This window comes from Cohnella mopanensis (genome assembly GCF_022352055.1).
Taxonomy (GTDB): domain Bacteria; phylum Bacillota; class Bacilli; order Paenibacillales; family Paenibacillaceae; genus Cohnella; species Cohnella mopanensis.
The window spans coordinates 115,343-173,013 of sequence record NZ_JAKRWM010000002.1 but is presented as its reverse complement, the minus strand read 5'-3'; the positions used below and the strand labels follow the sequence as shown (position 1 = coordinate 173,013).

Sequence of the window (57,671 nt, the reverse complement as noted above, 5' to 3'; positions counted from 1 at the left end):
TCATGCCGTGCAAAACTTGTCAAAGCTATTCGAGAACGACCACAAAAAGGCGGAGAAGCTGAAATCCGATTACGAACAACAAATCGTTGAAATGCAGGCCGAAATCGACCAACTGCGTTTACAACTCGACTGGCTGAAGCAAGCGACGATCTCCCGATTATCCAAAGAAGACCGCAACGAGTTCGTTAACAGAGACGAAACGAAACTCCCCATCCGTACGCAAACCGCTCTCCTCGGACTTAGTCGCTCAACCCTTTATTATCAGATGAACAATACATCGTCCCGCAAATCCAAATTCGTCGACTCTTTAAGCGAGATGAGACAGCTCCCTCTCTATCTGTTCGCAGGCTTAAGCATGGATCAGCCCAAGTCGACCCGTGAATCCGAAGTATCCAAACTTAAAATCCAGAACGGCTGGATGGACGTGTTCGGAGGGTACCATTGAAACTTATTTTTCGTGATTTCGTGTCCAATCCGAGCTCTCTTCCGAAAATAAAATACAACGTACGAAGCAACATTCGCTTAGAAAAAAATATTTTTAAATGATCGTCCAGAAACGAAAAAAAACCGGAAAGCCATTGGCCTCCGGTTTATCGTTATGAGTAAAATAATTAGGATACCGCGATCAATCGATTCACGTCTTTCACCAAGCTGTTGAATTCCAGCTCCTCGAACAGCGAGGAGATCTTCGTTTGGTCCGGCTGCCAGAAGCACTCCTCCGGCATACAGGAAACGGGCGCGTCGCAAGTAATCGTCGCTAACTCCCGGCAAAGATGCAGCATGTCGAGATCCGCTTCGATTTTGGCTTTTACGCCTTTAGGCAGCAAATGAAGATTATCCAAAATGCCTTCGATCGAACGATATTCGACTAATAGCTTGGTCGCCGTCTTCTCCCCGATCCCTTTGACTCCGGGATAATTATCCGAGGTGTCCCCGATGAGACCCTTCAGATCGATGAACTGCTTGGCGGTCAGTTGCTTTTCTTCCAATAACTTCTCGGAATCGTAGACCGCGTAGTTGGATGCGCCCTTTTTCATGATCACGACTTGCACGCGCTCGTCGACTAGCTGGAGCATATCGTGATCTCCGGTCAGCACGAACACTTCCATGTGCGCGCTTAATTGCTTCGACAATGTACCGATGCAATCGTCCGCTTCGTACCCTACCATGCCGATATTCGGAATATTCAACCCGCTAACGACTTCTTTCACCAAATCGAATTGGGGAATCAAATCCGCGGGAGCTTCGGGGCGATTGCCCTTATAATCCGCGAATTTATCCGTTCTGAACGTTTTGCTTCCCATATCCCAGCAACAAACGATATGCGTTGGATTGAAGGTTTTGCAGGCGTCCAGCAAATACTTCACGAAGCCGTATACCGCGTTAGTCGGCAAACCCGCTTTCGTTTTGCGGATATAGCCGCCATATGAATTGGCGAAGTATCCCCGGAATAACAATGCCATTCCGTCTACTAGCATGACTCTCTCTTCAGCCACATTTTTCCCTCCGTTCATTTGTCCGGTTGCGCCGTTCGAATGAATGCGCCGATCCGTTCCGCCGCTTCCAACAATACTGCTTCCGGCTCGACTAAAGCCAATCTTACGTAACCTTCTCCGCGCTCGCCGAACGCATTGCCCGGTATGGAAGCAACGCCCGTAGACGTAAGCAACGACTGCGAAAACGTCCGTGAAGACCACCCTTCCGGCACGCGAGCCCATAGGAACATCGTGGCGCCTGGCGAGGGGACTTCCCAGCCTTGACCGCGCAGCGCTTGGACGAATACGTCTCTGCGTCCTTCATATAAGCCGGCAATCGGCTTAGGATTGTGTATGTCCATCTCTAAAGCGGCAATCGCAGCTTCCTGCGCCCCTAGAAAAACGCCGAAATCAATGTTGTTCTTCAAAGCTCGTAAAGAGGACAACACGTCTCGGTTACCTACCGCGAATCCCAATCTCGTTCCGGCCAAGTGATACGATTTGGAGACGGAATGGAACTCTATCGCAATATCGATAGCACCCGGTATTTCGAGAACACTAGGCGGACGCAAGCCATCGAATGCCATCTCGCTGTACGCATTATCATGCACGAGCAACACCCCGTGCTTACGCGCGGTATGAACGGCGCGTTCGAAGAACGCCAAATCCGCCGTAGCCGACAATGGATTGCTCGGATAATTCAAAATCATGAATTTCACTTTATCCCATACCGCCTGAGGAACGGCATCGAAATCAGGTAAATATCCGTTCTCCTCGAGCAGTGGCAGAGGAATCGCTTCAACGCCGGCGACAGCCAATCCTGCCCCGTATACCGGATAACCCGGATCAGGCAGCAAAGCGGCATCTCCCGGATTGCTAATCGCTAGCGGCAGATGGGCTAGTCCATCTTGCGTTCCCATTAAGGACAGTACTTCCGTATTCGGATCTAATTGGACCCGAAACCGATGCTCGAACCACTTCGCAACCGTTTCTCTGAACGCCAGAGTCCCTTCGGTACCCGGATAACGGTACGTATCGGACCGAAGGCTTGCTTCCGCAAGAACGGCGCGCAGTTGCTGCTCGGGCGGTTGGTCCGGACTGCCGATATCCAAATTGATGACGGACAAGCCTCTGTCGCGCGCTTCCCGTTTCCACTCCGCCACTTCCGCGAATATCGCGGAACCTAATCGATCAAGGCGATCGGACCGAAATTGAAAGCTCTTCATAAAGTGTACCACATCGGACCGAAATCCTGTTCCCGGAAACCAATGGATACTTTGCTTCCGTTCGAGACGATCGGTCTCTTAATCAGCATGCCGTTAGAGGCAAGAAGATTGATCTTCTCCTCTTCCGACATCCCGGGTAGCTTATCCTTTAATCCCATTTCGCGATAAACCTCGCCCGAGACGTTAAACCATTTGCCGATCGGCAATCCGCTCAACGGGATTAGTTTCTTCAACTCTTCCGCGGTAGGAGGAGTCGTCTTAATATCTTGCAGCTCCAGCTCGTAGCCTTGTTGCTTCAAGGCTTTAATAGCGCTCTTGCAAGTGCTGCAAGTCGGCAAATGATACATCTTTAAGCGTACCGTCACGTTTAACAAACCCCTTTATTCTTGATCCGCGATCGTATTCAACTGTTGTTCCAACCTCTTCATATCCTCCGGCAGCTCCGCTTCCAGCTCCATGGCTTCGCCCGTAACCGGATGCTTGAAGCCAAGTCGGACAGCGTGCAGCGCTTGCCGATTAATGATCGGAGCCAAGTCGGCAGCCAGCTTCGTCTCGTTCCATTTCTCGATCGAATAGTAGCTATCTCCGATAATCGGGCACCCAATCGAGGTCATATGCACTCTGATCTGATGCGTTCTTCCCGTACCCAGACGAATATCTACCGCGCAAGCCTGATCGCCGTACAGTCGCGTAACGGCATAGAACGTCTGAGAAGGAGCCCCGTCGTCCCGTACGACGCGACGATGCGGATCTTCCGTTTGCCTGCCGATAGGCGCGTTAATCTCTCCCTCTATCGCGGGAGGTCGACCGTAGACGAACGTCCGGTACTGCTTCGTTACGGTCCCTTCCATCATTTGAGCGGACAATTGCTGCTGCGCCAGCGGATGCTTGGCGATAACGACTAATCCCGAAGTATGCTCGTCCAAGCGATGGACAGGGCGGAACCGGATACGTTCTCCGCGCTCCTGCCAATAATGCATGACTCCGTTAGCTAACGTATTCAAATAGTGTCCCGTCGTCGGATGCACGATAATGCCCGCCGGTTTGTTCAATACGAGCAGATGATCATCCTCGTACACGATATTCAGCTCCATCGGTTGCGGGAGAATCGTCTCCGATTGTTCCGTTTCCATGCGAAGGCTGATGACATCTCCCTCGGAAATCGTATGGTTCGGCCATACCTTCTGCCCGTTAACGGACAACCCCTCATCCGAAGTTTTCAAACGAACCATGAGCCGTCGCGATATGCCGATCCGCTTGCGCAGAACGTCCCGCAATTTTCGGCCTTCATCGGATGCGGTAGCGACATACTCGATGGGAGCGTAATAATCGCCATTCCCCTCATGTTCGGTATTCGTTTCTATGCCGTTCTCTATCGTCATGAATCAAGACCTCCGGCGAAACACGGGCGCACCGCGCTCGTACTCGACGTCAAGCAGCCCCAACCGGGCATTCGCGACTCTGGCAACGGTGAAGAAAAAATCAGACAACCGGTTTAAGTATTTGCGAACCTCGTCCGGACACTCTTGCTCGGACGACAAGGTCACTACCCTTCTCTCCGCACGGCGGCATACGGTGCGACATACGTGCAGCAATGCGGCAGCTTCGCCGCCGCCGGGCAATATGAACCTCGTAATCGGCGGCGTTTGCGCTTCGTACGTATCGATCCAGCCCTCCAGACGTTCCGTCATCGCCGGCGTGACCTTCATTTTCTCCGGTTCCGGATTCGCGTAACAAAGATCGGAGCCGCAATCGAACAGCTCGTGCTGAATAAGCGTAAGATGCTCCAGCAGATCATCCCAATTGGCCGTTGTTTCCCGGGCCAATACGGATGCTGCTTGACCGACGAAGCTATTCAACTCGTCAATCGTCCCGTAGGCCTCAACTCGCGTATCATCTTTTTTTACGCGCCCGCCGATGACTGATGTTTTCCCTTCATCACCGGTCCGAGTATATATTTTCATCCCGTACATTCCTCCGTTTCAATCGATAACCTTTCACTTCCGTAGCCATTCCCGCCGTCATACGGTACAACGTAGTGCCGGCATCCAATAACACGCGGTTCGCGGCAGCTAAGCGATAGCTAAATTCCCGTTCCCGCGAACTCATGGATAATCCCGACAAAGTGTCTTCCGTAACGATGATGACTTTACCTTCAAACGATAGAATGGCCGCCATCACCTCTTGCCACTCGGCATCGATTCGGTCCCCTGCGTTCGCAGCGTCCGGCTCGACTCGACCATACAATCCGCGCAGCCAGCCGGATAAGCTATCTATTACGATTACGCGACGATCCGCCCGAAAAAAATTGGATTCCAGATTGATGGCATTCAGCTTGTTCGCCAAAGCCTCGTCCGCATCCGAATAAGTCCAAAGAAATTCGGAATACCCAGATTCGCCAAGCTTCTTCGCATTTACCTGATCCTCCGGAAAAGGAGGGCACGACAGCCAAATGCCTTCATGGCCTACGGTATTCGCCAATTCATCCGCGAACGCCGTTTTGCCGGTTCCGATTCCCCCGGTTATTAACCATAGCATTGTCCTGCCCCCTCCCCTCTCCATACGTATGCTAACTATAGCACAAACGCAATCCCCCTCTAAAGCAAAAAAAAGAGGCCGGCGAACGAATCACCGAACCCTCTCCCGACTCAAGAGTGCTTGTTTCATATATTCGTTAATTTTAAGATCCAGCTGTCGACTTAGCTCCATGACTGAATCGGCGATTAAGGAATGCTCCTGCAGGAATGTTTCTGTCATTGCCTTGCGTAACCTATAAATTTCTTCCACTAAATCCGCCTCCCTGTCCGGGAAATGAGAAATGATGGAGGTATCGGCGTTTAAAGACGACAAAGGTATGGAATTATGTTCTGCCGCAGCCATGTACGTTCCCCCTTCTCAAGACGAAAAATCGATATTCAGCGGGTTGAAAACCATGGTAATTATAGCAAAACATAATTAAAAAGAACACCTTTTTCGAAATATTGGAATTTTTATTCCATGCTTCTCAGGAAAGTGTTGATCCGCTCCAAGGCTTCCGTCAGCTGCGAGACTGACGTTGCGTAACAACAACGAAGAAAACCTTCTCCGCCTTTGCCGAATACGTGACCCGGAACCGCCGCGACTTTAGCCTCCAATAGCAATCTCTCCGCGAATTGCTCCGAGGTTAAGCCCGTGGAGCGAACGGAAGGGAACGCATAGAACGCGCCTTGCGGCTCGTGACACTCGAGCCCCATTTCACGGAAGCCTTGCACGACGAGACGCCGTCTTTGGTTATACGATTCCATCATGCGGTCTTTCTCTTCCAGACCGCCTTTGGTCAAAGCTTCCAACGCGGCCACTTGCCCCATTGTCGGTGCGCACATGATCGTGTACTGATGAATTTTGAGCATCGCGCTTATCAGGTCGGGATGGCCACACGCGTAGCCCATTCGCCAACCGGTCATGGCGAACGCTTTAGAGAACCCGCTAACCAGAATCGTCCGATCCTTCATTCCCGGTAACGAAGCAAAGCTGGAATGCTTGCCGTTGAACGTCAATTCCGCGTAGATCTCATCGGAAATGACGATCAGATCGTTCTCTTCCACGATCTTGGCGATCGGCAGCATTTCTTCGTAGGTCATTATCGCGCCGGTAGGGTTGCTCGGGTAACAAAGTACGAGAATTTTGGATTTAGGCGTAATGGCCGCTTGCAGGCTTTCCGCGGTGAGCTTGAATTGGTCGTCCGCGAAAGTCTCGATGCCTACCGCTACTCCGCCGCTTAACGATGTAATCGGAGAATAGGAAATATAGCAAGGTTCGGGAACGAGAATCTCGTCGCCCGGCTCGATTAGCGCGCGAAGCGCAAGATCGATTCCTTCGCTGCCCCCCACCGTTACGATCATTTCCTTAGCGGGATCATAAGTCAATTGGAACTGATTATATAAGTATTGTCCGATCGCTTCGCGCAGCTCTAACATCCCCGCGTTTGGCGAATATTGCGTCTTCCCTTTTTCCAGGGAATATACCGCGGCGTCCCTAACCCGCCATGGGGTTACGAAGTCGGGCTCGCCAACCCCAAGCGTGATGATGTCTTTATCTTTGCTGGCGCTAACCAGATCAAAGAAGCGCCGAATTCCCGAAGGCGGAATCGCGCGCGCGTGCGCGGCTAAATGGTGTTGCATGCCGCTCCGTTGACGCTCGATCTGTTCGGTTTGCGGCTTTTCCTCATCTTTTATCATGGGGCATTCTTCCTTTACGATGGACTACGAATGGATTTATGGAGAAACGAGTAGACGATGGTCGTCTTCGAATTCTTCGAAAATAATGCCATCCTGTTTATATTTCTTAAGAATAAAGAAGCTCTTCGTGGCGATGACCGATTCGATCGTAGATAGTTTGTTGGAAACGAAGGAGGCAACCTCTTTCAGATTTTTCCCTTCGATCTCGACAAGCAGGTCATAGGCGCCGGACATTAAATAAACGGATTTGACTTCCGGATACAAATAAATGCGTTCCGCGATACTCTCGAAGCCGCGGCCTCTCTCAGGCGTACACTCCACCTCGATTAGCGCCGTTACCTTCTCGTCATCCACCTTGCTCCAGTTGATTACTGTCGCGTACTTGACGATGACGTGGTCCTGCTCCATCTCCGCGATCGCTGCGGAAACGCTCGCTTCCTCTGCGCCCAACATTGTTGCGATGGTTGCGGCAGACAAACGGGCATCTTCCTTGAGCAGATCCAAGATGCTTAATTTGAATTCGTTCATCATGATCCCTCCTGAATTACTCTACATCATACATCAAAAACAGGCCATGTGAAAAGTTAATTCGGCTCGCCGGCCAAAAAATCCCCGTATCGGCAATCGCTGCCAATCGGGGAGGGGAGATGACTCGTTTGCTTAACAGCTATTGATAGGCAGGCATAGATGGATTAGTTGCCGAATTCGGAGGGATCGCGCTTTGCGACATTTGGGCTTGCTGCACGAACTGGGACGTTTTCTGCTGCGTTTGCTGGTATTGTTTCAGTTGCTTATCGATCTCCGGCTTCAATGCCGGAGAGGAAGCGTTGTACATATTATTTTGCGACATTGCGGTATAAAGCTCCCCTTGCAACGTCAAGGTACTGTTCAGCAACTGGGTGAACATCTGGCGGAGATCCGGACATACGCATTCCGTGGCTGCTGTCGCATATTCGCGCGTTACCCTCTTGAGATCCGATAAAATCGTCGATGCCATGTCCTCGTCTGTTAATGTCGGTTTGTTGAACATGCTTATCCTCCTTTAGGATTGGGGTTGGGCGGGAGCTATCGATTGATGCTGTTGCAGTGCGTTCAGCAGCGTTCCATATTGTTGCGTGTGCACGTCGACCATGTGGGAACACGCTTGCTGAAGCTGTACGTTCGTCATCGTAGCGGCCGCTACCGCGCATTGCTTGATAAGCAAGTCTTCGTTGGACATCGAGTCGGCGATGTATTCCAATTCCTTAGCTGTCATTGCTTGCATACCCGGAATTCCCTCCTAGACGTTCGTTTGGACATCAGGTGATAGTCTGCCATGACAGGCTTCGGGTTATTCGCCCGGTGAACGACAAAGAAACATCCGCGTCTTCATTCGCGGATGTTTCCGATGGTTCAAATCCAAGCCGTTAAGCCGGCCTTTTAGAAAATATCCATACTGAGATAACGTTCTCCCGTATCGGGAGCGATGCACAACACTCTTTTTCCCTTACCTAAACGTCTAGCGATCTGAATTGCCGCCCAGACGGAAGCTCCCGAGGACGGACCGACCAATATACCTTCCTCGCGGGCAAGACGTCTCGTCGTCTCTAACGCATCGTCGTCCGACACTTGAATGATTTCGTCGTATACGGAAGTATTCAGAATGGCCGGAACGAAACCCGGACTTGTACCGACCAGCTTATGCGAACCCGGCTGGCCGCCGGATAACACCGGAGAGCCTGCCGGCTCGACGACCGCTACGTAAAGATGCGGAAGCTTGGCTTTAAGCACTTCGCCGGTTCCGGTTATCGTCCCGCCGGTTCCCGACGTCGCAACGAAAGCATCCAACTGGCCTCCCGTTTGCTCGATAATCTCCAACGCCGTCGTCGTTCGATGAATATCCGGATTTGCCCTATTCTCGAACTGATTCGGCATATAACTGCCCGGATTGTCGGCGATAATCTGGCGGGCTTTGGCAATCGCGCCCGGCATACGTTCCGCGGCCGGCGTCAGAACAACTTCCGCACCGTAAGCGCGGAGAAGAGATATTCGCTCAGCCGTCATATTGTCGGGCATAACGAGAATGAGCCTGTAGCCTTTGGCTGCCGCGTACATCGCTAGTCCGATGCCCGTGTTGCCGCTAGTCGGTTCAACGATCAAGCTTCCGGGAACGATCAGCCCGCGTGCTTCCGCGTCGATCAGCAATCCGGAAGCGGCGCGATCTTTAACACTGCCGCTTGGATTCATTTTCTCCAACTTAACGAAAACTTGCGCGTCTTCGGGTCCCGTAAGCCGTTGCAACTGAACAGCCGGCGTATCCCCGATCAAATCGATAACAGATTGAACGATTTTTGTCATGCTTTAGTATTCCTCCGGGTATCCTGCCGCCGCGCGCTTAAACGCCGCACAACCTGCTGGCGATGCGAATCGCCTAAGAAGCTCTGCGTCGTAAAGCAGGATGGACAAACGTATAACGTCAAAGAAAAAGGTGCCTCTAAGACAGCGTCACCCAATGCCTCCGTTACATGAGGGCGAAACTGATCGGCAGCCACCCGTTGCTCTCCGGCTTCGATCATATACTCCCTGCATAGTGGACATTCCGGCACGAGTTCTTGTTCGTTCAGCAGCAATTCTACCGTTTCCTCGAATTGTATGAGCTCGTCATCCGATTCGATTAACGCTTCTTCTTCCACCCAGCTAATGTCTTCGTCGGCTTCGTCGGGAGATGTCCACGCGGAATCTTCATCCAACTCTTCCTCGTCGTCATCCTCATCCTCGCTACCGCCGATATTCAGCTTTAACGTGCGATAGCCCTCTAACTCGTTGTCGCATACCGGACAATATTTTTCGGGCTCTTGGCCCTCCTCTTGAATGATCTCGCTTTGACACCAAGGACAAATTACTGCACTCATTGCGGTTTATACCCCTCTCCAATAGATGATGCCGATTACGATGAATAAAATAGCCAACGCTAGCAACGTTCCCCACAAATACTTCACGATTCATTCCTCCGATTAAATAACAGCCGCTCCGATAATATAGGAGAGCGATACGGACAACACTAGAGCCAGAAACCCGACTGCGCGATTATCTTTCTCGATCTCCTCGTCAATCCGGAATACAGGGGTTAAAAATTCAAATAAGAAATAAGCGACCAGAAGCAGAACGAAACCGATCGCAGCCCACATCAGGCTATGGTATATCGTATCGTTGGATTCAATCGAAAACCTAAAGATATTACATATCCCGAATATTTTCCCGCCAGTCGCCATCGCAACCGATAAATTTCCTTTACGAATTTCGCGCCAGCTATCGTATTTCGTTACCCACTCAAAACAGGACAGAAAAACGATAAGCGCCAATATTCCTACGGAAAAATAAGCAAGCACCGCAAAAAATGGGTGGGACATTAAGGAATCGACCATGCCCTTCACAACTTACGACCTCCCGTTAATGAAGCTCGGCCACGGAAACCCCCGCGCCGCCTTCCCCGAATTGGCCTAACCTGTAGCTCTTCACATGTTTATGCCTCCGCAGGAAATCTTGAATTCCCGTCCTCAGAGCCCCGGTTCCTTTGCCGTGTATGATATATACCTGCCCCAAGTTGGATAGAAAGGCTTCATCCAGAAACTGATCCACTTCCATGATCGCTTCGTCCAGCATCATCCCGCGCAAATCAAGCTCCGACCGGATATTCTCGTCCCTGGAGCGTTTGACGATCGTCGTATGCGCGGCAGGAGCTTTGTTTGAAACCGCTTTGCGCATGGGCTCCAAATCCGCGAGCGACACTTTCATCTTCATGATGCCGAGCTGCACGATAGCTTCGGAATTGCCCGTCAATTCGACGACATGGCCCTTCTGGCCGCCTAAGCTGTGAACTTTCACTTCGTCGCCTGCCACAATTTTAGCGGATTTCGCTGCTGAAGCCTTGTTCGGTTTGGCAACCGGCGAAGGTACAGCGTCTTCTAACTTGCGCCGAGCTTCGATCAGCTTGTGCTCCTTAACCGACGCTCCTTCTTCCATAGCTAGGCGACGCAAATCGGATATAATTTCCTCGGCTTCGCGCTTAGCTTTGGCAATTGCTTGCCGAGCGTCCTCTCGGGCGCTCTCTAATAGCTTCGCTTTTTGCTCTTCCAGCTTAAAGCGCTCATCCTCGATCTCTTTCTGAAGCTTTTCGACGTCGCGGCGAAGCCTTTCGGCGGTTTGACGCTCCGCTTGCGCGCGAAGGCGATCCTCTTCCAAAGAAGCGATCATCGAATCCACCTTCAGTTCATCTTCGCTGACTTCGCCCCGTGCGTGATCGATGATGCTTTTCGGCAAGCCGAGCTTCTCCGCAATGGCGAATGCGTTGCTTCGCCCGGGAACGCCGATAAGCAGTCGGTAAGTCGGACGTAACGTCGCCACGTCGAATTCCATGCTCGCATTGATGATTCCGCTGCGATTGTATGCGTAAGCCTTCAGCTCGCTGTAGTGGGTAGTAGCGATGAGACGGCAACCTAATTTCTGAAGGTGCTCTAGAATAGCGATCGCCAGAGCCGAACCTTCCGCCGGATCGGTACCCGCTCCTAGCTCGTCGAGTAGCACTAAGCTACGGTTCGTGACTTGCCCGAGCATCGAGATCAGATTGGTCATATGGCTGGAAAACGTACTTAAGTTTTGCTCGATGCTCTGCTCATCGCCGATATCCGCATAGATCCCGTCGAACACGCATAAACGGCTGCCATCCTCTGCTGGAATAAACAAACCGGACATCGCCATCAGGCTAAGCAAGCCTATCGTTTTTAACGACACGGTTTTACCACCGGTATTGGGTCCCGTTACGATGATGGAAGTGTATTGTTCGCCAAGCTCCATATCGATCGGAACCGCCTGCTTGATATCGATCAGCGGATGGCGTGCTTTCCGAAGTAACAGACGTCCGTCGTCGTTCATTTCCGGGAGCGTCGCGGATAACGCATGGGCCAATGCCGCCTTGGCAAAAATAAAATCGATCAAGCCCAAAATTTCCGCATCGCCGGTCAACAAATCCGCACGTTCCCCGGTCTGCTCGGTCAAATTGCGCAAAATGCGCTCTACTTCGTTCTGCTCCTTGATTTTCAGTTCCCGTAGCTTGTTATTCATCTGTACGACCGCTTCCGGTTCGATGAACAACGTAGCTCCGCTTCCGGACTGATCGTGCACAATACCTCCGAAATGCGCACGGTACTCTTGCTTAACCGGAATAACATAACGATCGTTGCGCATCGTAATGAGGGCATCTTGAAGCATTTTCTGAACCGAATTAGAGCGAACGAGACTTTCCAACTTCTCGCGTGCCCGTCCGGCATTGATTCGAATATCTCTTCTGACGGAGGCGAGTTCGGGGCTTGCCGAATCCAATACTTCGCCTTGTTCATCGATGCAACGGCGTATTTCGTCCTCCAGCGCCTTGAAATCGGTCAACGGCTCGCAGAGATCGCTTAGCAGAGGAAGCTCGGTTTCTTCGCCAGCCGATGCGATAAAACGGGTTAAACGTCGGGAACCCATAATGAATTGGGCAACCTCCATCAATTCGGGAGGTTGCAATATCCCTTGCAGCTTCGCTCGGTACAACGAAGATCGTATATCCGTTATTCCTCCGAATGGCGGCGTTCCTTTGAACATGACGGAACGAACCGCTTCATCCGTTGCGGCCAAACGCCGTTCGACGATAGGCAACTCGCGGGACGGAGAAAGCTTCTCCGCTTCTTCCCTGCCGAGGCTTGTCGAAGTTAGTCCAATGAGCCGTTGGATGATTTTATCATATTCCAATGTATGTAAGGCCTTGTCGTTCACGGCGAAATTCATCTCCTTCGCCTTATATTATAGCCGAATCGATCAATCTTGCGAAACCTTCCACTCATATGGTTTAAAACTAAGGATACACTAACACTCAAGGAGGTCGATAAGATGAGTTTTCTAGGTACAGTCGTTCGCTTTATCGTCTCGGCCATTGTCTTAATGGTCGTGAGCTGGCTGGTGCCCCAATTTACGGTGGGCGGATTCTGGAGCGCTCTCATGCTCGCGGTCGTCATAGCCGTATTGGGTTGGATCATCGAAGGAATTTTCGGCAAGAAGGTAACGCCGTTCGGACGGGGAATCGTTGGATTCCTCAGCAGCGCGCTCGTGATTTGGTTAGCGCAATTTGTAGTAGGCCACGTCCATGCTTCCGTCATCGGCGCTTTGCTTGCGGCGCTCGTGATCGGGATTATCGATCTTTTCATTCCGGTGGCCACGCCGTACGAAGCCGGCCATCGCAGACGTGCCTAAACCAATCTGCAAGTGAATAAGAACCATGCCAATCACCTCCTTGCCTAAATCGCAGGGAGGTGATTTCCGTTTATTTCTTTCATTATGATAATGTCATTTTTCCGACATGGGTTACGAAGTTGATCCAGCTGTACATATGGTACAATATTGCTCGTCAGGGGTCGGATCATTGAATCCCGCTGATTAATATGAAGGTTGGAGGGAATTGAATTGCAAAGAAAAATCGCGTATTTTCTAACCCTAACAGCATTGGTGCTCGCGCTTTCGGCGTGCGGCGGCAACAAGAAAGATACAGAAGGAAACAGCGCTCCATCGCCTGCTGAATCCGCTTCGACGGAAGTTGTCATCAAAGCGAGCAGTTGGGAATTCGATCAGGCGGAATATGCCCTTCCTAAGGATACTCCCGTTAAATTAACGGTAGAAAACTTAAGCGGCGCCCACGGAATCGAAATCATCGGTCAAGACATTACCATTCGCGGCAACAAGTCGGAAATCGTCACATTACCCGCGGGTACCTACGAATTCAAATGTAACATCATGTGCGGCAACGGCCACGGCAAAATGAAAGCGAAACTTGTCGTTAGCTAATCAAAGTACAATGGTAAAGAGGCTATCCCCCTGCAAGAACATGGGGATAGCCTTTTTTGTGAAGCCTTTGGTTGATCTCGCGTTTTAGAGACCAGCCGCAGCGACTTTAGTCGGTTTTTGCGACTATAACGTGGTGGTGCTCGGTTCACTCGCCGTTATAGTCGCTTTTTGCGACTTTAACGCGGCCATGCTCCGTTCACTCGCCGTTATAGTCGGTTTTTGCGACTTTAGCGCGGCCGTGCTCCGTTCACTCGCTGTTATAGTCGGTTTTTGCGACTATAACGTGGTCATGCTCGGTTTATTCGCGGTTATAGTCGGTTTTTGCGACTATAACCCGCGTTTGATTCGAATGTTCTTATTCTTGCTCCAACAGATCGATCCACTCGTTGTATTCGCTCTGCAGCTTCGCGTATTCGGTGCTTAGCGTGGAATGCTCCTGCTTAAGCTCCTCAAGCTCCGCCTGCAAGCGATCTCCGCGCGCGGCTTGCTCGCGCAGATTTTCCAGCGAGGCGGAAGCTTCCGCCTCGCGAACAGGCGCGGCCGCGGCTTCCGCCAGCGCCGCTTCAAGCTCGCTCTCCGCGCGCTGCGCAGCTTCGCGCAACCCCGCCTCCGCCTCGCCAAGCTCGGCGATGCGAGCTTCCAGCGCCGCCGTCCGCTCAACGGCGGCGCGTTGCTCTTGCTGCGCTAACGCTACGCTCGCTTGCAATTCCTTCATCGAATCGCTCCACGCTTTCTCCCAATCATCTCGCTCGCTTAGCTGACGGGCTAGCTCTTCACGCTCCTGTTCAAGCTTAGCGAGAGCTGATGCATGCGCGTCTAACTTCTCCGATGTTTGGGCTTCGACCAATTGCAGCATTTCCTGTTGTTCGACAACGGTCCGACGCTGGTCGTCCGCTTCCCTTGCCCAGTGCTCGACGTCGCTCTCTAGTTGTCCGCGCTGTTGCTGCCATTCCCGTTCTTTTGCTTGCAAAGCTTCTCTTTCGTTTTTTAGAGCTTCAAGCTTGGATTCGACTTGTTCAAGCTCTTCGGAATACATCGTTTCGATTTCTTTGATTTCCGCTGTCGATTTATCCCGTAGCAGTTGAATTTCAGCTTCCAATTTGCTCTTATTCGCTTCTTTCTCAGCTAGGCGTTGGCTTTCGATAGCTTCGACTTCCACCTTCTGATGGTTCGCCAGCTCTTCCATCTCGGCTAATCTTGCGAGATTTAGCCGCTCGATCTCCGTAGCGTGAGCTTTGTCCCGTTCCGCGGATTCTTCGGAATAACGAGCAATCAATTGCGTGATTTCATCGGATTGCTTCAAGCTTAAATTTTCTAGCTCCGACACTAAGTTTGCCTCGAGCTCCTGTTGCTTCGACAGCCAATGCGCCTTCTCTTCGACAAGCTGATCAACCAGCTTTACGACTTCCACTTTGACATCCTGCAATTCCGATGCCGCCTGCGCCTTTGTACTTTCAAGCTCTTCGGCGAATTGCGCCCTTGCGCTTTCCAGTTCCTGCGCAGCCGCGGCCCTAACTTGTTCGGCTTCCGCTTGCGCCTGCGCTTTCGCGCTTTCGAGCTCGCTGGCCGCTTGCGCCATTACCGATTCAAGCAGCTCGGACGATTCGGATTTCAATAGTTCGAGCTCGCCGAACACTTGGTTGAAATGCAGTTTAGCCGCTTCTCTTTCGCTTTCGAACTCCGAAGTCAACCGTAGTTTAACGGATTCTAGCTCACTCCGGGCCCGCTCTCTCTCATTTTCCAATTGTTCGGCGGAATCTCGGTTCAAGTTCTCCAATTCTTCGGTTGCTATCGCTTTGGCAAACTCGAGTTCGTCGGCAAATTGGGCTTTCGCTTCTTCTATTTCGGTCGTTGCCTTAAGTTTTAGACGTTCTAGTTCCTCTGCCTTCTGGGCTTTAACGAATTCCAGTTCTTCCGCCAACTGCGCTTTTCTGCTTTCGAACTCCGCTGTCAGTTGGGCTCGCAGTGACTCCAACTCTTTCCCCGTCCGAATTTTCGCGTTTTCAAGATCAGTGGCCGACTTCGCCTTCAAGCTTTCCAGCTCGGTCGCCTTCTGAGCCTTGACGGAGTCCAGCTCGGTCGTCTTCTTCTCGAGCAGCGCTATGGCGAAATCGGACTCTTCCATTAGCTTCGCTTTCTCGGTTTCCAGCTCCTCGAACCGAGCTTTCGCCTCATCAAGTTCCGCAGCCCCGCGAGCCTTTTCATTCTCTAGCTCCTCCAGAGACTTGAGCTCCAGCCTTTCCAGCTCTTCAAGCGACTTCGCCTTTAGAACCTCCAACTCTTCATGAGACTTCGCTCTCAACACTTCCAGCTCTGCGTCTGCTTGTGCTCTTAAGCTTTCCAATTCTTCCGCAGACTTCGCTTTGAAACTTTCCAGCTCTTCCGTAGACTTCGCCTTCAAGCTCTCGATTTCTTCCGCTTTCTGAGCTTTGACAATCTCTAGTTCTTCCGTAACCTGCTCTTTCACGAAAGCAAGCTCTTGCGCCGTTTCTATCTTCAAGCTTTCAAGCTCTTCGATTTTGCCTTTATATTCGAATTCCGCCTTCGTCAACTGCTCATTTTCCCTACGCAGGCGCATCAGCTCATCGCCGACGTTCACGGCTGCGAGAACAGCCAATTTCGGTAAATCCAAGCGGGGGGACCCGCTATTAATCTTGCTCATCTGCTCGTTAACCAGAGCGGCGACCCGTCTCATGTGATCGGTACTGGTGTGACCCGTTAGCGTATATTGCGTTCCATATATGTCAACGGTCACACGCGTCTTGTCGTTAGCCTGCACAGCGTGATCCTCCCATTGCGTCCATAGTTATGTATTACCCTTTCAAACCAAACAAAAGCAGCGATCCATCCACGCCAGTCGGCGTCTAGATGTATTCGCTGCCTCCCTTACTGTTTCCTGCCTATTTACGAAGTTCCGCGCCGAAAGATTGTTCCAATTGAGTTAATACCCGGGCATGCGTTTCCGTGACTTCCTCATCTGTCAAAGTACGTTCCCCGTGACGATAGACTAACGCCAATGCAACGCTTTTCTTATCGTTGCCGATTCGTTCTCCCGTATAAACGTCGAACACTTTGACCGATTCCAACAATTCGCCTGCCGAAGCGACGATGGCAGCCGTCAACGCTCCGCCGGCTACGCCGCGATCGACCACGACTGCGATATCCCGCTCCATTGCCGGATAACGAGGCAATGTGCGATATTCGATACGGCGATCTGCGTATTCATAGATCGAAGCGAGCTCCAGCTCGGCTACGTACGTATCCGGCAGATCAAAATCGCGTTGCAATTCAGGATGCAATTGTCCAACGTATCCGATCGTTTCTTCTCCGCGTTCCGTATGGATCGTAATCGTTGCCGTTCTTCCCGGATGGAAGCCGGCAGGCTGAGCAGCCGCGTACGCGATGATTCCGGAAAGCCCTAACCGTTCGAATAGTTTTTCCAAGACGCCTTTAGCATCGTAGAAATCGACCGGCTCGGCGGAGCGGTTCCAGCTTGCGGAACGACGATTTCCGCTTAACAACAAAGAAAGTCGAGGCTTTTCCTGTGGCAGGCGCGTCAGCACTTCCTCATCGGAAAGATACACGTTACCGATTTCGAATAACGCCAGTTCGTTATTTTTGCGGGACAAATTGTAGGCAGCCGCATCGAGCAAGCTTGGGATCAAGTTCGTCCGCAAGACGCTGCGCTCCTCGCTCATCGGCATCGCGAGCGGGATCGGCTTCGTTTCGCCCGAGAGTTCTTTGTACAAAGTCGTTCTTTGCACGGACGTAACCGAATAACAGATCGTTTCGTGTAATCCGGCTCCTGTCAGAACCGACCGCAATTCCCTGCGAATAGCCTGCGGTTTCGTTAAGGCCCCAGCAGTGGTCGCGCCTTCGATCAATGTCGTCGGAATTTCGTCGTAACCATGCAATCGAGCCACTTCCTCGATCAAGTCGACGTCTCGGGTAATATCACCGCGACGCGAAGGAATCGATACGTTCCATACTCCATCGCCATTCACTTCCGCCGGGAAGTTCAGCCGGGAGAAGATCGTCTTGATCTCCAGCTTCGAGAGCTCCGTTCCAAGCATCCCGTTAATTCGGTCAAGCGAGATTTCAACGTTCACCGGTTGTTGAACGGATACGTCCGCTTCTACGACTCCTTCCGTGACAAGACCTTCGGCATAACGCGCGATCAAGCCCGCCGCACGATCAAGGGCATCCCTAACCCGCGCAGGATCGACTTCTTTCTCGAACCGCGCGGATGCTTCAGAACGCAGTCCCAATTGCCGCGACGTACGGCGAACCGTTCCGCCATCGAACTTAGCGGATTCGAGGATAATGTCCGTCGTCTCCGACGAGACTTCAGAATTCGCTCCGCCCATTACTCCGGCTAGAGCAATTGCCTTTTCCGCGTCGGCGATGACGAGCATCTGCGGCTCTAATTTGCGCTCTTGATCGTCAAGCGTAACGAGCACTTCGCCAGGCTGCGCCAGACGAACGTCGATACGCCCTTCCGCTACTTTGGCCGCATCGAAGGCATGAAGCGGTTGGCCGTATTCCAGCATGACATAGTTCGTAATATCGACGATATTGTTAATCGGGCGTACTCCTGCCGCGATCAAACGATTTTGTATCCATTGCGGCGCAGGAGCAATCTTAACTCCTTTAATGTAACGCGCGGCGTACAGGGAGCAATGCTCTTTCGCGCTGATCGTAACGCGGACATGATCGGAAGTCCTATCGGAAGTCGGATAAATATCCTTCTTCGGTTCAGGCAGATTCAAAGGACGTCCCGTCAGTGCCGCAACCTCGTAAGCGACTCCAAGCATGCTAAGGCAATCCGAACGGTTAGGCGTAAGATCCAATTCGAGGATCGAATCGTTCAACGCGAGCACATCCAGAATATCCCGTCCGATTTCCGTATCGGCAGGAAGGATCAAAATTCCTTCTTGCTGTTCTTTCGGTAACAGCTTGTCGTTAATGCCCAGCTCGCGGGCGGAACAGATCATTCCTTGCGATTCGACGCCGCGAAGCTTCGCGCGTTTAATGTCCAACCCGCCAGGCAGCTTCGCGCCGACCATCGCAACCGGAACCTTCATATCCGCGCCAATATTGGCGGCGCCGCATACGATTTGCAGATCCTCTCCGGTTCCGGCATCAATCGTACAGACGCTTAGCTTATCCGCGTCGGGGTGCTTTTCCCTTGTTTTCACATAACCGACGACTACGCCGCTAACTCCCGCGTTTCGCGAAGGTACGGAATCGATCTCGATCCCGCCTCTCGTCATCATTTCCGCCAATTCCTGGGCGGCAATGCCGCTTAAATCAATATAATCGGATAACCACCGATAAGATACGTTCATGGGAAACTCCCCTCGTTTGATCAAAGTAATTGCATAATAGTTCCGCTAACTTCAATTATCGTCTCTAGAAGCCAAGTCACATCTTCGCGAACTGGCTTAGGAATTTCGTATCGTTCGCATAGAAATGACGGATATCGTCGATTCCGTATTTGAGCAGCGCAATCCGTTCTACGCCCATCCCGAAAGCGAAGCCAGTAACTTCCGCCGGATCATATCCGCCGTGCTCGAGTACTTTGGGATGTACCATTCCGCAGCCGAGAATTTCGATCCATCCGGTATGCTTGCACATCCGGCAGCCGCTGCCGCCGCATTGCGCGCACGTCACATCCACTTCCGCGCTCGGTTCCGTGAACGGGAAGAAGCTCGGACGAAGCCGAATTTGCATTTGCGGTCCGTACATTTCCTGCACGAATTGAAGCAACGTTCCCTTCAGATCGCTCATCCGAATGTTAGGTCCGATAACCAATCCTTCGATTTGGTGGAACATGAAGGAGTGAGTCGCGTCGTCGTCATCGCGGCGGTACACCCGGCCTGGACAAATGACTTTAACCGGCGTTTTGCCGTTCATCGCCTTCATCGTACGGATTTGTACCGGCGACGTTTGGGTACGAAGCAAGATTTCATCCGTAATGTAGAAGGAATCCTGCATATCGCGCGCAGGATGGTTCTTAGGCAGGTTCAACGCTTCGAAGTTGAAGAAGTCCGTTTCGACTTCTGGCCCTTCCGCGACCGTATAGCCCATCCCGATGAAAATATCCTCGATCTCCTGGGTTACTTTCGTCAACGGATGAACGGAGCCCATGCTTACCGCTTTGCCCGGCAGTGTAACGTCAATCGTCTCCGCTTGCAGTCGGTGGGCGGTAGCCGCACGGTCGAAACCTTCTTGCTTCTCCGCGATTACCGCTTCAATGGCCGCTCGAACGTCATTGCCCACTTGGCCGATCACCGGACGCTCTTCGGCGCTAAGCGATCCCATGCCTCTCAAGATCTCGGTAAGTTGACCTTTCTTGCCTAGGTATTGAACCCGAAGGTCGTTAAGGACCGCGGCATCCGCCACTCCCTGAAGCTGCTCGAGCGCCTCTTTCCTTAGAGCCTCTAATCGTTCTTTCATCCCGATTCTCCTTATCGCATTGAAATAGAAAAAGGCCTTCTCTCCCGTAAGGGACGAAAAGACCGTGGTACCACCCTTTGTTGAAATGCCGCCGCTACTCCTTGAAGTAGCTGGAACGCTTGCGCGCTCTGGACATTCCCGCTTCATACGGCGTAACGGGCCGTCAGCCGGTTCCTTCTAATCATCGGCACTGCCGAACCTTCAAAGGACTGCTCCGGAGTGAATTTCGACAGCCTGGATTCTTAGGAACGCTCTCAGTCTTAGGCGCTCCCTCCCTGAAAGAAGGCACTGCTTACTTGTCTCCATCATCGCATTTTTGCATTTACAGATCATTATAGAGCATGTGAAATGTTCAAGCAAGCCGGAATGCCCGGCTTTGTAAACAAAGACCATCCGGTAAAGTTACCAGATGGTCTCTCGCAAGTACGTATTCTTTATGCCCGTTTGCGGAATAACGCGATGAGCAACGCCAGAACGCCTGCAACCAAGCCCGCGATTGCGAGCGACAATGTTAGCGTATCCCGGTCGGAATCTGCTTCGTCGCCGCTTGCAGCCGCTCCGCTTGCCGCACCGTGGCTATCGCCATGTCCGTCTCCCGTAGCTGCCGTTACCGTCGTTACCGAAGCCGGTTTGTCCGCGTCCGCCGCGCCCGTCCATTCTACGACTTCGCCATCCGAATAGGTTTGGTATGCTTTCCATGTCAATTCTTTAGCATCGTCGGCTACTTTGCCTTGCATGCGGAATTCTCCGAATTCCGTGGCACCGAGTCCATTGCCTGTTGCTTTCCATGTGACGCTGACGATTTTATCCGACGCGCCTTTCTCGATTTCGTAGGTCCAATCCGCTTTCGGTTCGAAGCGGCTCACGTTCACGTTGTCCGGTATGGCCACTTTCACTTGCGTCGTCGCGCTATCCTTCTCCGAAGGCACGCGAACGGTGAAAACTTGATATGAGCCGGCAGGTACTTCTTTAGGCTGCACGGTTACGTGCGCGCTAGCTATTCCGGCAAATCCGATCGACAACAACAAGACTAAAGAAAGCATTAAACTTTTTTTCATAAGAGATATCCGACCTTTCATATTCCATTAGTTTAAGATATCTCTCAGTATAGCTTGCTCTACCCTATTGCGCATGACTCGAAAGAGTCATATTCGCGTTACACTTTGTGACGATATAGCGGCGTTATTACCCGTTACTACGATTCCGTCTCTACCATACCCCGTTCGTATGCGTAACGCGTCAGTTGAACCCGATTGTCCAGATGCAGCTTTTGCAATATATTTTTGAGATGATTTTTCACCGTGTGCTCCGACAATCCAAGCGATATAGCGACCTCGCGATTCGTGTTTCCTCTGGCTACCTCCTGAAGGATTTCCTTCTCCCTGGGCGTTAACCCGCCGTACTCCGGCTCCTTCTCCTTGGCTTGAAAGTTACCTTTGTTGCCGCGGTCCGCGAATTCCCGCAGGATGGACATGGCGAGCTCCGGGTTAAGGGGGGCCTCGTCTAGAGCAACCGCGCGCAAATAATCCCGCCACGCGGAAGGGTTAAGGTTCTTTAGCAAATAACCTTGAGCACCTTTCTTGAGTGCCTCGAACAGATGGGATACATCGTCGGATACGGTCACCATGATGATTTTGATGGACGGATACTCGCTCTTGATCGCCTTAACGGCTTCCAAGCCGCCCATTCCCGGCATGTTGATATCCATCAGAATCAAATCCGGCTGCAAACCGCCGGCCATCGCCAACGCTTCTTCCCCACTCGTTGCCTCTCCCACGACAAGAAAATCGGGTACCGCCGAGACGATCGTCCGCATCCCTTCCCGAGCGTGTCTATGGTCGTCCGCCAGTAGCAATCTTATCGGTTCACTCATATCGCCGACCCTCCGCGTTTCAACAATTCCACGACGGTCCGTTCTCCCCTGCGCTCGGCAAGGAACGTCCATCCCATCGCATGAGCCCTATCGCGAACCATCCGCAAGCCGAACCGGCCAGTCGCTTGCAGCGGATCCCCTCGGAACCCTACGCCGTCATCCTCGACCGCGCAGCGAAAGCCGCCATCTCCGTCGGGCTCGCCCATCACTAATACTTTGGACGCCTTGGCATGTTTGCGCACGTTAATGAGCGCTTCCCTTATGCACGCATGCAGCTCCACCTTTTCCTTATCGGTCAAGCTGCTATCCGGGATGCTCCAACTGAATTCCGCCTGTGCCTCCGTCATATCCGCCGTCTCCCCTAGAAGCTCCCGGAGCGGCACTACCCAAGCAGCGGCTGCCGGCGAGGGCGGCTGCCGCAGATTCGCGATCGCTTGGCGAACGTCCTCGTGCATAACTCGTACCGTTTCTCTGAGTCCTTCGGCTAATTGTTTCACCGGGCCCTCTCTCTGCATCTCGTCTAACTGATCGAGCTTGACCGCAAGCAAAAATAACGATTGCGAGATCCCGTCATGCAGCTCCCGCGCCAGGCTTTCCCGTTCCTCCAGCGCGGCGTTGGCCCCCTTCTCCCGCTGTAAAGCCCTTTGGGATTGCTCCAACCGGGCGAAAAGGCTTCTTACTAACGTCAAAGTTACGGCAAGCACGATAAAGGGAGCTAGCAGATTGCCTAGCTCCATCGACATATAGGGCAACAGGAAAGCATGCCTAATGTATTCCCATAACCCGATCGTAACCGTCGGGATAAGCAGAATCAGCCATTTGATTCTGCTATCCTTCCGCTGGTTATCCAAAGTAGCCTCGCCTCTTTCCTGCAGCCGACTATCTAGTAAATCCGATAGGTCGTTTCCACGACTCTCTCCGTATCGTCCGCGTCCGTTACCCTGATTTGCGCTTTCCACTGTCCCGCGAATGGCAAATAAGGACCTTGTGCCTTATAGGTCGTCTTCGTATAGTCGGGGAACGCATCCATTTCCTGATCGGTATACACTTCAAGAGGAACATCAATAAAGCCTATTCCCGATTTGTCCATCGGCAGCATCCGTAGCTGTACCGACTTAGGTACGCCCTTGCCGACCCGCTCCGGAAGCCATATTTTCAGACTAAATTCGTTGTCTCCAGGCGTATTGGGCGACACTCTTAGCGTCACGTGCATTTCGGTGCCCATCTGGTGAAACTTCAACTGCTCATTAGCAGGCAACGGCGTTTGATAAGTCAATATCCCCACCGTGAGCACGATGGCGGACAACAGCCCTACATCTACCTTTAGTAAATTCCCGTGGGGAAGATCTCCTTTTTTCAACCTTCTGCGGATGAAAAAGGCCGTAATCGCTACGAGCAAGGACAAGATCGCTTTGGCGATTAACCATTTCCCCCATGTCGTATATTTCAAATATTCCAAGGAAGGCAAGAAGTTTAACGTCGACAAGATCCCCGTTACCCATAGGACGAGGAACGAGATCAGAGCCCACTTGGAGAATACGAGGGCAAACCTGCCCGCCTCCGGCCTTTCCTTATACCAGATCGCGAGCAGCAAGATGAGTCCCCCGCTCCATATCGAAGCGGCTAATAGATGCACGAAGTCTAATCCGATCGAATAAGCGAGAGGATTAAAAACCGCCGCATGTCCGGACCAAGCTTCCACGAACAAAGCGATCGCGGCCCAGGCTAAGCGCGCCATAGAGCCAATGGAAGGCAGCAACGGCGCTGCGACCGCGAGCAGCAGCTCCGCGATATATAGCTTGCCGATCGTCGTTTCCGTTAAAATGCGTCCCCACTCGGAGAGCGGCTCTCCCTGCCCTAAGTCGCGAAGGCTGAAGAAGACATACGCCATCGTCGCAAGCAACGCGAATTTCCCAGCCAAGGCGAGTGCCCGAGTGTTTGCGTCCCGCACGACAGGCGAAGATTTTCTCATCAATCCCCATAATGCAATGCCGGCAACCGAGAGCAAACCGGCGTAGTACAAGATCCTAGCCGTATAGAGTAGAAACGATTGCTGATCCAAGCCCGCCGAGCCATGGTTATGGGAATGCCCGATTTGCTGATGCGGATCGAGCTCGCCGGCTGCGGGCAGAGGGGCCGGGTCGCCTACCGTAAAGACGTACGCTCCGGAAACCGGATGGCCATCGGCTGAAATGACGGAGTAGGAAACGGTATAGTGGCCTTCCTCCAGCTTAGGCAGCGCTATTCGAATTCCTTTTCCCTCTTTTATCGTTTCGAGCTTGCCTTTCGCGACATCGCGCGATGACTCGTTTAATACGCGGAGCTTCGAGGCTCCGTTATCCAACCGTTCATTAAAGATGACTTCAACCGTTGGAGGGCTGGCATCCATCCGCGTATTCGCTTCCGGAGACGTTCGCTCCAGAACGGCATGGGCGTCCGCCTGTCCGCTAAAAAGCATCGCTTGGAATAAAGCCACGACGAACAGCAGCAATACCCGATATTTAATCTGATGACAAGAAAAGCGCGAATTCGCGCGAACTTTACTGTAAAAAACCATCTAACATCCTCCTGCTCTTTCTTTCGACCGTTTCCGTTGCTTTCACCATAAGGATTCTATAAACATATAGACTTGAATATAACAACCTCAAGGACATACTCGGCTTAGCTATTCTATCGTACCCGAACGAGACTACCTCTTCAACTATATCGGTGTTATATTGCTTTCAGACCGTTACGTCATCCGCTGATTTTAGGGCTAACGTTCGGCAGATCAAAAGCAGTGTTGCATATTTATTCATTATTGTGTATTATCATAACCAACAACCTCATACACAGAAACAACGGCGCCGCAGTTCGATGAAGATCATCTTCGCGAATGGTGTGCGGCTTAATAGGGAAGTTTGGTGCAATTCCAACGCGGTCCCGCCACTGTATCGGACGATTTGAACGATCGTCTGTAGCCAGAGATACCTGCCATTGTTTCGGAGAAGCCAAGGAACCTACGGAAGATAGGGATGATCCGGCGCATGTGATGCATTCAGCACAAGCATGTTTGCCTTTTTTATCTATCTTAAAAAAGTGCTAAACATGCTTTTTTCGCGTTCGGCTAAAAGGTTGAAAAAAAACGAATGAAGGATGTGGAGTTCGCAATGGCAATCGTATCGACGGCCGGTGTCGGCTATCCCCGTATCGGGGAAAACCGCGAATGGAAAAAGCTGCTGGAGGAATTCTGGGGCGGCAAACGCGAGGAAGACAGCTTTCGCAAAGAAATACGGGAATTGCGCATTCGCAGGCTGCTCCGGCAGAAAAAATCCGGAGTCGCATGGGTTCCCTCAGGCGACTTCACCTTGTACGATTCCGTGCTGGATCACGTCGCGGCATTCGACCTCGTTCCCGAGCGTTTCCGCTATCTGGGCAAGCCCGACTCATTAGCCGTCTATTTCGCGATGGCACGCGGAATCGAAGGCGCTCCAGCGTGCGAGATGACCAAATGGTTCGATACGAACTATCATTATCTAGTTCCTGAACTAGCTGGAAATCCGCAGCCTAATCTTGTATTCAACCCTTGGCTTGAAGCATTCAACGAAGCTAAGCATGATGCCGGCTTGCTCACCCGTCCCGTAATTATCGGACCTTATACCTTGACGCGTTTAGCCAAAGGAGTCTCCTCCGCTAAATTCGCAGAGGTAGTGAGAGCTTTCGTTCCCGTTTATATTGCCGTGCTTGAACAACTAGCCGCTGCAGGAGCAGAGTGGATTCAGATCGATGAACCGTCGCTTGTCACCGATGTTCCCCAGGAGCATCTCGCTCTGCTAGCCGAGATTTATGGAACGCTGAAATCAACTAATCCGAACCTTAAATTGCAACTTCAAACTTATTTCGGCGCCGTTGAACACCCGGAAGCGATTTTCTCCCTTCCGGTCGACGCGATCGGCCTAGACTTGGTCAGGGGCAAGGACGGCAATTTGAACGCCATCCGAACACAGGGTTGGCCGACTGGAAAAAAACTCGGCGCAGGGGTTGTTGACGGACGTGGCATTTGGCGGGTTGACCCTGATCATGCGCTGAGTCTGCTGGCGGAATTGGTAACCTTAGTCTCGGCGGATCAGTTGATCGTTCAACCTTCCTGCAGCTTGCTTCATTCGCCTGTGTCCGTTAACTCGGAAGTTAGCGGCGATCCCGTCGTAAGAGGCTCGCTAGCGTTCGCAGACGAGAAGCTGGAAGAAATCGTTGCGCTTGGCGAAGCATTGGAAGCCCAAGCGAATGGCGTGGGCAAGGGCGGAGAATTGTCACCTCGCCTCGCGGTTAACCGTGAGGCGCTTGCGGCGCTAAGGAGCCACCCCGCCCGTCATCGCGCGGCGGCTCAAGGCACGAGCGAAGATCATATCGCGGAACGTGCGCCGTTCTCTGTGCGGCATGGTTTGCAGCAAGCTCGCTTTAACCTCCCTCTTCTGCCGACTACAACCATCGGCAGTCTGCCCCAGACGGCGGACATCCGAAAGGCTCGTCTAGAGTGGCGTCGCGGGAAGCTGGACCACGCAGATTACCGCAAACTGCTGGAAGAGAGAACCGAATTGTGGATTCGTCGTCAAGAGGAATGGGGAATCGACGTACTCGTTCATGGAGAATTCGAACGTACCGACATGGTCGAGCATTTCGCCCATCTCTTGGACGGTTACCATTTTACGACTAACGGCTGGGTACAATCCTACGGCTCTCGCTGCGTGAAGCCTCCTGTCATCTACGGCGATGTCATGGACCGCGGCGCCATGACGTTGGAAGATACGGTGTATGCTCAATCCTTAACGGATCGTCCGGTCAAAGGGATGTTAACGGGGCCGATCACGATGCTGGCTTGGTCGTTCTATCGCGACGATATTTCACGCAAGGAAATCGCGGATCAGATTGCCCGTGCGTTGGACGCGGAAGTCTTGCGTCTAGAAGCAGCCGGTATCGGCATGATTCAGGTCGATGAGCCGGCGCTGCGCGAGATTGCGCCGCTTAAACGCAGGGAGTGGCCGGAATACCTGGAATGGTCGGTTAACGCCTTCCGCCGAAGCGTCGCGGGCGTTCGCGACGAAACGCAAATTCACACCCATATGTGCTATTGCGATTATCACGAAATCATCGACGCGGTCGAAGCGATGGACGCAGATGTCATCTCGCTGGAGACTTCTCGCAGCCACGGTTCCTTGATCCACGCGCTCGAGAAACAGCCTTATGCCAACGGAATCGGACTCGGCGTGTATGACATTCACAGCCCGGTCGTTCCCGAGACGGAAACGATGCTCGCCGTCATAAGAGATTCCCTCGCCGTCGTCCCTGCTGACCGGATGTGGGTAAACCCGGACTGCGGCCTTAAAACGCGAGGCGAGCCCGAAACGATCGAAGCGCTCAAACGGATGGCGCAAGCTGCCCGCCAAGCTCGGGCGGAGCTAACCTAATTAACAATAACACCCCAAGGGAACGATCCTTGGGGTGTTATTTATTGCGTTGCTTTGTCAGGTTTTACCGGACTACACCGCGTACTTAGCTACTTTTATGCCTCGCAATCAGGTTTTACCGGACTACATCGCGCACTTGGCTACTTTTATGCCTCACAGTCAGGTTTTATCGGACTACACCACGTACTTAGCTACTTTTATGCCATGCAGTCAGGTTTTTCCGGACTACACCTCGCACTTAGCTACTTCTACTCCGCGCAGTCAGGTTGCTCACACGATGCCCTCTCTCTTGTTCCTCTTGTCCACGTCCCTATCGAACAAGGAGAGGAACTTATCCGGGGATACCGGCCGGGAGAAAAAGTAGCCTTGCGCTTCCTGGCATTTCAATTCTTTCAGGAAAGCCACTTGCCCCTCGCTCTCGACCCCTTCCGCAGTTACCGTCAAGTTAAGATTACGCGCCATTGCCGATATGCCGGACACGATTGCCGCGTCATTGCGGTCGGTCAGAACGTCGTTGACGAAAGAACGGTCGATCTTCAACTTATCTATCGGGAATCTCTTCAAGTAATATAATGAGCTGTAGCCCGTTCCGAAATCGTCAATACTGATTCGAATGCCGAGCTTCTTGAGCTTGCCCAGCATTTCCGTTGCGAACGTGACGTCCGCCATAATGCTCTCCGTAATTTCAAGCTCCAGCCATTGCGACTCCAATCCGGTCTCCTCCAGCACTTTGGCGATCCTTACGTCCAGATCGTGCTGGCGGAACTGGCGAATCGAAAGGTTGACAGCCAAAATAATGGAAGGGTAACCTTCATCCTGCCAGCTCTTCATTTGTTGGCATGCGTTGCGAAGCACCCATTCTCCTAGAGGTAAGATAAATCCATTCTCTTCGCAGAGCGGAATGAATTCAGAAGGCGGGATTTCCCCTCTCTGCGGATGGCTCCATCTCAACAACGCTTCGGCTCCCACCAGCGTTTCATGCTCCAGATCAATCAACGGCTGATAGGCAAGATGGAATTGGCCCAACTCGAGCGCGATACGCAAATCGTTCTCGAGCAACAATTTTTCCTTGGCTTTTAAATTCATCTTAAGCTCGTATCTCTTCCAGCCGTTGCGCGTCTCTTTGGCGCTGTACATCGCCGTATCGGCATTCTGCAGCAATAGATCAAGCGTATTGCCGTCATCCGGGAATAGCGCCATTCCGACGCTGCTCGTAATATGGAAGGCGGAATGCCCTACTTTAATAGGCTGCTCAAATAGTTCGACAAGCCTTTGAGCGGCTGCTTCCGCTTCCATGTCTCCGCCTATGCCGCTTAGGAGCACCGTGAATTCGTCTCCGCCAAGACGAAAAACATTTTCCGGTTTCTCCGCGTACTTGCTTAGTCGTTCGGATACTGAGATTAACAGCCGATCTCCAAATGAATGGCCCATGGAATCATTGATTGTCTTGAAACGGTCCACGTCGAGCCAGAGCAAAGCAAACCGGCTCCCATTATGCTGAGAGCGTGCAATCTCCGCCCTGACCCGTTCCGCGAACAACCGCCGATTAGGCAGTGCCGTCAATTCATCGTGAAAAGCTAAATAATTAATACGCGCTTCCGTTTTCTTCTGCCGTCTGTAGGGCTCCTCGATGAGTACGAAGTAAATGCCCTTAAGTAAAAAATAGTACCCAACCAGCTTGAATGCATCGCTGAACAAATATTCTAACGAGCCTGAATTCGTCCCCAGCGTTTCTTCGATTTTCGCGAAAAACAACCAGATTAGCGCTTGCACGATCGTAAGCATCGACTCCGGTCTTTCGATACGATTACGGTATAAAATAACGGCTATAGCTGCCGCATAGAAGAGAAGAGTTGAGGTTTGTTGAATCGGAGCAAGCGAGTCGATAAAAGATTGATTCCAATGATCCGCTCTAAAAACGAACCACGAGATTAACGCGACAATACCCACGACGGGAATAATCGCGTAAATTCGCATGCGCGGCCTGACGATCGGATTTTTTAACGAGAACACGATCAATAGCCCCAGAGCCCCTACCCACTGGGACGTCCAGTTCAATAGAACATTCGGAGTATCCCCAACCTCGGGATTATAGAGCGGCATACCCGGTACGCTAATTCCATGAAGCATATCCAGCAAGCCAATCGCGGAAAACAAGGCTGCCGTCATCAGTCGTTGCCTGCATAAGGTAGGCAAAAAAAACATCCAGCCTAAAATAAGCAAAGCAAAGCAGATCGCAAAAGCCAAAGATTCCAGAATCATATGTAAAACGTATCGATTAACATGAATGATTGCCTGTTCGAGCCAATCTTGTCCGAGCTGTATGCCGATAAAAACCGTTACGGCAGCCATAACCATCCAAATTGTTTTTATTTCCGCGCGATTAATCGACATGTATGTGCCCCCGACCAAATACCTACTCTTCAGACCCAAATCTCGTTTTCGTCTCTATTATTTTCCACACAAATGATCAGTTTCCTTCTTTCCGTTATTTATTTCGACAGAAATTCGACATAATTCGCCTACCTTTAATTCGTTTTTTGTACAGTAATTCCATTCTTTTGAAAATAATCGACAATTTCGCGAGCATGTTCAGAAGCTTTTAACGTGTCGCCATGCAGACACAGCGTGCGAAATTGTCCTGAGACGGCAAGCGTGTAAGCCTGACGAACTATATCTGCGGAACTCTCAAGCACAGCACCGCGAGCATGTCTAGGAACTAAACTCCCATCCGGCAAATAGGCACGATCTGCGAACCCTTCCGCTATGAAACGAATACCGAATTTATCGGCAGCAGCCTGAGCTTCGCTTCCTGAAAGGCCGTACAGCAGCAGTTCAGGATCCAGTCGGTGTATCGCATTCACGATGGCTTCCGCCAATTGAGTGTCTTTAGCGGCCATGTGATACAACGCCCCGTGCAACTTAACATGCTGCAACCTGCTCCCCATAGCTTTGACATATGCTTGAAGCGCTCCCGTCTGATACAGCACGAAATCTCCCGCTTCCTCGGGAGTAATCGACATTTCGCGCCTTCCGAAGCCTAGTCGGTCCGGCAACCCCGGATGCGCGCCGATCGCGACGCCATACTTCAAGCAACCAGCGACGGCTTTGCGCATCGTATGCGGATCTCCAGCATGAAACCCGCATGCGATATTCGCTGATGAAACATATTTTAATAGGATATCGTCCGCTCCCCAATCATAAGCGCCGTATCCCTCTCCCATATCCGCATTTAAATCGATAGCCGCCATGAACGGTCTCCTTTCGCAACTTCCATTTGCAACATTTTCAAGTAACACGGTACAATTATACTATCGGCAAGGGAGGATTGGTTCAGAAGTGGAATCGTACGACTTGGCGGAACTCGTCATCACTCAACACTCGCAAGCTTGGAACCTCGTGTTCTCGCGCGCCAAATTGATGATCGTTTCCGATTACGGCACGCGTCTATGGTACATAGACATCGATGGAATGACAGACGAGAAGTTGCTGCAGAAGTTTGCGCAATCGGACGATATCGGAGTCGAGATGGTTACGACAACGATCGGGGGACGCAGAATGGAAGGCAAGGGATTTTTCCATCCGAACCCACAGCATTGCGCCGCCGCTATTCGCGGCGATGGACCATTAGAAGGTTACGGCCAACTTTAAGAAAGGCTATCCCTCATGATCAATAATCTCATGCGGGATCAGCCTTTCCTCCGTTCAAGCCAAGCATACAGAATTATGGCACCCTCCATCTCATCATTGTAGAAGAAGCGAATTCGAGACATACCGTGTAGGAGGTAGAGGCGAATCATGGATAAATGGATAGGTCGGTTATCCCAACTGCGTTGGTTTATCGTCGCGGTTTGGCTTGTGCTGGCCTCACTCTCCTACTTCGTTTTACCGGATTTACAGGCTGTCGTGCGCCAGACAGAACAGAAATTTCTGCCGGCCGATGCCGAATCCGTACAGGCAACCCGTCTGTTGCAAGAAATCAATCCCGCTTCCCGTTCATTGTCCAGCGCGGTAATCGTGCTCTCCAGACCAGGTAAATTGACGGAGGAAGATACGAGTTGGATGGGCAAGCTTATCGCACAGATACAATCTCGTAAAGAGGAACTTCAGATTACAAGCGTTTTATCTACCCAAACGGAACCGGAACTCGCCGAGAGATTGCTAAGCAAAGATGGCTCGACGCTGCTTGCGATCGTTAATCTTCCTTATGCCGATTTCCAAGACGCGACTAAGGAAACATTAGTTAAACTCAAACAGCTGCTTGTAGAAGCTCCTGAGGGGACATCGTCCGTATTGACGGGAGGCGCGCCGCTCTCGCAGGATTTCCAGCAAACCTCGGAAAGCGGCTTACGTAGAACCGAAATTTTTACGATCGGGATCGTGCTTCTTATCCTGCTCATTGTGTTCCGCTCTCCTGTGACCCCGATCATTCCTTTATTGACGATCGGAATCAGCTATGTCATATCGCAGGGATTAATTAGTTGGACGGCTAGATTCGGCATGCCCGTCTCCCATTTCACGGAGTCTTTTCTGATTGCCGTGTTATTCGGTGCGGGAACCGACTATTGCATGCTCCTCATTCAGCGTTATCGCGAGGAGCTTCGTACGGGGCAGGATGGAAACATGCTTGCTGCCATGTTCCGTATGATGAACGGCGTTGGAAAAACGATTATTTTCTCTGCCAGCACGGTGCTAACGGCATTTCTAATTATCGGATTCGCGGAGTTTGGACTGTACCGGTCCGCTATCGGCGTAGCCATCGGCATGCTAGTGACGATCGTTGCCGCGCTGACGTTGACGCCTGCCTTGCTGCTAACTTTCGGCAAAGCCGCTTTTTGGCCAATCCCATTAAAGGAAACGAAAAGCGCTCGGGAATCGAAGTTATGGGAGAAGCTTAGTTCCTTAACAGCTAGACGCTCCGGGCTCATCTTATTATGCGCCGTCATCGTTCTCGGACCTTTGACTTTGCTCTATCATAACAAACGTTCCTTCGACGATATTTCCGAGATTAGTCCCCGTCTGGAATCGATTATCGGATTTCGACAGGTAGAGAAAAGCTTTAGCGCAGGAGAAGTATTTCCGGTTACCGTAGCGATAACATCAAGTCAATCTATGCGCACGAAATCAGGGCTTGCCGCACTCGAACAGATCAGCTCCGATCTGACCCGCGCCGTTAACGTTAAGGAGGTGCGCAGCGCGGTACGTCCGCTCGGCCGCAAACCGGAACAACTGACCGTACCGGGACAGCTTCGGCAGCAACCGAATGCCCAAGAACTAATTCAATCCATTATGAAGGATCAGCGTTCCTTAGTCGAAGGACTGGAAGCCGTAGCCTTAGGAGTTGTACCGATAAGCCGAGGGCTTCTGGGCGTTGTTCCGTCTATACGGGGGCTCGGGGATGGACTAAGTAAACTGATCATTTCGCAGCTCAGCGCACTACAGCGAATCTCGAATCCAAGGGGAGATTCGCGGACGGACAATCTGTCCGAAACCAGTCTTCAAGCCTTGGATTATTATATTTCTCCCGACGGACACACGACGAAGTTCGAACTCATTCTAGAGACGAATCCTTATTCGGACAGCGCGATGAAGTCCATACCGCTCATCGGAGAGTTCATTCGAGACAGCATCAATCGTACGTCGTTATCGGAACCGAAGGTATACATGACCGGAGTATCTGCCAAATACAATGAGCTAAGCGGCATTTCCTATCGCGATTTCGTGAGGACTATTCTACTCGTGCTCGCGGGAATTGGAATCGTGCTTATTCTTCTTCTCCGTTCTTTATTAGCGCCGTTATATGTCATGCTATCACTGGGATTTAACTATCTCGTTACGATGGGAATTTTGGAGTTTCTGTTCGTGGATGTATTGGGGTACCCCGGCCTATCGTGGACGGTAAGCTTCTTTATTTTCCTTATCATCGTGGCGCTCGGGGTTGATTATAGCATCTTCTTAATGGCACGCTTCAAGGAAGAACACCGACCCGGAGAGGTCAAACCGGCCATGGCCAAAGCGATGAGAACAACGGGAGGGATCATCGCTTCCGCTGCCGTTATTATGGCAGGGACGTTCGGCGCCCTCAGCTTCTCCGGCGTAAATACGCTTGTGCAGATCGGTGTCGGCACCCTTATCGGTTTGATGCTCTATGCCACGATATTCATGGGTTTAATCGTTCCTGCCTTTTCCTTCCTGCTCGGTGAAGCCAATTGGTGGCCGTTCCGTTCTCGTGCAGACAAGAAATAATCTCAGAGATCGTCTATCTCTTCGGCATCCCAATCTTGTATGGCAAGTCTGCCCTCGAGAAAACGTATGAACGCCTCAAGCTCCAATTGCTGCAAGCATTCTAGCAGCCCAAGAGAGTCTTCTTCATTCACATAACCTTGTTGAATGGCAACCGCATTAACGAATAAGTAGGGATTCCAACTGCCTTGCGATGCGATCTGGGAGAAGGCCATCATAAGCGGGCCGCGAGGAATCGACTGCCCTCTTAGGAAGCTTGCCACCCTAATCTGCAAACCGTGATAAGCAGGATGGTCACCGGCGACTTGAAACCAATATTTCGCGTTATCGAAGTCGCCTTCCCGACGATGAATGATGCCATGCAAAGCTGCGCCTGTCTGAGTATTCATAGGTTGGACAAGCTCATGCGCCGCGATCAAGCTATCGTTCCACAGATGCAGAGCCGCCTTCCACGCCCGCGCGGACAATTCGCCTTCAGGCCTACCGTCGGCCAACACCGCTTCCGACAGTGCGTCTATCCTTATGTCCAAACCGGGATGCCAAGCATTGTCTGGCATTAAATGCGGTAAACGCTTGCGATTCTTGAGCCGTAAGATCAGCTGAATCCGAAGCTCGGTTTCTCGAATGCGCTCATCTTGGCTAATAGACAGAGCATCCTCCATGTTAGCCTCCTAGAATACCATCTTTTTACAAGACCATATCCCAATGAGCGAAAATTGTCGAGAACATTTTTGTAAACTTGATAGCCAAAAAAAGCTAGCACGGGTCATAAAGACCCGTACTAGCTCCCGTAATCGCAATGGATTATTTGCCGTGAAATACTTCCGGCGTTGTCATTTTATCGTAGAATTCGGTGAACTGATCGCGTTTGTCCGATGCTCTCCAGCCCATAGCCGAACGAGGATGCTCGTCCAACGTTCCCGTGATCATATCCGGGATGAGGTATCCCCACTCTTCCTTCTCGCGCAGCTTGATCATATGCTTCTCGATCATGCCCAGCACGGGGCGAAGGCTGTACTCCGGACGGGTAAGCTTTGCCAACAGAAGCTCTGTCGGCGTGTTGCCCGCAGCGCGTCCCATTCCGTAAACGGAAGCATCAAGGAATTCAACGCCCAGTTGAGCTGCCGTCAACGTGTTGGCGAAAGCGAGTTGCAGATTGTTATGCGTATGAACGCCTAAACGTTTATTCTTCAGGGCACGACGGAATTTCTCCACTAGAAAACGCATATCATCCGGGTCCAAGCTGCCGAAGGAATCCACGATGTATACGACATCGATCGGACTGTCGTTGATCATCGCCAGCGCCTCGTTCAGCTCGTTGTCCATTACGCCGGACAGAGCCATGATGTTAATGGTCGTCTCGTATCCGCGCTCATGGAACAAAGTCGCAAGTTCGATTGCCTTTGCCGTATCGCGAGCGTAACAAGCGACCCGGATCAGATCGAGCATCGACTCGCTGCGCATAAGAACGTCCGCTTCGTCTACGCGGCCTACGTCAACCAGCGCGGAAAGTTTCGTTTTCTTCTTTTCGCCGATGACTTTACGCAAGAAATCATCGTCCAGGAATCTCCATGGCCCTTCGGTGCCTTCGCTTTTCAGAAGCTTAGGGGAGTTCTTATAGCCGACTTCCATGTACTCAACTCCGGAAGCGTTGAGCGATTCGTACAAATCCTGCACGAATTCCACGCTGAAATCCCAATTGTTAACAAGTCCTCCATCGCGGATGGTGCAATCCACGATCTTGCAATGATTCGTCTGATTATGTACCGTCATGTCCTTTAATTCTCCTTTTCTCCTGCTTGTGCGGTTGCGAAACATAATGCTTATTAGTTTACATCAAACCTGGTTTCTTTGCTACCACTAATGCAACTGCTTCCGTTAGCCGAATATCGTTCGGACGGTTATCCGCTATCCATCATGCGAAATGAAATACGATTTCTTCATCCCGGTAATCGATTTTCAGGCTTTTACCTTCCAGAAACCAGACGTCTTTGCTCTCCATGTAGAAAGTAATTCGATCCGCAACCGTCGTTACCGCAGCGTCAAGCGGAGTATCTCTCGTGATGCCGAATGCGAACGGCACCTCTCCTCCGCTTACGTAGCGCACGAAGACGCGTACCGTCTCATCGTTGCTGATTCCCCATTCCCCTTTGAAGCATGACAGCGCGGAAGGCGTAATAATCAATTCCACGTCCAACACCTCATCTCTCACTATTGGGTACCCTTACATTTTAATCCATTATGGCATGAGACGTCCACGAGAAGTAATGTACAGAAGGTACCATTCCTCGCGGGTTAATACGACTTTATCCGCTTCTCCGCAAGCCACGATGCGCTCTGGATTAACGGTACCGATTACGGGTTGGATGTGGGCTGGATGCCGCAGGAGGAACGCCAGTACGATTGCTTCTCTAGTCGTATTCTTCTCTTCCGCCAATCGGGCGACCAAGGCAGCCGTTGCTTGAACTTCGGCGCTCTCCCCGGAAATATCCTTGCCGCTATAGACTCCCTTGGACAAAGGGCCCCATGCTTGCAATTGGACGTTGTTGAGCCTGCAATACTCGATCGTGCCTTCCGGGAACGAGCTGAGCTTGCCCGCTTCTTGATTGACATGGACTACGGAATCCAACCAATCGAGCTTCAGCAAGCTTAGTTCAAGCTGATTCGCTACTAACGGCTCGTCCAAATAAGCTTGCAGCAGCTTCATTTGCCCCTCGCTCATATTCGATACGCCTAAGCTTCCGACCTTGCCGGACGCTTTAAGTTTATGGAAAGCTTCCGCGATTTCTTCAGGATCGGCGAGAGGATCAGGACGGTGTAAAAGCAAAACATCGATTTTCTCGACGCTCAATCGTTCCAATATACCATCTACGCTTGATAGAATATGCTCCTTTGAGAAATCGAAACGAGTACGGGGATAGTCCTCCGTGCCCAATCGAATTCCGCATTTGGATTGCAGCAGGATGGAATCCCTTAACTCCGGTCTCTCCTTCAGCACTTGACCGAATACCTTCTCCGCTTTCCCCCACGTGTAGATGTCCGCATGGTCGAACATGTTGATTCCGATCGATAAAGCCGCATCTACCGCTTCATGCGCTTGTTTGACGTGCTCGGCAGTAATCGGATCTTGATTCCAGCCCCCGCCAAGTCTCATGCAGCCTAACACGAGCTGGCTTGCCGAAAATCCATGTTTATTAAAAGGAATGATTTTGCCCATTAGATGATCCTCCGCTCTATTCGTTGTTAGCTATTAAATACACCTCTATTATGAGCGAAGCGATGTTCAACTGCAAAAAGAAAACCGCTAATCGGCTAGATCGGCGGTTCGTTCTCGTTCCTTATACCGGAAAGCCTAATCGGCTTGGCGCGGATGGATAGCGATTAGAATGGAGTGTCTGCTCCATGTCGTTGATGGCGATGGAAGCCATCTTCGAGGTTAGCTCTTGAAACCAATGCTCATCCCTCGTCGATAACGCAATATCAATTAAGCTCCGGATAGCCTCCGAGTCATGCGGAGAATAATCAGGCAGCTTTCTGAGCCACCGTTCGCGCACGACGACGGGTTTACCAACCGATTCAACGTTATCGGACTTAACGGTATAGACGGTCGCCATTCCCTGTTGATCATCCAAATCTTCGACGAATCCGTGAATCAATTCCCCGTTTTTCGTTTTTGCCAACACCCAATCACTGATTTCGACTTTCATCTTCAACACCGCCTATCCGTGAATTTTAATACTCTTTAAGACGTACAAACTGTAATGACTATTGTTACATTTGAGTTAAAAAAATGACGATTAGCCCGCTCGTTCGGCTGTCGTCGATTTCTAACTGCTTACTGTAATAATATGCATTACAGTTGCTTTTGTCAACAGAACTTCTATCCTTAAGAATCCGCGAACGATCCAGTAGCCTATGAAGCAGCGCGAAAGACTGTTCGTGGCGATCGGTTTCCATGCGTATAAGACCGAGAACCCTATCCGGATTCTCAGCCTTATCGCCTATCAACTGTAATCAAACTATCAAAATATCAAATTAAACTCATTATTGCCGATCGCTCGGCTTGAAGACAAAAGGAGCTAGCACTAAAGCAAGCACTAGAAGCGCTCCACCCGCAAATGTTGCTATCCCATAAGTCTGCAGCCACATCGGTCCGTCGGCAGCTTGGTCGTACAACCAACCGCCTGCGATCGGACCAATAAAACCGGCAATACCCGTTAGCGCCGAGAATACGGCGACATACATCGGCCTTTCCGACTTCGGCGAGTCCCCGATCAAGAAGTTGAACACTAGCAGATTATAGCCTGCAAACCCGAAGCCTAGCAAAACGTGCACGATAATCAGTATAAGAATAGCGGGCAATATCGCCATCCCGGCCCATACCGCGCAGGAAGCCGCAATAAGCGGAAATGTCCATAAGAGCAGCGTATTCGTGGAATACTTGCTATTCAACACGCCCCAATAATAATAGCTGACCATCATAACTAGATTCTGAAGCATAATGATTAACGTCACTTTACTCGTGCTCAAATCGATAACTTCGAGCATCACGTAGGAGAAAAGCGGAATGACGATATTTTGCAATAAAATAAAGACCGATATGAACAGAGTTGCCGAAACAAACCTTCGATCCGCGAACGGTCGTAAAAACAACTTAAGCGATCCTCCGCTTTCCGATGGTTGAAAGGGAGGATTGGGATAACGAGATAGCGCCCAACCATTCCAAATCACGCATAGAGCGCTTACAGCGAACAGTACGGTAAACCCCCGCGAACCCGGCAGCCATTCCATAATCTGTCCGCCCGCCAGCAGCGTGACGCATACGACCGCCCAATGGATCGTATTCCGTATGCCGAAATACTTGCCTCTTATCGCCGGGGGAACGACATCGGCCATCAAGGATGTCCAGACGACTCCTCCGGCCTGACCGGAAATCATCGATATCAGCCATAACGCGAGATAAACCGGAATCCATGCGTCCTCTGTAAAGGTAAGCGGTATTAGTCCGGTTGCCACCCATAGGGTTCGATGGACAACCCCGAACAGCATAACGAATAACCGACGGTTCTGCCACTTCTGCATAGCGAAAGCGATAAAGATTTGAATAAGCAGAGCAAAGGGGGGGATGGCCAATACAAAACCAATATGAAAAGCGGTAAATCCAAGATAGGTCAAATACACGGTTTGCAAAGGCCCGCCTAGCAAGTTTGCTAATATATTCGCGGGTATTCCCTCGATGAGGGAAATTCTCAAGCTTCTGCGATTTTCGGATTCCGTCTGCCTGCCCATCGCTAGCGATTGTCTAAATCCCCTTGTGATTTTACTCATTTAATAGTTCCCCCATGTTGTACCGGCTGCCTGCAGAGGTCGTTCAATCGTTCCTTGTTATCCTTCTTCCGCTTCGCTTTGAATGTATTCCAGTAGGGAGCGAACCATTACTCCCGTGCCGCCTTTGCTCTCGAAGCCCCTGTCGCTCCACATCCAAGCCGTCCCCCCGATATCCAGATGGATCCAAGGGCGATCTTGAGCGAATGCATGGACGAACAACGCACCGGCGATCGCGCCGGCCCATGCTCCGCCATGATTTTTCACATCGGCTACATCGCTCTTGAGCATGCTTCGATATTCGGGATAAGTCGGTAACGGCCATACGTATTCTCCCGCGCGACGAGCACTCTTAAGAAAGCCGTCCAGCATCGTCTCTTCGTTCGTAAACGCGCCCGTCGTCACGTCTCCCAGCGCATGCATGACCGCGCCGGTTAAAGTTGCTACATCAATAAGCTTCGTCGCTCCTTGCCGCAGAGCCGTCTCCAGGCCGTCAGCCAAGACGATCCGCCCTTCCGCATCGGTATTCAGAACTTCAACGGATTTGCCGCTATACGTTCGAATGACGTCTCCCGGTTTAAAAGCGTTGCCCGAGGGCATATTCTCGGCGGCAGGAATAACCGCCACCACGTTTAGCGCGGGCTTGCTTTCTCCGACCGCCCGCATCACGCCCATGATTGCCGCCGCGCCACCCATATCGGAGATCATTTCCTCCATGCCGGCCGCCTTCTTAATGGAAATGCCACCCGTGTCGAAGGTTACGCCTTTACCGATAAGACCCAGCGTCTCCGAGGATTCCGGGTTGCCGCGATGATGGATAACGATCATACGAGGCGGATTTGCGCTTCCTTGTCCCACGGCTAGTAGACCGCCCATTCCTTCTTGAGCCGCTTCATTCTCATCATAGATGCGGCAGTCTAATCCATACCGCATTGCAAGAGACCTCGCTTCTTCCGCAAGCCGTTCCGGAGTCAGAAGATTGGCCGGTTCGTTCGTCAGTTCGCGCGCATAACACGCAGCATTGGCCGCCAGATACCCTCGCAGCAATCCTTGTTCCCACTCTCTCCTTGCATCCTCGGTTTCGAGCACGAATTCGATTTCGGAGAGCTCAGCCTGCGCCCTCCCCTTAAGGGCCCTGCTGTTCCTCCGATACAATCCCAATAGCAAACCTTCCATTAACGCCTGAGAGGCCGCACTTATGTCCTGCTCTGCTAAAGATTGAGTAAATCCCGCAGGCAAGACAAAGGCGGCCTTCCGTATGCGATATTCCAACAATGCCGCTCCAACGCTTCCCGCTGCATCGCGAAGCGCTTTCAATGAATAGGGCGCGGCATCGCATCCTACATATATAGCATAGGGCTCCGGTTGAAGCCCCAGTGTGGAAAACATCGCTGTTTGTCCGGGTTTTCCATCGTAAACTCCACGGCGAACCCGTTCCTTCAACGCTTGGTCCAGCGTCGAATTCAGGATTTGACGGTCACCATCGACCGCTTGACGATCCGCTAACACGATAACGATATCTGCCGGTTGTTGAGAGCTTCTTGAGCTCGGCCCCTCAGTCGTCCATTTCAGAGACCAATCTGTCCATAACATACCTGATGTCCCACCCTAAGTTAATCTGATACTTAAAGAGGTTGTTCAAAAAGTCATCGAACCTGACTTTTTGAACTCTCACTTAAACCAGATTCTACTCCGTTTACTCGACATAAGGCAAATAAATTAAAAATTCCGTTCCTTCGTCCAATTGGCTCTCTACGTGGATCATCCCGCCATGGTTATTAATGATCCGATAGCTTACCGACAACCCTAAGCCAGTCCCTTCTTCTTTCGTCGTAAAAAAGGGATCGAACAGCCGGTTGAGCGTAGCACGTTGCATCCCTTTGCCGTTATCCTTAATCGAGATCAAAGCGTAATGGCCTTCCTGCCTAGAGGTGATTACGATGCGGCCTCTACGTTCATCTTGCGTCTCTTCTATGGCGTCCATCGCATTTTTAATAATATTCAATAGCACCTGCTTAATTTGCTTCACGTCAACGCCGACGGTCAAATAAGGATCGAAAATCTCGTTATGGATTTCGCAGCCCTTCATTAGGGCTTCACTCTCCGAGAGCATGATCGTTTCTTTCAATAGCAGCCCTACTAGAACTTTCTGTTTCATAGGGGCAGATGGCTTGGAGGAGTTCAAAAACTCGAAAATGATATCGTTAGCCCGATCGATCTCCGAAAGGATGATCCTACCGTACTCTTCTTTGCCGATTTCCTTAAGAAACGGGTTTAATAATTGTATAAATCCTCGAATCGAGGTTAACGGATTTCGTATCTCATGCGCGATCGCCGCGGCTATCTTGCCTAGCATCGCCAGCTTATCGTTCTGAAATGCGGCTTGTTCGATCTGCTTATATTCGGATACGTCCTTAACGCTAATGAGATAGTCGCCGCCCAGTTCGTCGATCTGCGAGATGCTGACGAGCAGAAATCTACCGTTCACATCCTGGAATTCACCGTGAAACCGGTGATACTGTACCATTTCCCTGAAAATTCGCAAGAAGTTTTTACGAACGGACAATTGGAGATTACCGTGAAAAAAAAGCTGATAAAGCGTACATCCGATCAGGGACCTTCGCGGGGCTTGCAGCATTCGGGACATTTGGACGTTCAGAAACCGTAAATTCCCGGCTCCGTCAAACAGGGCAACTCCGCTGTCCATATGCTGGAGTACTGTTTCGAACTTATTCGGATGTTCATCCTCCATCGGCGCCGAATGGATTGCGCTAGTGCTCAATAGCAGTCGTTCCGTCTCTGCTTCTTCCATGGCGGCCGCTCCTTCCGGAAGTCTTATCGACATAAGGAGTTCCGTTATAAACAAAAGAGACCGGTGAACTAACGTCATCCGATCTTCGGGTTCGACATACGAAAGCAGAAATTTCACGCTCTCTTCGTGATGCTCCAAAATATCATCCGTTGGCAAATCACTTAGCTCGCGCCATAACTCCTTTGTCTCCGGACGTACGATCTGTCCACCGCTACGAACAAACTCCGCCAGAATCGGAAAATAACGTGTTCGCCATCCGTCCATTTCGAATATTCCCCCATCATCAGAACTGCAATCATGGCAAACGATCAAATTAATCAAATCATAGCCATTAATGAGCATATATGTCAACGAGAGAAGTTGTCGAGTGGTGGCGAACATTCCATGTTCAGCGATGCCCGCTGTCCTGCTTATCACCGGAGCCTTCGCGTTCCGCATCTTTACGGTCTTTCCGGTCGTTATTGTTTCCTTTATCGTCTTTGTTTTTATCTTTATCTTTGTTTTTATCTTTATCTTTGTTGTTGTCTTTGTTCTTGTCTTTGTACTTGTCTTTATACTTGTCTTTGTTTTTATCTTTGTTTTTATCTTTGTTCATATCTTTGTTCTTATCTTTGTTCTTATCTTTGTCCTTATTCTTATTTTCTTTATCTTTATCGCTTTTGTTTCCTTTATCTTGTGTGCCGTGCTTATAGTTATCCTTGCGATTGAAATCGTTTTTTTGTTTTTTATCGTTTATATCGTTCTTTTTACCTATTTCGTCCCGATCATCATCAGGACCTTTCTCATCCTTGGCAGCTTGCTTCTGCTCATACTTGCCCATGACCTTATCGACGCCCCCCCATGAAGCGGCAATATCCTTTAACGACTTTGACTTTAGCGTCTCCAGCGAGACCTGATGGCCTTGGCTTTGCGATTCCAGCCAGAACGCCATCTTTCCTGAAGAAACTCCGTTCTTGTTAGCCTCTTCCCGAATTTCCTTGGGCACGGAAACCGTCGTGACTTCCAGTTTGGTGCTTGGCTCGGGTTGCCCCCGCTTCGTTGCTTCGTTCAATATATGAGTCATTTTCAATGTGACGTTATTTTCCCACTGTTTCTCGAGCGCCTTAACCGGCACGCTTGCGATCACGACCTCTAAATCGTCTTTCGTAAGAACATGCTCTTCGACGAGCCTATCGGCAAGCAGTTTCATCACCGATTCTAAATCTCGGCCGCGGAATTTCAACCCCTCGACCAAAGCCTTTGCATCTTCATTAACCGCCCTTAGCTCCCTTACCTTCTCGCTCGCGTCCAAGCCTAGCTCAATGCTCGGATTAATATCCATCGTCACATAGGCAACGACCGGAGGAGTCCGAAATACTAAGAAACCAATGAGCACAAGGAATACCATCGAGACGAGCGCTCCAGCTTGTATTAACCGCCGCCGTAATCGGGGGACAGCACGTTCCATCAAATAATCGGTAATTTCGTCCCCGATCTCGAACCGGTCTTGTCTCTTCACGCGAACGAACTGCCCGTCCGGCGTAAGGATGACCGCCGAGCTTCTATGTAGTGCCATTACCGTTCCGCGATTCATGGCGTAGCCCCCCTTTCTTCTCGATCCATGCCGATATATTCCTGTAAAAAAGGATAAGTGCCGTAAGCAATCAAGCTTACCGCGATTAAGTATTTGCGGTGGCGCTCGACAGTCTTTCGGGATACCCCCTCCGCCTCGCACAGTTCTTTGATCGGCAACTGCCTTTTATCGCGAAGAAAGTTAAACATCGTTTCCTCACTCGCGAGTCTTCTCCCCATTCTTAGCAAAACGGCTCTTGAATCTTGATGGCGAGGCGACGTTGTGACTAGATCATGGAACGTAATTCCGAACAACGCCAGTTCCTCCGTCAAAGCCGCTATCTCCAGCTTTCGCTCGTCCGAGGTTCGTTCTAATTGGTAAGCATCTATCGATTGCGCGACGTCGATCCGATTGATCGAGCCCGCGTTGTCTTCGGAATCCGTATCAAAGGCGCTATAGGGTATGGTGGCGGCATGTCTGTTCTCTTGCCTGACGTAATCGATCAGCCTTCGATTAATGACCGTTTCCGCAAAACCCAAAAACAACCTGCCTCCTTCCGCTGAAAATCCGGTAATGGCCTCGTCGAACGCCGCAAGGGCTACGCTGTAAGCATCATCCCGCTGCGGATCGATATACCGGCGAAAAAAACGGCTGGTTGTCTTTAATAAGTATGGACGATACTGACGAATCAGCTCGTTACGAAGCTCATCGTTTCCATTCTGGATTTGCTCGACTAAGCGTTCCGGAGCGCCACCTTCGTTAGGAGCTCGCGATTCTCTGCCAGTCAGGTGTAACCATTTTTTGAAAAGTACGAGCAGCACTCGCTCACCCCACATTCATAACATTCGGAAACGCGTCGATTTTTAAGGGGGTCTCCTCTGCAAGAAAATAAAAAAAGACCGTCTTAAGCAGAAGAAATCCACTTAGGGCGGCCTTCGGTACTTCATCTTCTTATGCTTATCCAGGGCAAATCTTAAATCGTGCCCCCCGGGGTCCGTTTAAGCTTCAGCTTATGGCGTCTCTGACTTAAGACGATTAGACGCTTCTTCAATTGTTGCTCCCACTCCTGATCGCCGATTTCCTTGGCGAACGTCAGCAGATCGAGCGACATATCGATTTGATTTTGTACGATCTGCATCGGATCTTCCTCTTCGTTGTTCACGCAATTCTCATTGAGGGCTTTATCCGACTCATCAACGTAATCATGGAAGTCGACTTCTGATGCTCCGTCGCCATGCGCATATTCGGCCAGGATTTCATACTCGTTCTCCACCAGATAGTGGACTTCGATCCGGTGACATACCGGGCAAAACAAGATCGGTACGTTATGGATGCGCGTTCGGTAATGCTTTAATGTCCCCTTCGTTCCAATCATGCTGGCTCCACAGCAAAAGCTCATCGCCTTCCCTCCTTCAAATCAGCATCTGTTATTCTTCTCACTATATTCTATATCCATGAACACAATTCCTGCCGCAAATGATTTCCAATAGGGCAAAAAACTCCCCGGAACGATGTTCCGAGGAGTTGATCTTATGCATTTATTATTTCGCGACGAGGTGCTTGTCGCCTGCTTTCCAGTTCATTGGGCACAGCCCGCCGGATTGCAAAGCTTGCAGTACGCGAAGAGTTTCCTCAACGCTGCGGCCTACATCGTTATGGTTAACGACTTGATATTTCAATTCGCCGTCTGGATCGATAATGAACAAACCGCGAAGCGCGATTCCTTCTTCTTCGATCAGAACGCCGTAGTCGCGAGCGACTTGTTTCGTGATGTCCGCGCCAAGCGGATGGTTCAGTTGGCCAAGACCGTTATCGTTCTTAGGCGTGTTGATCCATGCACGGTGGCTATGTTTGCTATCTACGCTGACGCCCAGAACTTCTGTGTTCAGGCCTTTGAATACTTCAGCAGCTTCGGAAAGTGCAGTGATTTCCGTAGGGCATACGAAAGTGAAATCCAGCGGATAGAAGTACAATACCAACCATTTGCCACGGTAATCGGACAACGATACTTTACCGAATTCTTTACCGTCTCCATTAGCAGTTTCCAAAGTGAAGTCCGGTGCCGGACGACCTACCAAACGCTCTGCCATTACTGTTTACCTCCTGTAAGCCCGACCTTGTCGCCAGTGCTTTTCTGTTCAATACTCACGTTTAAAATCGTACCATCCCAGGACAAGCTAGTCAAGATGATAACGATTCTTTTTTTAGAATAATTATAATTAACGATTCATTGCAGCTACGATTAGATCGCCCATTGCCGTCGTACCGATCGCTTTGCTCTTATCGACCGCGATATCGCCCGTGCGGTGTCCCGCATCGAGTACGTTTTTAACCGCCGTTTCAATGACGGTCGCCGCTTCTTCGTATCCCAAAGTTAAACGGAACATCAGAGCAACTGACAAAATCGTAGCGATTGGGTTAGCGATACCTTGTCCGGCAATATCAGGCGCAGAGCCATGAACCGGCTCGTACAATCCGAAGCTACCTTCGCCTAGGGACGCGGAGGACAGCATTCCAATCGAACCTGTCAGCATAGCCGCTTCATCGCTCAGGATATCTCCGAACATATTTTCCGTAACGATAACGTCGAAGCTCGACGGACGGCGCAGCAATTGCATAGCGCAGTTATCTACGAGCACGTGCTCGACTTCAACGTCCGCATACTCAGGTGCGATGCGGTTAACCGTTTCTCTCCACAAGCGGGAAGTTTCAAGTACGTTTGCTTTATCAACAGAAGCAAGACGCTTGCTGCGCTTCTGAGCAACTTCGAATGCTTGACGAACGATACGTTCGATTTCCATGACGTTATATGCACAAGTATCAACCGCTTCTTCACCATGCGGGCTTTCACGACGGAACTTCTCTCCGAAGTAGATGCCGCCCGTAAGCTCGCGAACAACGATAAGATCCGTACCTTCTAGAACTTCAGGCTTCAATGTGGAAGCATCTTTCAAACAATCGAACACGACAGCAGGACGGATGTTGGAGAACAATCCGAGCGCTTTACGAATGCCGAGCAATCCGGTTTCCGGACGAAGCTCCTTGGAATTGTTGTCCCATTTTGGACCGCCAACAGCGCCGAGAAGAACGGCATCCGCTTTGCGGCACATGTCCAGTGTATCTTGCGGCAACGGAGTGCCTCTCTCGTCAATTGCGATTCCGCCGAACAAACCATGCTCAAGCTCGAATTTGTAGCCGAACAATTCTTCCGTGCGTTTCAATACTTTTTCTGCTTCCGCAACGACTTCAGGACCGATTCCGTCACCGGCGATGACGGCGATTTTTTTAACTTCTGACATAAGTATGATTCACTCCAATTTAGGTATAGGTTGTCCAATGAGACCTTCTCTCAATTGTAGTACATTTAACCGCGAGAGGCAAAATAGATAAAATCTATTACTTTAATAGGCTGTAACTATATTTATGAAATGGCCTCTCTCACCGTGGCTGCTGCAGTCCGGTATTTCCTGACTTCAGCTCACTTTCGACGCTCCTCAGTCTCTGTAGTCCGGTTTCACCGAATCGCCATAAAAAAGCGATGAACAGGAAGCTCCTGCCCACCGCTTGAATCTGTCAGCTATTTCACCAATACGCTTTCCATCGCCTGATTCAGGCGCTTCATCCCAATGATCGTTCTCTCGAAGTCATTGTGCGTGAAGTTAAGGCGCATCGTGTTCGTTCCGGAGCTATCCGCGAAGAAGGAGACTCCCGGAACGAAGGCCACGTCCAGATCGACGGCTGTCTTGAGCAGGTCGCCGGTATCGATCGATTTCGGCAGCTCGAGCCAGAAGAACATGCCGCCCTTCGGCTCGTTCCAGACGACGCCCGGCCATTGCTGTTCGTGTAACAGGTCAGCCATCTGTCGCATACGACTTTCGTACTCCTTGCGAACGAACTCGATATGCCCGTCGAGATCGAAATGCTCCATAAGCTGATACAGCGTCTGTTGATCCAGCGAGCTGGAATGCAAATCTGCCGCTTGTTTGGCCCGGGCCATATGGCGAATAAGATCAGGATCGCCCATTACCCATCCTGTGCGTAACGCTGGAGCTACGGTTTTGGAGAATGTGCTCGTGTACACGACGCACGAACCTTTCGGGTGCTGGTCTAACGAGAACAGCGACGGATACGTTACCGATGCGTCCCCGAACTTCAGCTCGCCGTACGGATCGTCCTCAAGAATAAGTGCATCGCTCGCCCGACATAGCTTAATAACGCCATGACGGCGTTCCAAGCTCCAAGCTTTGCCCGTCGGATTCGAGAATGTAGGAATGACATATACTAGTTTGGGCTTGTATTCCTTAAGCTTAGCTTCTAAGTCGTCAAGCACCATGCCGTTCTCGTCCGCATCGACGGAAACGAGCTTTGCTCCGTAAGAGCGGAATACTTGCAAAGCTGACAGGTAGGTCGGCTTCTCGACCAGGATAACGTCGCCGGCATCGATATAAATGCGAGCGAGCAGATCGATAGCTTGCTGCGAGCCTGTCGTCAGCAGCATATCGTCAGGCGTGACTGTAATCCCTTTGCGTCCCATCCATTTGCAGATGCTTTCGCGAAGCGGCAAGTAACCTTCGGTCAATCCGTATTGCAACGCTTTATTGCCTGCGGCAAGCACCCGCTCGAAGGCTTCCCCGATCGCCGCGACCGGAAAATGCTCTTCAGCCGGCAAGCCTCCAGCGAATGAAATAATCGATTTCTTCTGCGTCAGCTTCAGAATTTCCCGAACGGCCGACGATGAGAACGTATCCAGTCTCTTCGAAAATTGATAGTTCATCCAACGATCCCCATTTCTTAGATCAACGTGACGTTATCGCGACGATTGCGAGCCGGTGCATTACGCTTATCGATAAGCCTGTTCAAAGCGTCGACGTAGGCGCGAGCGCTCGCTTCCAGAATATCCGTACTTACTCCGCGGCCTTGCGCGGACGAATCGTTTTGTTTCAGAACGACATGAACTTCGCCTAACGCATCCGTCCCGTCGGTTACGGATTTGATCGTATAATCATCCAATTCAACGACTTCGCCACTCAGCGCGTCGATCGCTTGATAGATCGCGTCTACGGAGCCATTGCCTTCAGACTCGCGTTTCACGATGCCATTCTGCGTCTTAAGCGTCACCGTAGCGGTTGGAGTCTCGTGGCTGTTAAAGGACACCACTAACTGCTCAAGCGCGAACACTTCCGGCGTCTCGATGATTTTCTCTTCGAGTAGAGCCCGAATATCTTCATCGCTAACGTTCTTCTTGCGGTCAGCCAAATCTTTAAACTTGCCGAATGCCGCATTGACTTGCTCTTCCGTCAATTGCTCGTAACCGAGATCGATGAGCTTTTCCCGGAAAGCGTGACGTCCGGAGTGCTTGCCCAATACGAGCTTACTGTCCTTAAGGCCTATCGTCTCCGGAGAAATAATCTCGTAAGTCGTTTTCTCCTTCAACATGCCATCCTGATGGATTCCGGATTCATGCGCGAACGCGTTAGCGCCTACAATCGCTTTATTACCCGGAACGACCATACCCGTCAGCTTACTGACTAAGCGACTCGTTCTAGCGATTTCCTTAAGATTAAGCGAGGTTTTCGCTTGAAAATATTCCGCCCTAGTCTCCAGCGTCAACGCTACTTCTTCCAAAGAAGTGTTACCTGCGCGTTCGCCGATTCCGTTAATCGTTCCTTCGATTTGATCGGCGCCGTTCAGAATGGCCGCAAGAGCATTGGCAGTCGCCATGCCAAGATCATCATGACAATGAGCGGACAGTTGAATCGTATCGATTCCAGGCACTTTTTCTTTTAAAGTTTTGAATATATTGCCGAATTCATAAGGCGTCAAATAGCCTACCGTGTCGGGAATGTTCACGACGGTCGCTCCCGCTTTGATCGCCATTTCCGTTACTTCGCATAGGAAATCCAGTTCCGTGCGTCCGGCATCTTCCGGAGAAAACTCGACTTTGTCGAAAAACTGCTTAGCGTAGCGAATGACCCGATCCGCAGTTTCCAATACTTGCTCCTTCTCCATCCGCAGCTTGTGCTTACGGTGAATAGGCGATGTCGCAAGAAACAAATGGATACCCGGATTTTTCGCGCCTTTAAGCGCTTCGACAACTGCGTCCACGTCCTGTTCACGAGAGCGGGCCAGTCCGATGACGGTTGCATTCTTGACCGCGCGCGCAACGGCATTAACCGCCGCTAGATCGCCAGGGGATGCCGCCGGAAATCCGGCTTCGATCCGGTCTACTCCCAATCTTTCCAGTTGCAGGGCGATTTCCACTTTTTCCTGAGTGTTCAGGTTTACGCCGGGAGACTGTTCGCCGTCTCTAAGCGTCGTGTCAAAAATATAAATTTTTCTCATGGTAGGGTCTAACCCGCACCTCCTGAAGCTAATCTAAACTATCTACAGATTATATCATATTCCTTGGAGAGAAAAGGCGACTTCGCAAAAAAGCCCCGTCGGCTGACGGGGCTTAGCTCGTTAAGCACGAGATTTATTTTTTGATCCAGTGCATCATGCCACGCAGTTGAGCGCCGACAACTTCGATCGGGTGCTCAGCTTCGTTACGGCGAGTAGCCGTAAGGAACGCGCGTCCCGATTGGTTCTCAAGGATGAAGTCGCGAGCGAATTTACCTTGTTGGATATCTTGCAGAACGCGTTTCATTTCTTTTTTCGTTTCATCCGTTACCACGCGAGGGCCGGTAACATAGTCGCCGTATTCCGCAGTGTTGGAGATCGAATTGCGCATGGAAGCCATGCCGCCTTCGTACATCATGTCAACGATCAGCTTCAACTCGTGCAAGCACTCGAAGTAAGCCATTTCTGGAGCGTAGCCAGCTTCTACAAGCGTTTCGAAACCAGCTTTAACGAGTGCAGTTGCACCGCCGCAAAGAACAGCTTGCTCACCGAACAAATCCGTTTCCGTTTCTTCACGGAAGGAAGTTTCGATAACTCCCGCACGCGTACAGCCGATTCCTTTAGCATAAGCCATTCCGATTTCGAAAGCTTTGCCAGTTCCGTTCTGATGAATTGCGATAAGTCCCGGTACGCCGAAACCTTCAACGTAAGTACGGCGAACCATGTGACCTGGGGATTTCGGAGCAACCAACAGGACGTCAGCATCCGCAGGAGCTACGATTTGGCCGAAATGTACGTTAAAACCGTGGGAGAACATAAGAGCTGCGCCTTTTTTCAGGTTTGGCTCGATATCGTTCTTGTAGACACTAGCTTGCGTCTCGTCCGGCATTAGAATTTGAACAACGTCCGCTTTGCGTGTAGCGTCAGCAACGGAAAGAACCTCGAAGCCGTCATTGCGCGCGCTATCTGCGGATTTGCCTTCACGAAGACCGATGATAACGTTTACGCCGCTGTCGCGAAGGTTTTGCGCTTGCGCGTGACCTTGGCTACCGTAGCCGATTACTGCGATTGTTTTGCCTTTAAGAACGCCCAGATCGGCGTCTTTCTCGTGAAATAAGTTAACTGCCATTGGATTGTGTTCCTCCTTAAAATAGTAAAAATGGTATTGCGTAACCCTCGAAGCGGGCGTTCCAGAGGAGATTCGCGCTAACTGCCTCTCCCCTCGAACCCCCGCTTCGAGCGGGTCATTCTTGACTGCCTGTTAGAAGCTCTTACTTGGCGCCTCTGTTCATCGCCGTTACCCCGGTGCGGGATAGCTCGCGAATGCCGTACGGCTTAAGCAATTCGATCATCGCATCGATCTTCTCGGTATCGCCAACCACTTGTACGATCAGCGTCGAAGGACCGATGTCGACAACCGCGGCGCGGAACGTTTCCACGATGCCGAGAATTTCCGGCCTTACGGACGGATCGGCGCCGATCTTGATTAGGCCCAATTCGCGCCCGACCATCGGATTACCGCTAACATCAATGACTTTAATAACGTCGATAAGCTTGTACAATTGCTTCTGGACTTGCTCCAACGTACGATCATCGCCAGTCGTGACGATGACCATACGGGAAAGGCCCGGCTCTTCGGAAGAGCCAACGGTAATGCTCTCGATATTGAAGCCGCGGCGGCCGAACAGCCCTGATACCCGCTGCATAACGCCCGGCTGATCGTTCACAAGTATCGCTATCGTATGTTTACGGTTCATTCGGAATCCCCCATAATCATCTGGTCGATCGTGCTTCCTTGGGTAACCATCGGATACACGTTCTCGTGTTTGCGAACGACGAATTCAACGACCGCGGGACCCGGATGTGCCAACGCTTCCTTCCACACTTGAAGAGCGTCTTCCTTATTCGTGGCGCGATAGCCTTTGACACCGTAGGCTTCCGCCAGCTTCACGAAATCCGGACTGCCCGATAGATCGATATGGGAGTAACGGTTATCGTAAATGAGCTCTTGCCATTGACGAACCATTCCTAACACTTGGTTATTGATAATAACCACTTTAACGGGAATGTTGTTAATCGCGCAGATCGCCAGCTCCTGAGCACACATCTGCATGCCGCCGTCGCCGTTGATGGATACGACCGTTCTTCCCGGATTGCCCATTTGCGCACCGATCGCGGACGGGAACCCGAAGCCCATCGTTCCTAAACCTCCGGAAGTTACCCATGAACGTGGCTTGTTGAACGGATAATACTGAGCCGCCCACATTTGATGTTGCCCTACGTCCGTCGTTACGATGGCGTCGCCGTTCGTCGTATCGTGAATCATCGAGACGACCCATTGCGGTTTCAGCTCGGTATCCGAATCGATATATTTGAAAGGCTTATCCGCCTTCCATTCTTGAATTTGCTTGCGCCAAGCGTCTGCTTTGCCCGCATACTTCGCAATTGCGTTAGCTTGTTGAAGCACCGCTTTCACGTCGCCGACGATAGGCACGTCGGTCGGAACGTTCTTGCCGATCTCGGCCGGATCGATATCGATATGAACAATTTTCGCATGAGGCGCAAAGCCGGCTAACTTACCGGTTACGCGATCATCGAACCTTGCTCCGATGTTAATCAGCAAATCGGCCGTCTGGATCGAAGTATTCGCCGTCCACGTTCCGTGCATGCCCGGCATCCCCATATGCAGCTCATGGCCGCTCGGGAAACCGCCTAAGCCAAGCAAAGTGGTCGTCGTCGGGATTCCGGTCTTCGTGATGAACTCGAACAACTCTTCGTGTGCACCCGAGTATACTACGCCGCCGCCTGCCAATATAACAGGTTTCTCAGCGTTCTCGATCGCGCGGATCATTTTCTCAACTTGATTCTTGTTCGGTTGAACGGTTGGATTGTAACCACGCAGACTAACCTCGGAAACAGGCTGGAACAACGTCTTCTCTGCGGATACATCCTTCGGAATATCGATGAGTACCGGACCTTTACGTCCGCTATTGGCAATATGGAAAGCTTCATGGATCACGCGAGGCAAGTCCTCCGCCTTACGTACCAGATAACTGTGCTTCGTGATAGGCATCGTGATGCCGACGATATCGGCTTCTTGGAACGCGTCCGTGCCGATTAGGCTAGTTGCTACGTTACCTGTAATGACTACAAGCGGAACCGAGTCCATATAAGCAGTAGCGATTCCCGTTACCAGATTCGTTGCCCCCGGTCCAGAAGTCGCGATACATACGCCTACTTTGCCGGTAGAACGGGCATAACCGTCCGCTGCGTGAATAGCTCCTTGCTCATGGCGCGTAAGAAGATGCTGGAAATCGGTAAAGCCGTGCATGGCATCGTAGATAAAAAGCACAGCGCCGCCTGGATACCCGAAGACGCATTCCGCCCCCTCCAGTAACAAACTGCGAAGCAGTATTTCCGATCCGGTGATGACTTCCGGCTTGCTCCATTTCTCGATCAATTCTTCTTTGGATTTCAATGTAACACCTTGTGCACTCATCTTTTTTCCTCCTTTCAACAAATCAAAAAGCCTTTCATCCCAACGCCTATATGGCTGTCTTGGGACGAAAGGCTGTTGCTTCCGCGGTACCACCCGAGTTTGCCGCGCACCTCACGGTGACGGCCTTATAAAGTATGTTGTCCCTTCGAAAAGCCGTAAGGACGTTGCATACCTTAAGCGCAATAACGTGCGCCACTCCGATTCTCCCTAATGCGCCATTACGGCGGTTCAGGTGAACAGCTCCGAGGAGACTTCGCTTACAGGGATTAAGGTATCGGTTTCAGCTAATCCGACACTCTCTGAGCATAAGAGCCCTATCGCTTTTTCCTCATCACGGCTATTTGTTGTTCAGTCGATTTAGCACTAATTATATTCTTCACTAAGGCATTCGTCAATACACATCTTCGCCGTTACCAATCAAAAATGTTGTTCATACGTTGTACAACCGGCATCTTCCGAACGATTGGGCGATGTCGAGCGACTTGAACCCGGGGAGGCACCCCACTTGATTCGATGGAGACAACAGCGGGACGATAAAGGCATTGTCGAGCTTGTCCGCACGCAATTGGTCCCTATTTCCCCATGGCAGCACCCGTCAGGCAGCCGCCTGCATTACGAAATTAACCGACGCATCCGCAGGGGTGCGACGCTTGTCGTGGCCCAATCGCATAGAAGATCGCCGATCGCTTTCCTCCACATGGAATTTCGCGGTCGAACATTGTTCATCGACCTGTTAGCCGTTGATTCCCGTCATCAGAATAGGCAATGGGGAACCGCGTTAATGAATCGGGCTGAGCAGTATGCCCGCAAGAAAGGATGTACGCTGTCTCACGTATATGTAGACGAGGACAATTTCCGTGCCTTGCGCTTCTACCACAACCTCGGATATTATATCCTGCGGGTAATCCCGGCCTTAAAGATCATAGAGATTGCCAAACCATTGTAGCCTTGACCGACCAACAGCGGACTCGAAAGATCCGGTCCGCTGTTGGCTTATGTCTTCTCTATCATTTTCGAATTCAACTATCCGATCTTACCACCAACCGCCGAAGCCATCAAAACCAAAGCCGCCGCCGAAGCCATTAAAACCGAAACCGCCGTCGACTGCCAGCAAATCGAACAAGACTAAAGGGAAAATCGCTTTCGTTTGCACTTTCTTTCCTTTAGGCGGCTCTAACACGAGCTTATTCCCGGAAATCCGGACAAGCTTGCCCGAGACGATGGATCCATCTTTGCGTCTGGCGTAGACCTGTTTGCCTATCAGCTTCTGAGCCTGCGAACGAGTAACATGAGACATCTCTGTACACTCCTCTCAGGGTGCTCGTTTTGAAGTCGCACCGTGTCCTGTACATTATGAAGAGGGAGCTTATCGTGCTTGTACCTCTGCCCTTAAACGTCAAAAAGTAAGAGTAGGAACTAGATTAAACTACGCCCCTTCGCCCGCTTGTACCAAGGCTGCATCCAATTCCGCCTGCCCTTGCTCTTGAATCGAAATCAGAATCTCATCCAAGCTTTTCTCTCCGTCCAAGACGGATGCGACCGCAGTATCGATTAAGGGATATATGGTTTGAGAGATGAAAAAGGGCGGAACCAAAGAAGGTTTCCCTAGTGCTTCCATAGATGGCGGTACGGCTTCCGCCCCGTAGAACGGCGCCAGGCTTCGACCATATCTTTCTGTACCGACATCCACGTGGCTTGATAGCAGAGGCACGGATTTTGAAAGAAGCTTAAGCGTTGAAGTTTCGTTCATATAGCGCACATACCGCCATGCGGCATCAACGTTCTGGGCATACCGATAGATGGAATAAATCGGACTTGGAAAAGTAGGCATACTTTTGCCGCGCCCCAGAGAAACCGCCTGCGATACGATCCCCCATTCGAATGAATTCGATTGTTCATTTAAACGTTCCATGAAAGCAGCAGGTGCCAGGAACATTGCAACTCGCCCTTCAAGAAAAGGCATTTCTCCAGTCGCCTCCGGGTTGCCCATCCGACTTTGAACTTCACTGCCATTCTCAGCGTAGGATACTGATTTCCCCTTAAAAACACTAATTAACCTTTCCAGTAACGGACCCCAATGCGCCTTGTCCATCGTAAACCGAGTCCCCTCAATCATCGATAATCCTTCGATGGAAGCGAGGTAATCCAAGTAATAACTTGGAGTCGAGAACTCCCGATGATGATAGCCATAGATCGGCTGACCGTCGTCTCCCTTGTTAGGAAACCGCGCAGCCAACCGCAGCATGTCGCCCCATGTCATCCCGTCCGTTGGCAATGGAATCCCGTAATGTTCGAACAAAGTCTTGTTATAGTAGAGCGCCGAAGGATTATAGAAAGGCGATAATCCATACTGTTCGTGCAACTCTCCCGGATACTTCAGCAGGGTCAACACCGATGGCTGTATCGAATTCAACTCGAAACTATCCTTGCGGATTTTCGGATTCAAATCGACGAGCAATCCCGCAGATGCCAATTTGTAATAATCGAACAAACTGCCAATCACTACGACGTCCGGATTCTCCATCTCAAGCAATCGGACATAATCATCCCAGTCCGCTGGCGATATATGGTCGTATGCATTAACGTATGTAACTTCGAAAGCAGAATTCGTCTGTTCAAAAATCTGCCCCCCATAGATCATATCGAATGTGGTTTTGTCAAAGCCGCTAAGTATTTTCAAGTTTCCGGATTCGATCTTCTCGCTATCTCCAGCACATCCTGCAAGCAGTGAAACAATCAAAAGCATGATCACCAGCGTTCTACTTAGCCTCATGTGCCACCTCGCTATTCCCAAGTTTTTCATGCTATTATTTGTTATTTTATATAAATTTGTATTTTAATTCCATGTTATTGTTTCAAATAAGAGCTGCTGGGTCCGTTTGGATGCGACGCCTAAACACGTTACCCTGATCTTATTTGCAAGAAAGCTCTATTTTCATAAAAAGAAGCCGCATCTCCTTTTCGTCCGTTAATAGACGATTGAAGATACGGCTTCTTTGTGGAAGCTTACGCTTTGATTTTTTCTTTTGCAGCGCCAGCTAGGGAGTTGAACGCGTTAATATCGTTCACAGCCAAGTCAGCAAGCATTTTGCGGTTTACTTCGATACCAGCCAATTTCAGGCCGTGCATCATTTTGCTGTAGGACAAGCCGTTCTGGCGAGCTGCAGCGTTAATACGCACGATCCACAATTTGCGGAAGTTCCGTTTCGTCTGACGACGGTCACGGTATGCGTACATAAGGGATTTCATTACTTGTTCTTTAGCTTTCTTAAACAGGCGATGTTTCGCGCCCCAGTAACCTTTTGCTAACTTCAACATTCTATTGCGACGACGGCGCGTGACGAATCCGCCCTTGACTCTTGCCATGATTCATTACCTCCCGGAAGTGTTCATAAAAGTGGTTCAAAAAGTCCAATTTTGATCACGAAGCCACTCAAGGAGCGAATTCGACATCGAATCTTGGATTCAGCCGGACCTTCCGGTACTCACGTAGGTTCTACCTACGCTCCGTTCCTCAGCCCCTAAGCTTCATCCAACCTTCTCGGTGCTGAAAACCGGACTTTTTGAACTCGAACTTATGACGATTTATTTCAGGTTTGCAAGCTGTTGCTGCATACGGCGAACATCGCCTTGAGCTACCAGCGGTTGAGTACCCAGTACGCGTTTTGCACGTCCCGATTTGTGGGACAGCAAGTGGTTTTTGTACGCTTTGAAGCGCTTGACTTTACCAGTTCCCGTAATTTTGAAACGATCTTTCAAGCTGCTATGAGTTTTCATCTTAGGCATGAATTGTATCCTCCTGTCAGTGGGCTTTCGGAGCCAAAATCATAATCATGCTGCGGCCTTCCAGCTTAGGCATGCGCTCTACAACACAAATCTCTGCTACTTCGTTCGCCACTCGTTCCAAGATCTTCTGACCGAGCTTGGCATGCGTAATTTCGCGACCGCGGAACCGCACGGAGCATTTCACCTTGTCGCCTTCATTCAAAAATTTCACAACGTTGCGAAACTTCGTTTGGTAATCATGTTCTTCAATGTTCGCACGAAACCAAACTTCTTTGAGGTCGACGATTTTCTGATTCTTCCGAGCTTCCTTTTCTTTCTTCTGCTGCTCATAACGGAATTTGCCATAATCCATGATGCGACACACTGGCGGTTTCGCCTGCGGCGCTACGTTAACTAGATCAAGATTCGCGTCAATGGCCATCTGCATAGCTTCACGAAAAGGTTTAATCCCGATTTGCTCGCCTTCGGCGCCGACAAGTCGGACTTCCTTCGCCCGGATTTCCTCGTTGATTTGATGATCCTTGCTAATAATGTTCCACCTCCGAAATAGACTGTCGAGTGAGTTT

54 protein-coding genes, 1 riboswitch and 1 other annotated feature (1 of these 56 cut by a window edge) are annotated in these 57,671 nt (G+C 50.9%); of the genes, 7 read left to right on the top strand and 47 right to left on the bottom strand.

What is annotated here, in order from left to right; translation table 11 throughout:
* Window positions 1–445, top strand: the 3' portion of a protein-coding gene (locus L3D05_RS04955) for a transposase (RefSeq protein ID WP_239614903.1). The gene continues 140 nt to the left of window position 1, outside the view; 445 of the gene's 585 nt are visible here — the last part of the coding sequence; its start codon lies beyond the left edge, outside the window; its stop codon occupies window positions 443–445.
* 166 nt (window positions 446–611) lie between these two features.
* On the opposite strand, the gene L3D05_RS04950 is transcribed toward L3D05_RS04955, so the two are convergent.
* From L3D05_RS04950 to L3D05_RS04880, 15 genes are all read right to left on the bottom strand, one after another.
* Entirely contained in the window at window positions 612–1,514 is a 903-nt protein-coding gene (locus L3D05_RS04950; RefSeq protein WP_255807327.1) for a 5'-3' exonuclease, read from the bottom strand.
* Entirely contained in the window at window positions 1,511–2,701 is a 1,191-nt protein-coding gene (locus L3D05_RS04945; protein WP_239614901.1) for an aminotransferase class I/II-fold pyridoxal phosphate-dependent enzyme, read from the bottom strand. Before L3D05_RS04945 ends, L3D05_RS04950 begins: the two co-directional genes overlap by 4 nt.
* Window positions 2,698–3,048: a Spx/MgsR family RNA polymerase-binding regulatory protein gene (locus tag L3D05_RS04940; protein ID WP_239615342.1), complete on the bottom strand. Its 351-nt coding sequence runs from the start codon at window positions 3,046–3,048 to the stop codon at window positions 2,698–2,700. The genes L3D05_RS04945 and L3D05_RS04940 overlap by 4 nt, the downstream gene beginning before the upstream one ends.
* 33 nt (window positions 3,049–3,081) lie before the next feature.
* The gene (locus L3D05_RS04935; RefSeq protein ID WP_239614900.1) at window positions 3,082–4,083 is read right to left on the bottom strand and encodes an RluA family pseudouridine synthase; all 1,002 of its coding nucleotides are present in this window, start codon (window positions 4,081–4,083) and stop codon (window positions 3,082–3,084) included.
* Between the two features lie 3 nt (window positions 4,084–4,086).
* Entirely contained in the window at window positions 4,087–4,665 is a 579-nt protein-coding gene (locus tag L3D05_RS04930; protein ID WP_239614899.1) for a cob(I)yrinic acid a,c-diamide adenosyltransferase, read from the bottom strand.
* Window positions 4,640–5,239, bottom strand: a complete 600-nt coding sequence (locus L3D05_RS04925; RefSeq protein WP_239614898.1) for a bifunctional adenosylcobinamide kinase/adenosylcobinamide-phosphate guanylyltransferase — start codon at window positions 5,237–5,239, stop codon at window positions 4,640–4,642. The genes L3D05_RS04930 and L3D05_RS04925 overlap by 26 nt, the downstream gene beginning before the upstream one ends.
* Window positions 5,240–5,329: 90 nt before the next feature.
* Window positions 5,330–5,581, bottom strand: coding sequence for an aspartyl-phosphate phosphatase Spo0E family protein (locus L3D05_RS04920; protein WP_239614897.1), 252 nt, complete (start codon window positions 5,579–5,581; stop codon window positions 5,330–5,332).
* Window positions 5,582–5,691: 110 nt separating this feature from the next.
* Entirely contained in the window at window positions 5,692–6,918 is a 1,227-nt protein-coding gene (locus L3D05_RS04915; protein ID WP_305037404.1) for an aminotransferase class I/II-fold pyridoxal phosphate-dependent enzyme, read from the bottom strand.
* A gap of 36 nt (window positions 6,919–6,954) precedes the next feature.
* Entirely contained in the window at window positions 6,955–7,446 is a 492-nt protein-coding gene (locus L3D05_RS04910) for an Lrp/AsnC family transcriptional regulator (protein WP_239614896.1), read from the bottom strand.
* Window positions 7,447–7,585: 139 nt separating this feature from the next.
* Window positions 7,586–7,948, bottom strand: a complete 363-nt coding sequence (locus tag L3D05_RS04905; RefSeq protein WP_239614895.1) for a spore coat protein — start codon at window positions 7,946–7,948, stop codon at window positions 7,586–7,588.
* Between the two features lie 12 nt (window positions 7,949–7,960).
* Window positions 7,961–8,182, bottom strand: a complete 222-nt coding sequence (locus L3D05_RS04900) for a hypothetical protein (RefSeq protein ID WP_239614894.1) — start codon at window positions 8,180–8,182, stop codon at window positions 7,961–7,963.
* Between the two features lie 155 nt (window positions 8,183–8,337).
* A complete protein-coding gene (gene cysK, locus L3D05_RS04895; RefSeq protein ID WP_239614893.1) occupies window positions 8,338–9,255 on the bottom strand; it encodes a cysteine synthase A in 918 nt (305 codons plus the stop codon).
* Window positions 9,252–9,809 carry a hypothetical protein gene (locus L3D05_RS04890; RefSeq protein ID WP_239614892.1) on the bottom strand — a complete coding sequence of 186 codons (558 nt, stop codon included), beginning with the start codon at window positions 9,807–9,809 and terminating at the stop codon, window positions 9,252–9,254. Before L3D05_RS04890 ends, cysK begins: the two co-directional genes overlap by 4 nt.
* Window positions 9,810–9,911: 102 nt before the next feature.
* Window positions 9,912–10,322, bottom strand: coding sequence for a DUF350 domain-containing protein (locus tag L3D05_RS04885; RefSeq protein WP_255807381.1), 411 nt, complete (start codon window positions 10,320–10,322; stop codon window positions 9,912–9,914).
* Between the two features lie 25 nt (window positions 10,323–10,347).
* On the bottom strand, window positions 10,348–12,711 hold the full coding sequence (locus L3D05_RS04880) for an endonuclease MutS2 (protein WP_239614890.1): 2,364 nt from the start codon (window positions 12,709–12,711) through the stop codon (window positions 10,348–10,350).
* Window positions 12,712–12,825: 114 nt separating this feature from the next.
* Here L3D05_RS04880 and L3D05_RS04875 point away from each other — a divergent pair, with 114 nt between their 5' ends.
* A complete protein-coding gene (locus L3D05_RS04875) occupies window positions 12,826–13,185 on the top strand; it encodes a phage holin family protein (protein WP_239614889.1) in 360 nt (119 codons plus the stop codon).
* Between the two features lie 210 nt (window positions 13,186–13,395).
* Complete coding sequence (locus L3D05_RS04870; protein WP_239614888.1) at window positions 13,396–13,773, top strand: cupredoxin domain-containing protein; 378 nt, start codon at window positions 13,396–13,398, stop codon at window positions 13,771–13,773.
* Window positions 13,774–14,128: 355 nt separating this feature from the next.
* Here the strand turns inward: L3D05_RS04870 and zapA are convergent, their stop codons facing one another.
* The 7 genes from zapA to L3D05_RS04835 form a co-directional block, all read right to left on the bottom strand.
* Complete coding sequence (zapA, locus tag L3D05_RS04865) at window positions 14,129–16,552, bottom strand: cell division protein ZapA (protein ID WP_239614887.1); 2,424 nt, start codon at window positions 16,550–16,552, stop codon at window positions 14,129–14,131.
* A 121-nt stretch (window positions 16,553–16,673) separates the two neighbouring features.
* Entirely contained in the window at window positions 16,674–19,121 is a 2,448-nt protein-coding gene (gene pheT / locus L3D05_RS04860) for a phenylalanine--tRNA ligase subunit beta (RefSeq protein ID WP_239614886.1), read from the bottom strand.
* A gap of 76 nt (window positions 19,122–19,197) precedes the next feature.
* Window positions 19,198–20,232 carry a phenylalanine--tRNA ligase subunit alpha gene (pheS, locus tag L3D05_RS04855; protein ID WP_239614885.1) on the bottom strand — a complete coding sequence of 345 codons (1,035 nt, stop codon included), beginning with the start codon at window positions 20,230–20,232 and terminating at the stop codon, window positions 19,198–19,200.
* Between the two features lie 46 nt (window positions 20,233–20,278).
* Window positions 20,279–20,550, bottom strand: a binding site (T-box leader).
* Between the two features lie 116 nt (window positions 20,551–20,666).
* Window positions 20,667–21,290 (bottom strand): YcnI family copper-binding membrane protein, encoded by a 624-nt coding sequence (locus tag L3D05_RS04850; RefSeq protein WP_239614884.1) that lies wholly within the window; start codon window positions 21,288–21,290, stop codon window positions 20,667–20,669.
* Window positions 21,291–21,427: 137 nt separating this feature from the next.
* Window positions 21,428–22,105 carry a response regulator gene (locus L3D05_RS04845; protein WP_239614883.1) on the bottom strand — a complete coding sequence of 226 codons (678 nt, stop codon included), beginning with the start codon at window positions 22,103–22,105 and terminating at the stop codon, window positions 21,428–21,430.
* A complete protein-coding gene (locus L3D05_RS04840) occupies window positions 22,102–22,956 on the bottom strand; it encodes a sensor histidine kinase (protein WP_239614882.1) in 855 nt (284 codons plus the stop codon). Before L3D05_RS04840 ends, L3D05_RS04845 begins: the two co-directional genes overlap by 4 nt.
* Before the next feature lie 32 nt (window positions 22,957–22,988).
* On the bottom strand, window positions 22,989–24,662 hold the full coding sequence (locus tag L3D05_RS04835) for a copper resistance CopC/CopD family protein (RefSeq protein ID WP_239614881.1): 1,674 nt from the start codon (window positions 24,660–24,662) through the stop codon (window positions 22,989–22,991).
* A 274-nt stretch (window positions 24,663–24,936) separates the two neighbouring features.
* Window positions 24,937–25,097, top strand: a riboswitch (cobalamin riboswitch).
* A 157-nt stretch (window positions 25,098–25,254) separates the two neighbouring features.
* Between L3D05_RS04835 and metE the strand changes: the two genes are divergently transcribed.
* On the top strand, window positions 25,255–27,549 hold the full coding sequence (metE, locus tag L3D05_RS04830) for a 5-methyltetrahydropteroyltriglutamate--homocysteine S-methyltransferase (RefSeq protein ID WP_239614880.1): 2,295 nt from the start codon (window positions 25,255–25,257) through the stop codon (window positions 27,547–27,549).
* A gap of 270 nt (window positions 27,550–27,819) precedes the next feature.
* Here the strand turns inward: metE and L3D05_RS04825 are convergent, their stop codons facing one another.
* Window positions 27,820–29,943 carry a putative bifunctional diguanylate cyclase/phosphodiesterase gene (locus L3D05_RS04825; RefSeq protein ID WP_239614879.1) on the bottom strand — a complete coding sequence of 708 codons (2,124 nt, stop codon included), beginning with the start codon at window positions 29,941–29,943 and terminating at the stop codon, window positions 27,820–27,822.
* Between the two features lie 134 nt (window positions 29,944–30,077).
* Window positions 30,078–30,800 carry a LamB/YcsF family protein gene (locus L3D05_RS04820; RefSeq protein WP_239614878.1) on the bottom strand — a complete coding sequence of 241 codons (723 nt, stop codon included), beginning with the start codon at window positions 30,798–30,800 and terminating at the stop codon, window positions 30,078–30,080.
* An 88-nt stretch (window positions 30,801–30,888) separates the two neighbouring features.
* On the opposite strand from L3D05_RS04820, the gene L3D05_RS04815 reads away from it, so the two are divergent.
* Together L3D05_RS04815 and L3D05_RS04810 are read left to right on the top strand one after the other, a co-directional pair.
* A complete protein-coding gene (locus tag L3D05_RS04815; protein WP_239614877.1) occupies window positions 30,889–31,200 on the top strand; it encodes a hypothetical protein in 312 nt (103 codons plus the stop codon).
* Between the two features lie 147 nt (window positions 31,201–31,347).
* Complete coding sequence (locus tag L3D05_RS04810; protein WP_239614876.1) at window positions 31,348–33,795, top strand: MMPL family transporter; 2,448 nt, start codon at window positions 31,348–31,350, stop codon at window positions 33,793–33,795.
* Window positions 33,796–33,797: 2 nt separating this feature from the next.
* Here the strand turns inward: L3D05_RS04810 and L3D05_RS04805 are convergent, their stop codons facing one another.
* The 18 genes from L3D05_RS04805 to ilvB all read right to left on the bottom strand — a co-directional run bounded on the left by L3D05_RS04805 (window position 33,798) and on the right by ilvB (window position 53,319).
* Window positions 33,798–34,454, bottom strand: a complete 657-nt coding sequence (locus tag L3D05_RS04805) for a hypothetical protein (protein WP_239614875.1) — start codon at window positions 34,452–34,454, stop codon at window positions 33,798–33,800.
* 142 nt (window positions 34,455–34,596) lie between these two features.
* On the bottom strand, window positions 34,597–35,565 hold the full coding sequence (locus L3D05_RS04800) for an aldolase catalytic domain-containing protein (RefSeq protein WP_239614874.1): 969 nt from the start codon (window positions 35,563–35,565) through the stop codon (window positions 34,597–34,599).
* 142 nt (window positions 35,566–35,707) lie between these two features.
* A complete protein-coding gene (locus L3D05_RS04795) occupies window positions 35,708–36,004 on the bottom strand; it encodes a HesB/YadR/YfhF family protein (protein ID WP_239614873.1) in 297 nt (98 codons plus the stop codon).
* A gap of 27 nt (window positions 36,005–36,031) precedes the next feature.
* Window positions 36,032–37,009 (bottom strand): aldo/keto reductase, encoded by a 978-nt coding sequence (locus L3D05_RS04790; protein WP_239614872.1) that lies wholly within the window; start codon window positions 37,007–37,009, stop codon window positions 36,032–36,034.
* A gap of 121 nt (window positions 37,010–37,130) precedes the next feature.
* Window positions 37,131–37,499: a hypothetical protein gene (locus tag L3D05_RS04785; RefSeq protein ID WP_239614871.1), complete on the bottom strand. Its 369-nt coding sequence runs from the start codon at window positions 37,497–37,499 to the stop codon at window positions 37,131–37,133.
* A 337-nt stretch (window positions 37,500–37,836) separates the two neighbouring features.
* Window positions 37,837–39,120 carry an MFS transporter gene (locus tag L3D05_RS04780; protein ID WP_239614870.1) on the bottom strand — a complete coding sequence of 428 codons (1,284 nt, stop codon included), beginning with the start codon at window positions 39,118–39,120 and terminating at the stop codon, window positions 37,837–37,839.
* 57 nt (window positions 39,121–39,177) lie between these two features.
* On the bottom strand, window positions 39,178–40,710 hold the full coding sequence (locus tag L3D05_RS04775; protein WP_239614869.1) for a leucyl aminopeptidase: 1,533 nt from the start codon (window positions 40,708–40,710) through the stop codon (window positions 39,178–39,180).
* 103 nt (window positions 40,711–40,813) lie between these two features.
* The gene (locus tag L3D05_RS04770; RefSeq protein ID WP_239614868.1) at window positions 40,814–42,193 is read right to left on the bottom strand and encodes an ATP-binding protein; all 1,380 of its coding nucleotides are present in this window, start codon (window positions 42,191–42,193) and stop codon (window positions 40,814–40,816) included.
* A gap of 124 nt (window positions 42,194–42,317) precedes the next feature.
* The gene (locus L3D05_RS04765; RefSeq protein ID WP_239614867.1) at window positions 42,318–43,502 is read right to left on the bottom strand and encodes an anti-sigma factor domain-containing protein; all 1,185 of its coding nucleotides are present in this window, start codon (window positions 43,500–43,502) and stop codon (window positions 42,318–42,320) included.
* Entirely contained in the window at window positions 43,499–44,302 is an 804-nt protein-coding gene (gene sigI / locus L3D05_RS04760) for an RNA polymerase sigma-I factor (protein WP_239614866.1), read from the bottom strand. Before sigI ends, L3D05_RS04765 begins: the two co-directional genes overlap by 4 nt.
* A gap of 152 nt (window positions 44,303–44,454) precedes the next feature.
* Entirely contained in the window at window positions 44,455–44,880 is a 426-nt protein-coding gene (locus L3D05_RS04755; RefSeq protein ID WP_239614865.1) for a hypothetical protein, read from the bottom strand.
* Between the two features lie 142 nt (window positions 44,881–45,022).
* Entirely contained in the window at window positions 45,023–45,571 is a 549-nt protein-coding gene (locus L3D05_RS04750) for a peroxiredoxin (protein WP_239614864.1), read from the bottom strand.
* 129 nt (window positions 45,572–45,700) lie between these two features.
* Window positions 45,701–46,780, bottom strand: coding sequence for a 3-isopropylmalate dehydrogenase (gene leuB, locus L3D05_RS04745; RefSeq protein ID WP_239614863.1), 1,080 nt, complete (start codon window positions 46,778–46,780; stop codon window positions 45,701–45,703).
* Between the two features lie 278 nt (window positions 46,781–47,058).
* Entirely contained in the window at window positions 47,059–48,255 is a 1,197-nt protein-coding gene (locus tag L3D05_RS04740) for an aminotransferase-like domain-containing protein (RefSeq protein WP_239614862.1), read from the bottom strand.
* A gap of 17 nt (window positions 48,256–48,272) precedes the next feature.
* Complete coding sequence (locus L3D05_RS04735) at window positions 48,273–49,823, bottom strand: 2-isopropylmalate synthase (protein ID WP_239614861.1); 1,551 nt, start codon at window positions 49,821–49,823, stop codon at window positions 48,273–48,275.
* Window positions 49,824–49,956: 133 nt separating this feature from the next.
* A complete protein-coding gene (ilvC, locus tag L3D05_RS04730; RefSeq protein WP_239614860.1) occupies window positions 49,957–50,949 on the bottom strand; it encodes a ketol-acid reductoisomerase in 993 nt (330 codons plus the stop codon).
* A gap of 142 nt (window positions 50,950–51,091) precedes the next feature.
* On the bottom strand, window positions 51,092–51,577 hold the full coding sequence (gene ilvN, locus L3D05_RS04725; protein ID WP_239614859.1) for an acetolactate synthase small subunit: 486 nt from the start codon (window positions 51,575–51,577) through the stop codon (window positions 51,092–51,094).
* Window positions 51,574–53,319 carry a biosynthetic-type acetolactate synthase large subunit gene (gene ilvB / locus L3D05_RS04720; RefSeq protein ID WP_239614858.1) on the bottom strand — a complete coding sequence of 582 codons (1,746 nt, stop codon included), beginning with the start codon at window positions 53,317–53,319 and terminating at the stop codon, window positions 51,574–51,576. Before ilvB ends, ilvN begins: the two co-directional genes overlap by 4 nt.
* Window positions 53,320–53,824: 505 nt before the next feature.
* On the opposite strand from ilvB, the gene L3D05_RS04715 reads away from it, so the two are divergent.
* Complete coding sequence (locus tag L3D05_RS04715; protein ID WP_239614857.1) at window positions 53,825–54,265, top strand: GNAT family N-acetyltransferase; 441 nt, start codon at window positions 53,825–53,827, stop codon at window positions 54,263–54,265.
* Window positions 54,266–54,352: 87 nt separating this feature from the next.
* Here L3D05_RS04715 and L3D05_RS04710 read toward each other — a convergent pair whose 3' ends face one another.
* From L3D05_RS04710 to infC, 5 genes are all read right to left on the bottom strand, one after another.
* A complete protein-coding gene (locus tag L3D05_RS04710) occupies window positions 54,353–54,616 on the bottom strand; it encodes an LSm family protein (RefSeq protein ID WP_239614856.1) in 264 nt (87 codons plus the stop codon).
* 129 nt (window positions 54,617–54,745) lie between these two features.
* A complete protein-coding gene (locus L3D05_RS04705) occupies window positions 54,746–56,092 on the bottom strand; it encodes an ABC transporter substrate-binding protein (RefSeq protein ID WP_239614855.1) in 1,347 nt (448 codons plus the stop codon).
* Window positions 56,093–56,325: 233 nt separating this feature from the next.
* On the bottom strand, window positions 56,326–56,685 hold the full coding sequence (gene rplT, locus L3D05_RS04700; protein WP_182299658.1) for a 50S ribosomal protein L20: 360 nt from the start codon (window positions 56,683–56,685) through the stop codon (window positions 56,326–56,328).
* A gap of 219 nt (window positions 56,686–56,904) precedes the next feature.
* Window positions 56,905–57,105, bottom strand: coding sequence for a 50S ribosomal protein L35 (rpmI, locus tag L3D05_RS04695; RefSeq protein ID WP_144704106.1), 201 nt, complete (start codon window positions 57,103–57,105; stop codon window positions 56,905–56,907).
* A 16-nt stretch (window positions 57,106–57,121) separates the two neighbouring features.
* The gene (gene infC, locus L3D05_RS04690) at window positions 57,122–57,616 is read right to left on the bottom strand and encodes a translation initiation factor IF-3 (protein WP_239615340.1); all 495 of its coding nucleotides are present in this window, start codon (window positions 57,614–57,616) and stop codon (window positions 57,122–57,124) included.
* Between the last annotated feature and the right edge of the window lie 55 nt (window positions 57,617–57,671).

Coding starts and splice junctions, on each gene's coding strand:
- L3D05_RS04735 (WP_239614861.1), bottom strand. CDS start 49,823: ATGAGAAAAATTTATATTTTTGACACGACGCTTAGAGACGGCGAACAG.
- L3D05_RS04820 (WP_239614878.1), bottom strand. CDS start 30,800: ATGGCGGCTATCGATTTAAATGCGGATATGGGAGAGGGATACGGCGCT.
- L3D05_RS04800 (WP_239614874.1), bottom strand. CDS start 35,565: ATGACGGTACATAATCAGACGAATCATTGCAAGATCGTGGATTGCACC.
- rplT (WP_182299658.1), bottom strand. CDS start 56,685: ATGGCAAGAGTCAAGGGCGGATTCGTCACGCGCCGTCGTCGCAATAGA.
- cysK (WP_239614893.1), bottom strand. CDS start 9,255: ATGACAAAAATCGTTCAATCTGTTATCGATTTGATCGGGGATACGCCG.
- L3D05_RS04765 (WP_239614867.1), bottom strand. CDS start 43,502: ATGAATCGCGGAACGGTAATGGCACTACATAGAAGCTCGGCGGTCATC.
- L3D05_RS04835 (WP_239614881.1), bottom strand. CDS start 24,662: ATGGTTTTTTACAGTAAAGTTCGCGCGAATTCGCGCTTTTCTTGTCAT.
- ilvN (WP_239614859.1), bottom strand. CDS start 51,577: ATGAACCGTAAACATACGATAGCGATACTTGTGAACGATCAGCCGGGC.
- L3D05_RS04885 (WP_255807381.1), bottom strand. CDS start 10,322: ATGGTCGATTCCTTAATGTCCCACCCATTTTTTGCGGTGCTTGCTTAT.
- ilvB (WP_239614858.1), bottom strand. CDS start 53,319: ATGAGTGCACAAGGTGTTACATTGAAATCCAAAGAAGAATTGATCGAG.
- L3D05_RS04710 (WP_239614856.1), bottom strand. CDS start 54,616: ATGTCTCATGTTACTCGTTCGCAGGCTCAGAAGCTGATAGGCAAACAG.
- L3D05_RS04850 (WP_239614884.1), bottom strand. CDS start 21,290: ATGAAAAAAAGTTTAATGCTTTCTTTAGTCTTGTTGTTGTCGATCGGA.
- L3D05_RS04940 (WP_239615342.1), bottom strand. CDS start 3,048: ATGTATCATTTGCCGACTTGCAGCACTTGCAAGAGCGCTATTAAAGCC.
- L3D05_RS04770 (WP_239614868.1), bottom strand. CDS start 42,193: ATGGACGGATGGCGAACACGTTATTTTCCGATTCTGGCGGAGTTTGTT.
- L3D05_RS04930 (WP_239614899.1), bottom strand. CDS start 4,665: ATGAAAATATATACTCGGACCGGTGATGAAGGGAAAACATCAGTCATC.
- L3D05_RS04950 (WP_255807327.1), bottom strand. CDS start 1,514: ATGAACGGAGGGAAAAATGTGGCTGAAGAGAGAGTCATGCTAGTAGAC.
- L3D05_RS04935 (WP_239614900.1), bottom strand. CDS start 4,083: ATGACGATAGAGAACGGCATAGAAACGAATACCGAACATGAGGGGAAT.
- L3D05_RS04905 (WP_239614895.1), bottom strand. CDS start 7,948: ATGTTCAACAAACCGACATTAACAGACGAGGACATGGCATCGACGATT.
- L3D05_RS04740 (WP_239614862.1), bottom strand. CDS start 48,255: ATGAACTATCAATTTTCGAAGAGACTGGATACGTTCTCATCGTCGGCC.
- ilvC (WP_239614860.1), bottom strand. CDS start 50,949: ATGGCAGTTAACTTATTTCACGAGAAAGACGCCGATCTGGGCGTTCTT.
- L3D05_RS04890 (WP_239614892.1), bottom strand. CDS start 9,809: ATGAGTGCAGTAATTTGTCCTTGGTGTCAAAGCGAGATCATTCAAGAG.
- L3D05_RS04845 (WP_239614883.1), bottom strand. CDS start 22,105: ATGAGTGAACCGATAAGATTGCTACTGGCGGACGACCATAGACACGCT.
- L3D05_RS04925 (WP_239614898.1), bottom strand. CDS start 5,239: ATGCTATGGTTAATAACCGGGGGAATCGGAACCGGCAAAACGGCGTTC.
- L3D05_RS04705 (WP_239614855.1), bottom strand. CDS start 56,092: ATGAGGCTAAGTAGAACGCTGGTGATCATGCTTTTGATTGTTTCACTG.
- L3D05_RS04755 (WP_239614865.1), bottom strand. CDS start 44,880: ATGAGCTTTTGCTGTGGAGCCAGCATGATTGGAACGAAGGGGACATTA.
- L3D05_RS04920 (WP_239614897.1), bottom strand. CDS start 5,581: ATGGCTGCGGCAGAACATAATTCCATACCTTTGTCGTCTTTAAACGCC.
- L3D05_RS04805 (WP_239614875.1), bottom strand. CDS start 34,454: ATGGAGGATGCTCTGTCTATTAGCCAAGATGAGCGCATTCGAGAAACC.
- L3D05_RS04915 (WP_305037404.1), bottom strand. CDS start 6,918: ATGATAAAAGATGAGGAAAAGCCGCAAACCGAACAGATCGAGCGTCAA.
- L3D05_RS04780 (WP_239614870.1), bottom strand. CDS start 39,120: ATGAGTAAAATCACAAGGGGATTTAGACAATCGCTAGCGATGGGCAGG.
- L3D05_RS04785 (WP_239614871.1), bottom strand. CDS start 37,499: ATGAAAGTCGAAATCAGTGATTGGGTGTTGGCAAAAACGAAAAACGGG.
- L3D05_RS04810 (WP_239614876.1), top strand. CDS start 31,348: ATGGATAAATGGATAGGTCGGTTATCCCAACTGCGTTGGTTTATCGTC.
- leuB (WP_239614863.1), bottom strand. CDS start 46,780: ATGTCAGAAGTTAAAAAAATCGCCGTCATCGCCGGTGACGGAATCGGT.
- metE (WP_239614880.1), top strand. CDS start 25,255: ATGGCAATCGTATCGACGGCCGGTGTCGGCTATCCCCGTATCGGGGAA.
- L3D05_RS04790 (WP_239614872.1), bottom strand. CDS start 37,009: ATGGGCAAAATCATTCCTTTTAATAAACATGGATTTTCGGCAAGCCAG.
- pheS (WP_239614885.1), bottom strand. CDS start 20,232: ATGAAAGAACGATTAGAGGCTCTAAGGAAAGAGGCGCTCGAGCAGCTT.
- L3D05_RS04775 (WP_239614869.1), bottom strand. CDS start 40,710: ATGTTATGGACAGATTGGTCTCTGAAATGGACGACTGAGGGGCCGAGC.
- L3D05_RS04750 (WP_239614864.1), bottom strand. CDS start 45,571: ATGGCAGAGCGTTTGGTAGGTCGTCCGGCACCGGACTTCACTTTGGAA.
- L3D05_RS04875 (WP_239614889.1), top strand. CDS start 12,826: ATGAGTTTTCTAGGTACAGTCGTTCGCTTTATCGTCTCGGCCATTGTC.
- rpmI (WP_144704106.1), bottom strand. CDS start 57,105: ATGCCTAAGATGAAAACTCATAGCAGCTTGAAAGATCGTTTCAAAATT.
- pheT (WP_239614886.1), bottom strand. CDS start 19,121: ATGAACGTATCTTATCGGTGGTTATCCGATTATATTGATTTAAGCGGC.
- L3D05_RS04945 (WP_239614901.1), bottom strand. CDS start 2,701: ATGAAGAGCTTTCAATTTCGGTCCGATCGCCTTGATCGATTAGGTTCC.
- L3D05_RS04900 (WP_239614894.1), bottom strand. CDS start 8,182: ATGCAAGCAATGACAGCTAAGGAATTGGAATACATCGCCGACTCGATG.
- L3D05_RS04910 (WP_239614896.1), bottom strand. CDS start 7,446: ATGAACGAATTCAAATTAAGCATCTTGGATCTGCTCAAGGAAGATGCC.
- L3D05_RS04825 (WP_239614879.1), bottom strand. CDS start 29,943: ATGTCGATTAATCGCGCGGAAATAAAAACAATTTGGATGGTTATGGCT.